Source organism: Exiguobacterium sp. R-17, from assembly GCF_049913315.1.
Taxonomy (GTDB): Bacteria; Bacillota; Bacilli; order Exiguobacteriales; family Exiguobacteriaceae; genus Exiguobacterium_A.
The window spans coordinates 2,940,886-2,998,556 of record NZ_CP184372.1 but is presented as its reverse complement, the minus strand read 5'-3'; the positions used below and the strand labels follow the sequence as shown (position 1 = coordinate 2,998,556).

The 57,671-nt window shown below is 47.7% G+C and carries 54 protein-coding genes and 2 riboswitches (2 of these 56 only partly in view); of the genes, 40 read left to right on the top strand and 14 right to left on the bottom strand.

Annotation, left to right across the window (positions count from 1 at the left end):
* The 6 genes from yidC to ACN9MT_RS15655 form a co-directional block, all read left to right on the top strand.
* On the top strand, positions 1 to 700 hold the 3' portion of the coding sequence (yidC, locus tag ACN9MT_RS15680) for a membrane protein insertase YidC (RefSeq protein ID WP_035411724.1). Its footprint begins 155 nt before the window's first position; only the last 700 of its 855 coding nucleotides appear in the window; its start codon lies beyond the left edge, outside the window; its stop codon occupies positions 698 to 700.
* 147 nt (positions 701 to 847) lie between these two features.
* Positions 848 to 2,230, top strand: coding sequence for a tRNA uridine-5-carboxymethylaminomethyl(34) synthesis GTPase MnmE (gene mnmE, locus ACN9MT_RS15675; protein WP_056064613.1), 1,383 nt, complete (start codon positions 848 to 850; stop codon positions 2,228 to 2,230).
* Positions 2,231 to 2,273: 43 nt separating this feature from the next.
* On the top strand, positions 2,274 to 4,163 hold the full coding sequence (gene mnmG, locus ACN9MT_RS15670; RefSeq protein ID WP_035411727.1) for a tRNA uridine-5-carboxymethylaminomethyl(34) synthesis enzyme MnmG: 1,890 nt from the start codon (positions 2,274 to 2,276) through the stop codon (positions 4,161 to 4,163).
* A 5-nt stretch (positions 4,164 to 4,168) separates the two neighbouring features.
* A complete protein-coding gene (rsmG, locus tag ACN9MT_RS15665; RefSeq protein ID WP_056064620.1) occupies positions 4,169 to 4,885 on the top strand; it encodes a 16S rRNA (guanine(527)-N(7))-methyltransferase RsmG in 717 nt (238 codons plus the stop codon).
* Between the two features lie 48 nt (positions 4,886 to 4,933).
* Positions 4,934 to 5,767: a nucleoid occlusion protein gene (gene noc / locus ACN9MT_RS15660; RefSeq protein ID WP_035411731.1), complete on the top strand. Its 834-nt coding sequence runs from the start codon at positions 4,934 to 4,936 to the stop codon at positions 5,765 to 5,767.
* A gap of 38 nt (positions 5,768 to 5,805) precedes the next feature.
* Positions 5,806 to 6,570: a ParB/RepB/Spo0J family partition protein gene (locus ACN9MT_RS15655; protein ID WP_426272565.1), complete on the top strand. Its 765-nt coding sequence runs from the start codon at positions 5,806 to 5,808 to the stop codon at positions 6,568 to 6,570.
* A gap of 37 nt (positions 6,571 to 6,607) precedes the next feature.
* Here the strand turns inward: ACN9MT_RS15655 and yyaC are convergent, their stop codons facing one another.
* Positions 6,608 to 7,225: a spore protease YyaC gene (gene yyaC, locus ACN9MT_RS15650; protein ID WP_035412220.1), complete on the bottom strand. Its 618-nt coding sequence runs from the start codon at positions 7,223 to 7,225 to the stop codon at positions 6,608 to 6,610.
* A gap of 182 nt (positions 7,226 to 7,407) precedes the next feature.
* On the opposite strand from yyaC, the gene ACN9MT_RS15645 reads away from it, so the two are divergent.
* The 21 genes from ACN9MT_RS15645 to ACN9MT_RS15545 all read left to right on the top strand — a co-directional run bounded on the left by ACN9MT_RS15645 (position 7,408) and on the right by ACN9MT_RS15545 (position 27,881).
* Positions 7,408 to 8,337: a mechanosensitive ion channel family protein gene (locus ACN9MT_RS15645; protein WP_035411735.1), complete on the top strand. Its 930-nt coding sequence runs from the start codon at positions 7,408 to 7,410 to the stop codon at positions 8,335 to 8,337.
* Complete coding sequence (locus ACN9MT_RS15640; protein ID WP_023469853.1) at positions 8,309 to 8,497, top strand: DUF951 domain-containing protein; 189 nt, start codon at positions 8,309 to 8,311, stop codon at positions 8,495 to 8,497. The genes ACN9MT_RS15645 and ACN9MT_RS15640 overlap by 29 nt, the downstream gene beginning before the upstream one ends.
* A 229-nt stretch (positions 8,498 to 8,726) precedes the next feature.
* Positions 8,727 to 9,827, top strand: coding sequence for a redox-regulated ATPase YchF (gene ychF, locus ACN9MT_RS15635; RefSeq protein ID WP_035411737.1), 1,101 nt, complete (start codon positions 8,727 to 8,729; stop codon positions 9,825 to 9,827).
* A 120-nt stretch (positions 9,828 to 9,947) separates the two neighbouring features.
* Complete coding sequence (rpsF, locus tag ACN9MT_RS15630) at positions 9,948 to 10,235, top strand: 30S ribosomal protein S6 (protein ID WP_035411738.1); 288 nt, start codon at positions 9,948 to 9,950, stop codon at positions 10,233 to 10,235.
* 23 nt (positions 10,236 to 10,258) lie between these two features.
* Entirely contained in the window at positions 10,259 to 10,777 is a 519-nt protein-coding gene (gene ssb / locus ACN9MT_RS15625; RefSeq protein ID WP_023469850.1) for a single-stranded DNA-binding protein, read from the top strand.
* Between the two features lie 44 nt (positions 10,778 to 10,821).
* Complete coding sequence (rpsR, locus tag ACN9MT_RS15620; protein WP_023469849.1) at positions 10,822 to 11,052, top strand: 30S ribosomal protein S18; 231 nt, start codon at positions 10,822 to 10,824, stop codon at positions 11,050 to 11,052.
* A gap of 134 nt (positions 11,053 to 11,186) precedes the next feature.
* A complete protein-coding gene (locus tag ACN9MT_RS15615) occupies positions 11,187 to 13,172 on the top strand; it encodes a DHH family phosphoesterase (RefSeq protein ID WP_035411741.1) in 1,986 nt (661 codons plus the stop codon).
* Complete coding sequence (gene rplI, locus ACN9MT_RS15610) at positions 13,169 to 13,612, top strand: 50S ribosomal protein L9 (protein WP_023469847.1); 444 nt, start codon at positions 13,169 to 13,171, stop codon at positions 13,610 to 13,612. Before ACN9MT_RS15615 ends, rplI begins: the two co-directional genes overlap by 4 nt.
* Before the next feature lie 19 nt (positions 13,613 to 13,631).
* Positions 13,632 to 14,984: a replicative DNA helicase gene (gene dnaB / locus ACN9MT_RS15605; RefSeq protein ID WP_023469846.1), complete on the top strand. Its 1,353-nt coding sequence runs from the start codon at positions 13,632 to 13,634 to the stop codon at positions 14,982 to 14,984.
* Positions 14,985 to 15,195: 211 nt separating this feature from the next.
* Positions 15,196 to 16,488, top strand: coding sequence for an adenylosuccinate synthase (locus ACN9MT_RS15600; protein WP_056064628.1), 1,293 nt, complete (start codon positions 15,196 to 15,198; stop codon positions 16,486 to 16,488).
* A gap of 225 nt (positions 16,489 to 16,713) precedes the next feature.
* Positions 16,714 to 17,421 (top strand): response regulator YycF, encoded by a 708-nt coding sequence (yycF, locus tag ACN9MT_RS15595; protein WP_023469844.1) that lies wholly within the window; start codon positions 16,714 to 16,716, stop codon positions 17,419 to 17,421.
* Positions 17,422 to 17,423: 2 nt separating this feature from the next.
* Positions 17,424 to 19,274, top strand: a complete 1,851-nt coding sequence (gene walK, locus ACN9MT_RS15590; RefSeq protein WP_035411745.1) for a cell wall metabolism sensor histidine kinase WalK — start codon at positions 17,424 to 17,426, stop codon at positions 19,272 to 19,274.
* Entirely contained in the window at positions 19,271 to 20,587 is a 1,317-nt protein-coding gene (yycH, locus tag ACN9MT_RS15585) for a two-component system activity regulator YycH (protein WP_035411747.1), read from the top strand. The genes walK and yycH overlap by 4 nt, the downstream gene beginning before the upstream one ends.
* A 6-nt stretch (positions 20,588 to 20,593) precedes the next feature.
* Entirely contained in the window at positions 20,594 to 21,430 is an 837-nt protein-coding gene (locus ACN9MT_RS15580) for a two-component system regulatory protein YycI (protein ID WP_035411749.1), read from the top strand.
* A 10-nt stretch (positions 21,431 to 21,440) separates the two neighbouring features.
* Positions 21,441 to 22,232 carry an MBL fold metallo-hydrolase gene (locus ACN9MT_RS15575; RefSeq protein WP_290753792.1) on the top strand — a complete coding sequence of 264 codons (792 nt, stop codon included), beginning with the start codon at positions 21,441 to 21,443 and terminating at the stop codon, positions 22,230 to 22,232.
* 106 nt (positions 22,233 to 22,338) lie between these two features.
* Positions 22,339 to 23,628 (top strand): S1C family serine protease, encoded by a 1,290-nt coding sequence (locus ACN9MT_RS15570; protein WP_290753789.1) that lies wholly within the window; start codon positions 22,339 to 22,341, stop codon positions 23,626 to 23,628.
* 145 nt (positions 23,629 to 23,773) lie between these two features.
* Positions 23,774 to 23,935, top strand: a complete 162-nt coding sequence (locus tag ACN9MT_RS15565) for a CxxH/CxxC protein (protein ID WP_426272564.1) — start codon at positions 23,774 to 23,776, stop codon at positions 23,933 to 23,935.
* A 72-nt stretch (positions 23,936 to 24,007) separates the two neighbouring features.
* The gene (gene rlmH / locus ACN9MT_RS15560) at positions 24,008 to 24,487 is read left to right on the top strand and encodes a 23S rRNA (pseudouridine(1915)-N(3))-methyltransferase RlmH (RefSeq protein WP_023469837.1); all 480 of its coding nucleotides are present in this window, start codon (positions 24,008 to 24,010) and stop codon (positions 24,485 to 24,487) included.
* Positions 24,488 to 24,545: 58 nt separating this feature from the next.
* Entirely contained in the window at positions 24,546 to 25,502 is a 957-nt protein-coding gene (locus tag ACN9MT_RS15555) for a DUF6414 family protein (protein ID WP_426272563.1), read from the top strand.
* Positions 25,503 to 25,576: 74 nt separating this feature from the next.
* Positions 25,577 to 27,127: a dGTP triphosphohydrolase gene (dgt, locus tag ACN9MT_RS15550; protein ID WP_426272562.1), complete on the top strand. Its 1,551-nt coding sequence runs from the start codon at positions 25,577 to 25,579 to the stop codon at positions 27,125 to 27,127.
* Positions 27,128 to 27,173: 46 nt separating this feature from the next.
* Complete coding sequence (locus ACN9MT_RS15545) at positions 27,174 to 27,881, top strand: hypothetical protein (protein WP_426272561.1); 708 nt, start codon at positions 27,174 to 27,176, stop codon at positions 27,879 to 27,881.
* A 74-nt stretch (positions 27,882 to 27,955) separates the two neighbouring features.
* Here the strand turns inward: ACN9MT_RS15545 and ACN9MT_RS15540 are convergent, their stop codons facing one another.
* Positions 27,956 to 28,195, bottom strand: a complete 240-nt coding sequence (locus ACN9MT_RS15540; protein WP_290788190.1) for a hypothetical protein — start codon at positions 28,193 to 28,195, stop codon at positions 27,956 to 27,958.
* Between the two features lie 15 nt (positions 28,196 to 28,210).
* Entirely contained in the window at positions 28,211 to 28,831 is a 621-nt protein-coding gene (locus ACN9MT_RS15535) for an HNH endonuclease family protein (RefSeq protein ID WP_426273530.1), read from the bottom strand.
* Positions 28,832 to 29,023: 192 nt separating this feature from the next.
* Between ACN9MT_RS15535 and ACN9MT_RS15530 the strand changes: the two genes are divergently transcribed.
* The 5 genes from ACN9MT_RS15530 to ACN9MT_RS15510 all read left to right on the top strand — a co-directional run bounded on the left by ACN9MT_RS15530 (position 29,024) and on the right by ACN9MT_RS15510 (position 35,067).
* Positions 29,024 to 29,221: a hypothetical protein gene (locus tag ACN9MT_RS15530; RefSeq protein ID WP_290753772.1), complete on the top strand. Its 198-nt coding sequence runs from the start codon at positions 29,024 to 29,026 to the stop codon at positions 29,219 to 29,221.
* A gap of 82 nt (positions 29,222 to 29,303) precedes the next feature.
* Positions 29,304 to 30,491 carry a DUF4317 domain-containing protein gene (locus ACN9MT_RS15525; protein WP_426272560.1) on the top strand — a complete coding sequence of 396 codons (1,188 nt, stop codon included), beginning with the start codon at positions 29,304 to 29,306 and terminating at the stop codon, positions 30,489 to 30,491.
* Positions 30,492 to 30,667: 176 nt separating this feature from the next.
* Positions 30,668 to 31,738: an alpha/beta hydrolase gene (locus ACN9MT_RS15520; protein WP_426272559.1), complete on the top strand. Its 1,071-nt coding sequence runs from the start codon at positions 30,668 to 30,670 to the stop codon at positions 31,736 to 31,738.
* A 25-nt stretch (positions 31,739 to 31,763) separates the two neighbouring features.
* Complete coding sequence (locus ACN9MT_RS15515; RefSeq protein WP_426272558.1) at positions 31,764 to 34,523, top strand: glycoside hydrolase family 3 protein; 2,760 nt, start codon at positions 31,764 to 31,766, stop codon at positions 34,521 to 34,523.
* A gap of 31 nt (positions 34,524 to 34,554) precedes the next feature.
* Entirely contained in the window at positions 34,555 to 35,067 is a 513-nt protein-coding gene (locus ACN9MT_RS15510; protein ID WP_426272557.1) for an SF0329 family protein, read from the top strand.
* 45 nt (positions 35,068 to 35,112) lie between these two features.
* Here the strand turns inward: ACN9MT_RS15510 and ACN9MT_RS15505 are convergent, their stop codons facing one another.
* Together ACN9MT_RS15505 and ACN9MT_RS15500 are read right to left on the bottom strand one after the other, a co-directional pair.
* A complete protein-coding gene (locus ACN9MT_RS15505) occupies positions 35,113 to 36,108 on the bottom strand; it encodes a tRNA dihydrouridine synthase (RefSeq protein ID WP_029343007.1) in 996 nt (331 codons plus the stop codon).
* A 107-nt stretch (positions 36,109 to 36,215) separates the two neighbouring features.
* On the bottom strand, positions 36,216 to 37,823 hold the full coding sequence (locus ACN9MT_RS15500; RefSeq protein ID WP_426272556.1) for an FMN-binding glutamate synthase family protein: 1,608 nt from the start codon (positions 37,821 to 37,823) through the stop codon (positions 36,216 to 36,218).
* 152 nt (positions 37,824 to 37,975) lie between these two features.
* On the opposite strand from ACN9MT_RS15500, the gene ACN9MT_RS15495 reads away from it, so the two are divergent.
* The 3 genes from ACN9MT_RS15495 to ACN9MT_RS15485 all read left to right on the top strand — a co-directional run bounded on the left by ACN9MT_RS15495 (position 37,976) and on the right by ACN9MT_RS15485 (position 40,243).
* Positions 37,976 to 38,470 (top strand): LURP-one-related/scramblase family protein, encoded by a 495-nt coding sequence (locus tag ACN9MT_RS15495; RefSeq protein WP_426272555.1) that lies wholly within the window; start codon positions 37,976 to 37,978, stop codon positions 38,468 to 38,470.
* A gap of 18 nt (positions 38,471 to 38,488) precedes the next feature.
* Entirely contained in the window at positions 38,489 to 39,010 is a 522-nt protein-coding gene (locus ACN9MT_RS15490) for an NUDIX hydrolase (protein ID WP_375092289.1), read from the top strand.
* 258 nt (positions 39,011 to 39,268) lie between these two features.
* Complete coding sequence (locus tag ACN9MT_RS15485) at positions 39,269 to 40,243, top strand: PD-(D/E)XK nuclease family protein (RefSeq protein WP_290753750.1); 975 nt, start codon at positions 39,269 to 39,271, stop codon at positions 40,241 to 40,243.
* On the opposite strand, the gene ACN9MT_RS15480 is transcribed toward ACN9MT_RS15485, so the two are convergent.
* Positions 40,235 to 40,774: a histidine phosphatase family protein gene (locus tag ACN9MT_RS15480; protein WP_426272554.1), complete on the bottom strand. Its 540-nt coding sequence runs from the start codon at positions 40,772 to 40,774 to the stop codon at positions 40,235 to 40,237. The genes ACN9MT_RS15485 and ACN9MT_RS15480 overlap by 9 nt on opposite strands.
* A gap of 209 nt (positions 40,775 to 40,983) precedes the next feature.
* Positions 40,984 to 41,061, top strand: a riboswitch (glycine riboswitch).
* A 160-nt stretch (positions 41,062 to 41,221) separates the two neighbouring features.
* On the opposite strand from ACN9MT_RS15480, the gene ACN9MT_RS15475 reads away from it, so the two are divergent.
* A complete protein-coding gene (locus ACN9MT_RS15475; protein WP_290753740.1) occupies positions 41,222 to 42,589 on the top strand; it encodes an amino acid permease in 1,368 nt (455 codons plus the stop codon).
* Between the two features lie 40 nt (positions 42,590 to 42,629).
* Here ACN9MT_RS15475 and ACN9MT_RS15470 read toward each other — a convergent pair whose 3' ends face one another.
* Complete coding sequence (locus ACN9MT_RS15470) at positions 42,630 to 44,159, bottom strand: cryptochrome/photolyase family protein (protein WP_426272553.1); 1,530 nt, start codon at positions 44,157 to 44,159, stop codon at positions 42,630 to 42,632.
* 245 nt (positions 44,160 to 44,404) lie between these two features.
* Here ACN9MT_RS15470 and ACN9MT_RS15465 point away from each other — a divergent pair, with 245 nt between their 5' ends.
* Complete coding sequence (locus ACN9MT_RS15465) at positions 44,405 to 45,898, top strand: malate:quinone oxidoreductase (RefSeq protein ID WP_426272552.1); 1,494 nt, start codon at positions 44,405 to 44,407, stop codon at positions 45,896 to 45,898.
* Between the two features lie 43 nt (positions 45,899 to 45,941).
* Here the strand turns inward: ACN9MT_RS15465 and ACN9MT_RS15460 are convergent, their stop codons facing one another.
* A complete protein-coding gene (locus ACN9MT_RS15460) occupies positions 45,942 to 46,484 on the bottom strand; it encodes an ECF transporter S component (RefSeq protein WP_426272551.1) in 543 nt (180 codons plus the stop codon).
* Positions 46,485 to 46,734: 250 nt separating this feature from the next.
* On the opposite strand from ACN9MT_RS15460, the gene ACN9MT_RS15455 reads away from it, so the two are divergent.
* Entirely contained in the window at positions 46,735 to 47,304 is a 570-nt protein-coding gene (locus tag ACN9MT_RS15455; protein ID WP_426272550.1) for a hypothetical protein, read from the top strand.
* A 42-nt stretch (positions 47,305 to 47,346) separates the two neighbouring features.
* Here the strand turns inward: ACN9MT_RS15455 and ahpF are convergent, their stop codons facing one another.
* The 6 genes from ahpF to ACN9MT_RS15425 all read right to left on the bottom strand — a co-directional run bounded on the left by ahpF (position 47,347) and on the right by ACN9MT_RS15425 (position 54,718).
* Positions 47,347 to 48,876, bottom strand: a complete 1,530-nt coding sequence (gene ahpF / locus ACN9MT_RS15450) for an alkyl hydroperoxide reductase subunit F (RefSeq protein WP_195866070.1) — start codon at positions 48,874 to 48,876, stop codon at positions 47,347 to 47,349.
* 14 nt (positions 48,877 to 48,890) lie between these two features.
* On the bottom strand, positions 48,891 to 49,454 hold the full coding sequence (ahpC, locus tag ACN9MT_RS15445) for an alkyl hydroperoxide reductase subunit C (RefSeq protein ID WP_012371860.1): 564 nt from the start codon (positions 49,452 to 49,454) through the stop codon (positions 48,891 to 48,893).
* A 221-nt stretch (positions 49,455 to 49,675) separates the two neighbouring features.
* Positions 49,676 to 51,076 (bottom strand): decarboxylating NADP(+)-dependent phosphogluconate dehydrogenase, encoded by a 1,401-nt coding sequence (gene gnd / locus ACN9MT_RS15440; RefSeq protein WP_035411788.1) that lies wholly within the window; start codon positions 51,074 to 51,076, stop codon positions 49,676 to 49,678.
* A gap of 20 nt (positions 51,077 to 51,096) precedes the next feature.
* A complete protein-coding gene (locus ACN9MT_RS15435) occupies positions 51,097 to 52,443 on the bottom strand; it encodes a GntP family permease (protein ID WP_426272549.1) in 1,347 nt (448 codons plus the stop codon).
* Positions 52,444 to 52,467: 24 nt separating this feature from the next.
* Complete coding sequence (gene gntK / locus ACN9MT_RS15430; protein WP_035411794.1) at positions 52,468 to 54,009, bottom strand: gluconokinase; 1,542 nt, start codon at positions 54,007 to 54,009, stop codon at positions 52,468 to 52,470.
* Positions 54,002 to 54,718, bottom strand: a complete 717-nt coding sequence (locus ACN9MT_RS15425) for a GntR family transcriptional regulator (protein ID WP_035411797.1) — start codon at positions 54,716 to 54,718, stop codon at positions 54,002 to 54,004. Before ACN9MT_RS15425 ends, gntK begins: the two co-directional genes overlap by 8 nt.
* 182 nt (positions 54,719 to 54,900) lie before the next feature.
* Between ACN9MT_RS15425 and ACN9MT_RS15420 the strand changes: the two genes are divergently transcribed.
* Both ACN9MT_RS15420 and ACN9MT_RS15415 read left to right on the top strand, forming a co-directional pair.
* A complete protein-coding gene (locus ACN9MT_RS15420) occupies positions 54,901 to 55,815 on the top strand; it encodes a ketopantoate reductase family protein (protein ID WP_290775481.1) in 915 nt (304 codons plus the stop codon).
* 204 nt (positions 55,816 to 56,019) lie between these two features.
* Positions 56,020 to 57,540: a polysaccharide pyruvyl transferase family protein gene (locus ACN9MT_RS15415; RefSeq protein WP_426272548.1), complete on the top strand. Its 1,521-nt coding sequence runs from the start codon at positions 56,020 to 56,022 to the stop codon at positions 57,538 to 57,540.
* 108 nt (positions 57,541 to 57,648) lie between these two features.
* Positions 57,649 to 57,671, top strand: a riboswitch (SAM riboswitch); it runs 79 nt beyond the window's last position.

Sequence of the window (57,671 nt, the reverse complement as noted above, 5' to 3'; positions counted from 1 at the left end):
GTGGTTGATTCGCGAAATTTCGCATCTTGTCGGAAATGATTTCGGAATCGGAATCATCATCACGACACTTCTCGTTCGTCTTGTCATCCTTCCGTTGATGATCAAACAAACGAAGAGTATGGGTGGAATGCAAGTCATTCAGCCTGAAATGGTGAAACTTCGTGAGAAATACAGCTCAAAAGACCAAGAGACGCAACAGAAATTGCAACAGGAAATGATGAAGCTTTACCAAGAGCATAACGTCAATCCGCTTGCTGGCTGTTTACCGATCTTGATCCAAATGCCGATCTTGATTGCGTTCTATAACGCCATTATTTATACGCCGGCTATTTTCCAACACACATTCCTTTGGTTTAACCTCGGAAAACCGGATCCATTCTTCATCTTGCCGATCATGTCTGCGGTACTAACGTATCTACAGCAAAAAATCTCGATGGCAGGTCAAGAAGACAATCCACAAATGAAAATCATGCTCTACGTCTTCCCGATCATGATCTTCATCATGGGGGTCACACTCCCATCTGCCCTTTCTCTTTACTGGGTCGTCGGTTACATCTTCTCGATCATCGTCACGGTCGTCATCATGAAGCCAATGCGTGAAAAGATCAAAGTGCAGACAGAGGCAACACTTGCAGCAAAACGCGATAAGGAAGCGGCGCAAGCAGCTCCGGCTCCTAAAAAATCGAAAAAGAAACGCTAATACGTGAAGAGCGACGCTTTGTTTTGACAGAGTGTCGCTCTTTTTCTTTTGCGTCATTTCGTGTATAGTTGTTTCGTTATACCCATTGCAACGATTAAGGATTGAACACGTATAAAAAGACAGAAGAAAAACGAGGTGGAAGAACGGATGATGGAATTTGATACGATTGCCGCGATTTCGACGCCGATGGGAGAAGGGGCGATTGCGATCGTGCGCTTATCGGGTCCTGATGCAGTCGCTGTAGCCGACCGCGTCTATAAAGGAACCAACCGCTTGACGGAAGTACCAACCCATACGATTCATTACGGGAAATTGGTCGATCACGAGGCGGATCGTGTTGTTGATGAAGTGATGGTGAGTGTCATGCGCGCACCAAAGACGTTCACACGTGAAGATGTCATCGAATTGAATTGTCATGGAGGAGTCGTCGCGGTCAATCGTGTCCTCGAACTCATCCTCGCACAACCGGAAGTCCGATTAGCGGAACCGGGTGAATTCACGAAACGCGCGTTCTTGAACGGACGAATCGATTTGTCGCAGGCGGAAGCTGTCATGGATCTCATCCGCGCGAAGACGGATCGAGCGATGCATGTCGCCGTCAGTCAAATTGAAGGGCGTCTCTCAAAACTCGTCCAAGACTTACGTCAACAACTGTTGCAGACGATTGCTGCGATCGAAGTCAACATCGATTACCCGGAATATGACGCAGAAGAGATGACACAACAGATCGTCGAACGTGACGCTGGAGCTGTCCGCGCGATTCTGGCAGAGTTATTAACAACGGCACGCCAAGGAAAAATCCTTCGTGAAGGGTTATCCACAGCGATCATCGGTCGTCCGAACGTCGGTAAATCGTCTTTGCTCAACACATTGGTGCAAGAAGCGAAGGCCATCGTCACGGATATCGCGGGAACGACACGCGATACGATCGAGGAGTACGTCAATGTTCGTGGTGTACCACTAAAGTTGATTGATACGGCAGGGATTCGAGAGACGGAAGATATTGTCGAACGGATGGGTGTCGAAAAGTCGCGTCAGGCTTTAAAGACGGCCGATTTGATCTTACTCGTCCTAAACGGGAACGATGTCCTAACGGATGAGGACGTTTTGCTGTTTGAAGCGATTAAAGGGATGAACGCAATCATCATCGTCAACAAGAGTGACTTGGCGCAACAGATTGATTTGGTACGTGTCACGGAACTTGCCGATGGTCGACCAATCGTTACGACGTCCTTGCTCGAAGAAGCAGGGGTCAACGATCTTGAAGCGGCGATTGCGAGTCTGTTCTTTGAACAGGGTGTCGAGAGCCAAGATATGACGTACGTCTCGAATGCACGACATATCCAACTGATCAAACGCGCGAGTCAAATGATTGAAGATGCCCTCGGCGCAGCAGAAGCAGCGATGCCGATCGACATGGTACAGATTGATTTACGACGGGCATGGGACACGCTCGGCGAAATCAATGGAGATACAGCACAGGATAGTTTATTGGATCAGTTGTTTTCGCAGTTCTGTCTTGGGAAATAATTCGGGACGACTGCGTGTGGAATAAGAAGGAGGAACCAGTACTATGGCTTATCAAGCAGGTGAATTCGACGTCATCGTCGTCGGAGCCGGACATGCCGGCATCGAAGCCTCTCTTGCTGCGGCACGAATGGGCTCGAAAACGGTCATGTTGACAATGAATCCCGATATGGTCGGATTCATGTATTGCAACCCGTCGATCGGTGGTCCGGCAAAAGGGATCGTCGTCCGGGAAATCGATGCGCTCGGTGGCGAAATGGCACGCGCGATCGATGCAACGTATATTCAAATGAAAATGTTAAACACGTCAAAAGGTCCTGCCGTGCGAGCATTACGGGCGCAGGCGGATAAATTCGAATACCAAAACCGGATGAAAAAAGCGCTCGAGGATGAGCCGAATTTGCTCTTACGTCAAGCGCTCGTCGAACGGTTGTTGATCGATGAAGAAGGACGTTGCGTCGGTGTCGTCACGAATACAGGGGCGGAGTACCGGGCAAAAGCGGTCATCATCACGACCGGAACGTTCATGCGCGGGAAAATCATCATCGGTGAATTGTCGTACGAGAGTGGTCCGAACAATCAGATGCCATCGATCAATCTATCGAAACATCTTGAAGAACTTGGATTTGAGCTCGCACGTTTCAAGACAGGTACACCACCACGAATCGACGGGAAAACGATCGATTACTCGAAGACAGAGATCCAACCAGGTGACGAAGTAGCGCTTCCGTTTAGTCATGAAACGACTCAGATGATCACGGAACAGATTCCATGCTGGTTGACGTATACGACGGAGTATACGCACCAGTTAATCGATGCGAACCTGCACCGTTCACCGATGTTCTCCGGGATGATTAAAGGGACAGGTCCCCGTTATTGCCCATCGATCGAAGATAAGGTCGTCCGGTTCAACGATAAACCGCGTCACCAAATCTTTCTTGAGCCAGAAGGTCGCGATACGGAAGAAGTCTACGTGCAAGGGTTATCGACAAGTTTACCGGAAGACGTTCAACACGATATTCTCCGCTCGATTCCTGGGCTTGAAAATTCAGAAATGATGCGTCCTGGTTATGCGATTGAATACGATGCCGTCGTTCCGACACAACTCTGGCCAACGCTCGAAACAAAACGTGTTCCTGGTTTGTTCACAGCGGGTCAAATCAACGGAACAAGTGGTTATGAGGAAGCAGCGGGACAAGGGATCATGGCAGGAATCAATGCTGGACTACAAGTTCAAGGCAAAGAACCACTCATCTTGTCACGTTCACAAGGCTATATCGGTGTCATGATCGATGATCTCGTCACGAAAGGTACGAACGAACCGTACCGCCTCTTGACGTCACGTGCCGAGTACCGCTTGTTGCTCCGTCATGATAATGCGGATCTTCGTCTGTCGGAAATCGGACATGAACTCGGTTTGATCTCGGAAGAACGCCAAGCGAAGTTGCTCGACAAACAAGAGCAAATCCGTCTTGAGATGAAACGTCTTGAGAAGGTCGTCATCAAAGCGACACCGGACGTGAATGCACAGCTAGAAGCGATTGGTGCATCGCCACTTAAGGAAGCCTTGCATGCGATCACGTTGCTGAAACGCCCGGAAATCACATATGCGATGATTGCGCAGATGACACCACCGGAAACACCATTGTCTGCAGAAGCAGCAGAACAAGTCGAAATCCAAGTTAAATATGCCGGCTACATCGATAAACAACTCGATCAAGTCGAAAAAATGATGCGGATGGAGCAAAAACGGATTCCGGATCGTCTCGATTACGATGCGATCAGTGGATTAGCGATTGAAGCGAAACAAAAACTAAACCAAGTGCGTCCGCTCTCGATCGGACAAGCATCCCGGATTTCAGGGGTTAATCCGTCTGATATCTCGATCTTGCTTGTCTATATCGAACAAGGCCAATACGCATTGACTGCGGAGTGAACGAGATGAACCAACAGCAATTCGTAACAGCATTGGCAGCACAGGGACTTGAGGTCTCAGAACATCAGTTGCATCAATTCAAGCGGTATTATGAACTGCTCGTCGAGTGGAATGAAAAGATGAACCTGACGGCGATTACCGATGAAGAAGATGTCTATTTAAAGCACTTCTATGACTCGATCACAGCAGCGTTCTATTTTGATTTCACGGCAGTCACGACGGTTTGTGATGTCGGAGCAGGTGCTGGGTTCCCGAGTCTGCCGATCAAAATCATGTTCCCGCACCTTCAAGTGACGATCGTCGATTCACTGAACAAACGAATCGGCTTCCTGAATCATTTAGCGACGGAACTTGGACTCGAAGGTGTCGCGTTCCATCATGGACGCGCAGAAGAGTTCGGTAAAAATAAACAATTCCGCGAACGATTTGACGTCGTGACCGCACGTGCGGTTGCCCGGATGTCCGTTCTCGCGGAATATTGCCTACCACTTGCGAAAGTCGGAGGACAATTCGTTGCCTTGAAGGCGGCGAAAGTCAGTGAAGAGCTTGAGGATGGTGCGATTGCCTTGAAAGTACTCGGTGGGAATTTACGGGAAAGTTTCCAGTTCCAATTGCCAGGCGAGGAAAGTGAGCGTAATATCGTTATTGTAGATAAAAAACGAACAACACCCGGGAAATATCCGCGTAAAGCGGGAACGCCTGCGAAAGATCCATTAAGCTAAACACCGTTTCACGTGAAACGGTGACTGATAAAGGTGAGGTGCGCCAACGTGAGAAATGCAATTGCCAAACTGCTCGGTAAACCTGCTACGATCGAGCTTGACCCCCAAGAGACGGTTCAGGAATTACCATTGACAGAACTTGTCGCGAATCAGTTCCAACCACGGACTGTGTTTGACGGGGACCGAATTGAAGAACTAGCGGTTACGATCGAAGAGCACGGGTTACTCCAGCCGATCGTCGTTCGAAAACAAGGAACAGGGTACGAAATCATTGCCGGAGAACGACGGTACCGAGCAGTGCGCTCGCTTGGCTGGGAAACGATTCCTGCCATCGTCAAAGAGATGACGGACGAGACGACTGCTTCCCTGGCATTGATTGAAAATCTGCAACGCGAAGACTTGACACCAATCGAAGAAGCGGAAGCTTATGAGCGTTTGCTTGCATTACAAGACATCACGCAAGAAGTGTTAGCCCGTAAGCTCGGACGTAGTCAGTCGACGATTGCCAACAAATTACGTTTGCTCCGATTGCCAATGGATGTCCGGGAAGCATTGAAGCAACGGACAATCACGGAACGTCACGCCCGAGCGTTATTGCCGCTTAAGGATGAAGCGTTACAAGTAACGGTACTCGCTGAAATTCTGGAACGGGAATGGAACGTCAAGGAGACGGAGCGCCGGGTGGAACGATTGATGACACCACAGCCACCGAAGAAAAAACGTCATAAAAGCTTTGCACGAGATACACGAATCGCGTTAAACACCTTGCGGGATTCCGTCGATATGATCGAGCAGACTGGATTGACGATCGAAAAAGAAGAAGTCGATTGCGAAGAATATGTAGAGGTGCGAATTCGCATCGTGAAGGCACGTCCGGAATAAGCGGTCGTGCCTTCCGCTACGTTTAGGAGAGAAAGCACGTGAATGAATTACCTGTTCGGGCGATTCGCCCGAATCCGACTCAACCTCGGAAACGATTCAATGAAAAAGCATTAGAAGAGTTAGCCCAATCGCTCGTTCGTCACGGGATGATCCAACCGATCGTCGTCCGACCACGAGATGGCTATTACGAAATCATCGCCGGTGAACGGCGCTATCAGGCGGCGAGTCGCGCAGGATTCGAACGTGTACCGGTCCTTGTGATTGAAGCAGACGAGACACGCGTCATGGAGCTCGCCTTGATCGAAAACATCCAACGAGCAGACTTATCTGCAATTGAAGAAGCGATGGCATATGCGGAGATGATCGAGGAATTCGGCATTACGCAAGCAGAGCTTGCACAGCGTGTCGGGAAAAGTCGTTCGCACATTACGAACAGCCTTCGACTGTTACAGTTGCCATTGCTCGTTCAACAAGCGGTCATGGACGAACGGTTGTCAATGGGACATGCCCGCGCGCTCCTGTCGCTGAAACATCCAAAGAAGATCGAACAGATGGCAGAACGGGTCATGGCGGAGAACTGGAACGTCCGTCGGTTAGAGCAGGCGCTTCGGGAACGTAAGGAAGCCGCCCGTCCGCAACAAGCGACCGCTGTTCAATTCGTCGAGGAATCACTTCGCGAAAAATACGGGGCGACCGTTCGGATTAAACAAGGAAAACAAGTAGGGAAACTCGAGATCGATTTTATAGACGAAGACGACCTCAATCGGTTGCTCGACTTGTTGTTACCTGAATCGGATCACTAAAAAGAAGCGATCCGGGCGACGGTTCGCTTCTTTTTGCTTACATTGAACGCGGCGTGAAAGAAATCGTCGTCCGTGTGGATTCAGCGGAGAGTTTCGCATCAAGTAAGTGGAAGCTGTTCGCGACGAGTTCCGCTAGTTCATAAACAAGGTGTAACCGTGTGTTCTGGAGAATCATCATCTCCATGAATCCACTGACGTTGACGACAGCCTTAATGTTGAAGTCACCGACCGCAGGCAATTCTTTTTGGACGCCGGCGCCGGGTGCGAGTGGACCTTCCGAGAAAAAGACATGTCCGACACTTGAAAGGCGACCGAGACACGCATCGATCGCGATGACGAGTGGACGGTAATGGGTCGTTTGGATCGAGTGAATGGTTTCTGCGAGATTCAGTGCATGGACGGGTTTAGCGAGTGTACCGTAGACGTGAAGATGAGCAGGCGCTTGTTTCTCGAGGAATGTCCCAACGAGTGGACCGAGTGAGTCACCTGTCGAACGATCAGAACCAATGCAGACGAGTACGATCGGACGTTTTTCTTGGACGGCAGAGACTTGTTCGAATAATTGTTCAGCTAAGCGTTCTTTCGCGAACGGTTCCGTATATTCTAAAAAGAAAGAATAGGGCTTGGGCTCGTGCGAATGAAAGCGGAAGTTCATCGAAATCATCCTTTCTTCTCTTGATGTCGGTGTCGTGGTGGATTGGCAAGAGTGAAGGGTTCTTAGATGATTTTCCTTTCCCGGTTTTTCCAGAAATCTAACGTCAAAATCGGCTCTTTGGTTGAAACTCGATTAAAATCACGTATACTGTCGTAATAGAGAGAATAAGAAAGGATGAGAGAATGGCTACCAATCAAGATGTACAAGAATCCGTCGCCCAAGTCGATAAATTGATCAATCAAGTAATGGATGCGGATATGTGGATTCGTTTTGGGATGAAACTACTGATTGCGCTCATCATCATCGCGGCGTTCTATGTGTTGACGCGCGTTTTGACTGGGGCAGTCTCACGTCTCTTTACGATCAGGAAAATCAATGAACATGACTACTTGGCACAACGACAGAACGAGACGCTGTTGAAGTTGCTCCAAAATGCGATTCGTTACGTACTTGGAATCATCATGTTGTTGACAGTGCTTAGTCAGTTCGGAATCAACATCACCGGTCTCGTCGCCAGTGCCGGAATCGCTGGTCTCGCGATTTCGTTTGGTGCGAAGAACTTGGTGCAAGATATCATTACCGGAGCGTTCATCATCTTTGAACGTCAGTTTAAAGTCGGAGATTATGTACGCGTCGGTGTAATCGAAGGCGTCGTGACGGAACTTGGTATCCGGACGACAAAACTCAAAGGACTCAACGGAGAAATCCACATCATCCCGAACGGTCAGATTTTGCAAGTCACGAACTATTCGGTCGACAACAGTTTCGCACTCGTCGATGTCCAAGTCTCCTATGATGAGGATCTTGAACGCGTCGAACGAGTTCTGCATGAGATTGCAGACCGGACGACGAAGAAGTATGTCGATATGTTCGTCGAGCCGATTCAGATGCTCGGTGTTCAGACACTTGGTCCTTCAGAAGTCGTCTATCGTTTGATGGCAGAAGTACCACCGATGCAACATTTCCAAGCTGGTCGTCTGATCCGGAAGGAATTGAAGCAAGGACTCGAAGAAGAAAACATCAAGATCCCGTATCCACGGATGGTCATGATGAATCCAGAACAAAAGAATGGTGGACAGACGGATGATTCCAAAAACGTATCAACTCCATGATTATGTTGAGATGAAGAAGCAGCATCCATGTGGAACGAACCGATGGCAGATCATTCGGGTCGGCATGGATATCCGAATCAAATGCCAAGGTTGCGGGGCGAGCATTTTAATGCCACGTCGTGATTTTGATAAACGATTGAAAAAAGTCTTACCAGAGTGACGAAAAAGCGGATGTGATTCTCGTGATCACATCCGCTTTTTCGTTGTCTTTCATAAGCGAAGTGATTGTGTTCGATTAGAGCGTGATTAAAAAAGACGGTCGAGCTCCTTGCTTAAAAAAAATGAACTATCTATAATTGTGAAAGATGTGCTGACGTGGTGTAATCATTCTACCCACTGCGGCCGCTAGCACGGATTTCCTAGGAAATACCGAAAAGGAGGAATTCCAAGTGGGATTAACAGCAGGAATCGTTGGCTTACCAAACGTAGGAAAATCAACACTTTTTAACGCCATCACACAAGCAGGTGTCGAGGCAGCGAACTATCCGTTCGCAACGATCGACCCGAACGTCGGTGTCGTTGAAGTACCAGATGCACGTCTTCGGAAATTGACAGAACTCGTCAACCCGAAAAAGACGATCCCGACAGCATTCGAATTCACGGATATCGCCGGTATCGTAAAAGGTGCGTCTAAAGGGGAAGGGCTCGGAAATAAATTCCTCGCGAACATTCGTGAAGTAGATGCGATCTGTCAGGTCGTGCGTTGTTTCGTAGATGAAAACATCACACACGTGGCCGGAAAAGTCTCACCGATCGATGATATCGAGACGATCAACCTCGAATTGATCCTCGCAGATCTTGAGCAGGTCGAAAAACGGATTCAGCGTGTCCAAAAACAAGTCAAGTCGCGCGATAAAAACGCAGCGGCTGAGCTTGAAGCACTTGAAATCGTGCAAGCGTTGCTCGAAGATGAGAAACCAGCACGTCTCGCTGAATTGAACGAAGATCAAGCAGCACTCGTCAAACACTTCCAATTGTTGACGATGAAACCGATGCTTTACGTCGCGAATGTCGGCGAAGATGAAGTCGCAGATGCAGACAGCAATGAGAACGTGCGTCTCGTCCGTGAATTCGCAGCAAAAGAAGGCGCAGAAGTCATCGTCATCTGTGCTCGGATCGAAGAAGAAATTGCAGAGCTTGAGCCGGAAGAGCGTCAAGAGTTCCTCGTCGATCTCGGAATCGAAGAGTCGGGTCTTGATCAATTGATCCATGCGGCGTACAGCACGCTTGGTCTTGCGACATACTTCACAGCAGGTGAAAAAGAAGTACGCGCTTGGACGTTTAAAAAAGGCATGAAAGCTCCACAATGTGCGGGTGTCATCCACTCGGACTTCGAACGCGGATTCATCCGTGCAGAAGTCGTTTCGTACGAAGATCTAGCAGCTGCAGGTAACATGGCGACAGTCAAGGAACAAGGTCGTTACCGTTCAGAAGGTAAGGAATATGTCTTCCAAGACGGCGATGTCGTCACATTCCGCTTCAACGTCTAATCGAAAACGAATCGTTATTGCATAAAGCAAAATACTTTGGTAGTATTAACGAATGTGAGTAATGAATTATTGCTCCTTGCTCGAACATTCGAGCCGCCAGTCCAAGAGGAGGTGACAGATATGCGTAAATACGAAGTACTTTACATCATCCGTCCGGAACTTGATGAGGAAACACGCAAAGCAACAGTGGAGCGTTTTAACAAAGTCCTCACTGATAACGGTGGTACAGTTGATAAAACAACTGAAATGGGTAAACGTCGTTTCGCTTACGAAATCAATGATATGCGTGAAGGGTTCTACGTTCTTCTTAACGTGACTGCTGAACCAGCAGCTACAAAAGAACTTGACCGTCTCATGAAGATCAGTGACGATATCGTTCGCTTAATGATCACAAAAGACGAGAAATAAGCTGAAACAGGAGAGTGATTCTGATGATTAACCGCGTCGTTTTAGTCGGTCGGTTAACTCGTGACCCGGAAATGCGTTATACGCAGAGCGGGATTGCGGTAACGCGATTCACACTCGCATGTGACCGTCCTTTCACAGGGCAAGATGGGAAGCGAGAAGCTGATTTCATCGATTGCGTCGTTTGGCGCAAGCAAGCAGAGAACGTTGCTCAGTATTTGAAGAAAGGTAGTCTTGCTGGTGTAGAGGGTCGCCTCCAGATTAGCAGCTACGACGATAAAGAAGGGCAACGCCGTTACCGTGCGGAAGTCGTCGCTGATAGCGTCCGCTTCCTTGAGTCACGTAACGCGAGCCGTTCTTCGGATGGTAGCGAAGGCTACGCTTCATCAACTGGTGGAAACGGGAATGCTGCAGGATGGGGTTCACAGCAACAGCAGAACAACTCTTCCTCGCCAGCACCCGCTTCATCGAATTCGGGCTTCGGCGCTGATCCGTTCAGCGGCGGTAGTTCGATCGACCTTTCAGACGACGATCTCCCGTTCTAAGGAAATCGTCCTGAAAAATCCAAGTTAAAAAGGAGGTTAATCACATGGCACGTCGTCCAGGTGGAAAACGTCGTCGTAAAGTATGTTACTTCACGTCGAACCACATCACTCATATCGATTATAAAGACGTAGAACTTCTCAAACGTTTCATTTCGGAACGCGGTAAGATTCTTCCACGTCGTGTGACTGGTACTTCAGCGAAATACCAACGTCCACTTACAATCGCAATCAAACGCGCACGTCAAATGGCTTTAATTCCATACGTGGCTGACTGATTTCGTAGCACCATCCTCAAGCGTGAGGGTGGTGCTTTTTTTCGCTTCTCTTTCATCCCCTCCTGCTTTTCGGTTATAATAAACAAGTTACTAAAAATTTTAATTAACCCTATAGAGCATATAAGGAGGACACGATGGAGTCAGGTCAACAAGTATCACCGGAACGCGAACGACGTATCGTTCGCTTCATTCCGTATCTATTAATCGTCGGTCTGCTTCTCGTCGTCGCTGTCCGCGAACCGGTCATCTCTGCCATCGGAGCCGTCGTGACTGCCCTCCTCTTCGGATTGCACCTATTCGAAGAACGTCGTGCACGCAGGGCATGGGAGACGTACGTCGCGGGAATCTCGATGCAAGTCGAGGAGACGGGACAAGATGCGTTGACGAACATGCCAATCGGGATTTTGTTATACGATGAGGAAACGCTTGTCACCTGGTTCAATGATCCGATGCGGGATATCTTTGATGATGTAGCAATGGGACAGACGCTCAATGAGCTCGATCCCTTATTCATCGAAATGGTCGCGACGAATGAGGATCAAGCGACGCTTGAAATCGGCGATGCCGTGTATCGTGTCTTTTCGAATCATGAGAACCGGACCTTTTACCTGTTCGATATGACGGAAGAAGCACAAGTTGAACAACAACTCGTCGATAATCAGACGGTCATCGGTGTCATCTATCTCGATAACTACGATGAGATGACACAAGGCATCGAGGATCAGTTACGCAGTGAACTGAACAGCCGGGTCACGCAGTTGTTGAATCACTGGGCAGCGGAACACGGGACGTATATCAAGCGGACCGCGTCCGATCGGTATTTCATCGTTACGACAGAAGAGAATCTACGGATTCTCGAACGATCGAAGTTTACGATTCTGGATACGGTTCGGGAAGAGACGAGTCAACGCGGCGTCCAGTTGACGTTATCCATCGGAATTGGTTGCGGAAGTGACCCGATTCCGGCGCTTGGTCAGATGGCTCAGTCGAGTCTCGATCTTGCGCTGGGACGAGGAGGCGACCAAGTCGTCATCAAGCGGGACGGGAAGGTCCGCTTTTACGGCGGCAAGACGAATCCGACGGAAAAACGGACGCGCGTCCGGGCCCGGGTCATCGCTAACTCGCTTCGTGACTTAATGCAGGAATCGAGCCGTGTCCTGATCATGGGTCACAAAAATCCAGACATGGATGCACTCGGATCAGCAATTGGCATTTTGAAGCTTGCGGAAATGAACGATAAGGAAGCACATATCGTCTTACCACCGGAAGAAATCGGACGCGGGATTCGCCGGATGATGGATGAGATTGCCGAAGTACCACAACTCGAGACACGATTCGTCAATGCGTTTCAAGCTGATCAATTGATCGACGATCAGACGTTACTCGTCGTCGTCGATACACACAAACCATCGCTTGTTGTCGTACCGGCCTTGCTCGATCGATTCGAGCATATGGTCGTGATTGATCATCATCGTCGGGGCGAAGATTTCATCGAAGATGCGGTTCTCGTGTATCTTGAGCCGTATGCTTCTTCGACATCAGAGCTCGTCACCGAGCTGATCGAGTACCAACCGACGAATCAGAAACTGGCGATGCTTGAAGCGACGGCGTTACTCGCTGGGATCATCGTCGATACGAAAGGCTTTGCCCTGCGGACCGGTTCTCGGACGTTCGATGCCGCATCCTATTTACGCTCACAAGGTGCTGACACAGTACTCGTACAAGAGTTTCTCAGTCAGGATCTTGAGACGTACGTCGAGCAGTCACATATCCTCGAGCGATCCGAAGTCTATACGGAAGGGATGGCGATTGCGACAGCAGAGCCAGGCGTCATTCACGATCAAGTCTTGATCGCGCAAGCAGCCGATCAATTGTTATCGCTTCGAGGCATTCGCGCCGCTTTCGTCATCGCGGAACTTCAAGACGGACGAACGGCGATTAGCGCCCGTTCGCTTGGGGATGTCAACGTTCAGTTGATCATGGAGACGCTCGGTGGCGGCGGTCACTTGACGAACGCGGCGACACAGATGTCAGAATCAGTCGTCACCGTGGCGGATGCGTTGCGTAAAGCAATCGATCAATATTTAGAAGATGAGACAAAAGGAGAGGAATCAGAATGAAGGTTATTTTCTTACAGGATGTAAAAGGACAAGGGAAAGCAGGAGACGTCAAAGACGTGGCCGATGCTTATGCAAATAACGTACTCTTCAAGAAAAAGTTGGCGCGCCCTGCGACGACTGGCAACTTGAAGCAACATGAAGCACACGAACGTAAAGCAGCAGAAGAAGCGAAACAAAACTTGCTTGACGCGCAAGCGTTAAAAGAAAAAATCGAAAAAGAGACGATCGTCGTCTCGACGAAAGCCGGTGAAGGCGGTCGTGTCTTCGGATCAGTCACAAGTAAACAGATTGCAGAAGCACTTAAAAGCATGGGTTACAAGATCGATAAACGCAAAATCGAGCTCGAGCACCCGATCAAGGCACTTGGCTTTACGAAGGTACCATTGAAGTTACACAACGAAGTGACAGCGACACTGAACGTTCAGGTCAAAGAGGCGTGAGTAGAAAAGGGGACCGGTGATGAGTGAAGTCATGCAAAATATGCCTCCCCAAAGCATCGAGGCAGAACAAGCCGTCCTAGGGGCGATCATGATTGATGCGGATCGTTTGATCAGTGCATCGGAACGTCTGTTACCGCAGGACTTTTACCGTGCCTCTCACCAACGGATCTTTGAAGCGATGCTCGTGCTGTCCGACCGAGGCGAAGCGATCGACCTCGTTACGGTGACAGCCGAGCTCAGTACGCTCGGGATTCTAGATGAGATTGGTGGTCTACCCTATCTAGCGGAACTGGCAGAAGGGGTACCAACTGCAGCCAACATCAATTATTACGTCAACGTCGTTGACCAGAAGTCGACGCTCCGGCGTCTCATTCGGACGGCAGGCGAGATCGTCACTGATGGATACGAACGGCAAAATGAGGTCGATGTCCTGCTGAACGAGGCAGAACGGAAGATTCTCGAAGTATCACAAGGAAAAGGAAGCGCGAGCTTCATCCCGATCTCGGACGTCTTGACGAGTGCCTATGCAACGATTGATAAATTGCATAAGCAAAGCGGCGAGACGACGGGGATTCCGACCGGTTTCCAGGATCTCGATAAGATGACGGCCGGCTTCCAGCGCAACGATTTAATCATCGTCGCAGCACGTCCGTCGGTCGGGAAGACCGCGTTCGCCTTGAACATCTCGCAAAACGTCGCGACACGCGCTGACGAGAACGTCGCCATCTTCAGTCTTGAGATGGGTGCCGAACAGCTCGTCATGCGGATGCTCTGTGCCGAAGGAAACGTCGACGCGCAGCGTCTGCGGACGGGTCAACTCGAAGAAGAGGACTGGGGGAAGTTATCGCTTGCGATGAGTAACTTGTCTCAAGCCGGTATCTACATCGACGATACACCGGGTATTCGGGTCAATGATATTCGGGCGAAATGCCGTCGTTTGAAGCAGGAGCATGGTCTTGGGATGATCATGATCGATTACTTGCAGTTGATTCAAGGGAATGGTCGCTCTAGCGACAACCGTCAACAAGAGGTTTCGGAAATTTCCCGTTCCTTGAAATCACTCGCGCGTGAACTTGAAGTCCCCGTCATCGCCTTATCGCAGCTCTCGCGTGGGGTGGAGAGTCGTCAAGATAAGCGACCGATGATGTCGGATATCCGGGAATCGGGAGCGATCGAGCAAGATGCCGATATCGTCGCCTTCTTGTACCGTGATGATTACTACAATAAAGAAACGGAAGATGCGAATACGATTGAGATCATCATCGCGAAACAGCGGAATGGTCCAACCGGTACCGTCAAGCTCGCCTTCCGAAAAGAATTCAACAAGTTCGTGGATCTCGAGCCAAGCAACTCGTACGCGCCACCTGCTTAATCCAAGCTGCGTCTTGCCCTCGATGAATCGGAGGCAAAACGTAGCTTTTTTTATTTTCACCTAAAGATTCTCAGTTTATTCACTAAAAACGATAATTAAACGAACGAAAGAGAATTGTAACAATTAATTGTTCGGTATTTGGTTGACTTCTTTTTTTTATCGCGTTACACTTAGTCGTGGTTTTGAATCGTACGTGGAGGTGGATGATAAGATGTCATCAGTAGTAGTAGTCGGAACACAGTGGGGCGACGAAGGAAAAGGGAAAATCACCGATTTTCTTTCAAAACAAGCTGACGTCGTAGCACGTTATCAAGGTGGAGACAATGCAGGACATACGATCGTATTCAATAACGAGACGTACAAATTGCACTTGATCCCATCAGGTATTTTTTACTCGGATAAGAAATGTGTCATCGGGAACGGTCTTGTCGTCAACCCGAAATCACTCGTCAAGGAATTGAAGTATCTGCACGATCGTGGTGTTTCAACGGATAACTTGTTAATTTCGAATCGGGCGCATGTCATCTTGCCGTATCATCAGTTGCAGGATCAGTTAGAAGAAGAAGCGAAGGGCGACGCAAAAGTCGGAACGACGCTAAAAGGAATCGGACCGTGCTACATGGATAAAGCCGCACGAATCGGAATCCGGATGGCAGACTTACTCGACAAAGAAACGTTTGCTGAGAAGTTAAAGATCGTTCTCGACCAAAAGAACCGCATGTTCACGAAGATGTATGACGCTGAACCAATCGCGTTCGACGATATCTTCGAAGAGTACTATGCATATGGACAAGAGTTCGCGAAATATGTCTGTGATACATCCGTCGTCGTCAACGATAGCCTTGATCACGGTGAAAAAGTGTTGTTTGAAGGCGCACAAGGTGTCTTACTCGACCTTGACCACGGAACGTATCCGTTCGTTACATCATCGAACGCATCAGCTGGCGGTGTTGCATCAGGTGTTGGTGTCGGTCCAGCCCGAATTGACCATGTCGTCGGTGTTTGTAAAGCGTACACGTCACGTGTCGGTGACGGTCCGTTCCCAACGGAATTGTTTGATGATATCGGTCATCAAATCCGTGAAGTCGGTCGTGAATACGGGACGACGACAGGACGTCCGCGTCGTGTTGGTTGGTTCGACTCTGTCGTCGTTCGCCACTCGCGCCGTACAAGTGGGTTGACGGATCTTTCGCTCAACTCGATCGACGTTCTGACAGGACTCGAAACGTTGAAGATCTGTACATCGTACGAATTCAATGGTAAACAGATCGATGAGTACCCAGCAAGCTTCCGTGATCTTGAAGCATGTGTCCCAGTTTACGAAGAGCTTCCAGGCTGGAAAGAGGACATCACAGGTGTCCGTCGCTTTGAAGATCTACCGTTGAACGCACAGAACTACGTCAAGCGGATCGCGGATCTGACAGGTATCTCGCTCGTCACGTTCTCGGTCGGACCGGGTCGTGAACAGACCGTCGTCTTGCGTGATCTCTACGAAGAAGCATAAGTCTCAATAGCCTCTTGCCTCCTGCAAGAGGCTGTTTTTTGTGCGAAATGGTTCACAAACGGAAGCAAAAACAGGTATACTGAATACAGTGTTTCACGTGGAACCTCTCCCGTGAGACGACGAACAGTAGAGCGAGTGGCGCCGGGAGTTTCCGTCGCCACCTTTCTATATGCCGAAAAAACAGGTAAAATAGATTGAATAGAAATTTTTAAGGGGGCACACCCAGTGACGGAACGTAAAATTCTAGTCGTCGATGACGAGTTACCGATTGCAGATATACTCAAGTTTAAATTAGAAAAAGAAGGCTACCAGGTCGCGATCGCAAACGACGGCGTGGAGGCATTAGAAAAATTCGAGGAGTTCAAACCGGATTTGATGTTACTTGATATCATGCTTCCACTAATGGACGGGATGGAGGTCTGCCGGGAGGTCCGGAAGACGTCGAAGATTCCAATCATCATGCTGACAGCAAAGGATTCTGAAATTGATACGGTACTTGGTCTTGAGCTTGGTGCGAACGATTACGTGACGAAGCCATTCAGCTCACGTGAGTTACTCGCCCGCGTGAAAGTCCACTTGCGCAATACGAGTCCGGAAGCTACACCACAACCGGTTGGACCAGGTCCACTCAAAGTCGGAGAACTGTATATCGATACGAATTCACATACAGTGACGCGTAAGGATCAAAAGATCGAGCTGACGCAACGTGAGTTCGAATTGTTACATTACCTCGCGAAAAACATTGGTCAAGTCATGACGCGTGAGCATTTGTTGCAGACGGTCTGGGGCTATGACTACTTTGGTGACGTCCGGACAGTCGACGTGACAGTGCGCCGTCTTCGTGAAAAAGTCGAAGATAACCCAAGTACGCCGGTCTATATCATGACGCGTCGTGGGGTCGGCTACTATCTCCAAGACGGGGAGAATGAATAACGATGTTAAAAGGAACGAACTTCTTTAAATCCATCCAATGGAAGCTTGTCGTCATCTATGCCTTATTGATTTTAGTGGCGATGCAGGTCATTGGTGTCTACTTCGTTCGTTCCCTTGAAAAGCAGTACATTACGAACTTCTCGAAGTCGGTCGAGGACCGGGCAGGTCTTGTCGCCTATAACGTCGGGAAGGAATTCGATAAAACAGGCGATGATGAAGCCTCCAAACGGCAGTTGTCCCAATCATTAGGGCAACTGCTGTCTGAGTTTAGTAATGGCTCCACCTCAAGGAACGACATCCTCGAAGTCCAGATTATCGATCAGGACTCGATCATCCAAGCGACATCGGATGACGAGAACCAGTCGGCGGTCGGTCAACGGGCGACGAATTCACTGATTAAAAAAGCGCAGGCAACGAGCTCGACCCGGACGGACACCGTACTCGATCCGGAATCAGAAGATAAGATCCGGATCTTTGCCGTACCCGTCACCTCGGAACGAGACGGTGTGACGACCGGGATGATTTATGTCCGTGCCTCGATGGAGTCGATCTATTCGCAGATGCAACAAGTCACGCGGATTTTGGCGACCGGAACAGTCATCGCCCTCGTCATCACGTCGATTCTCGGAGTCTTGCTGTCGCGGACGATCACGCGTCCGATTTCGGATATGCGGCGTCAAGCGATCGAGATGCGACGCGGGAACTTCTCGCGGAAGGTTAAGGTCTATTCGGATGATGAGATCGGGCAACTTGCTCGTTCGTTCAATGAATTGACGGATGAGCTGCTCGAAGCGAACGCGACGACGGAAGCCGAACGGCGGAAGTTGACGAGTGTCCTCGAGAACATGACCGACGGCGTGATTGCGACGGACCGGACGCTGCGCGTCATTTTGATGAATGATCAAGCGAAGGATATCGTCGGCGCTGACGATGCGAGCGTCGTCGGAACGAACTTGAAGGACCTACTGGCACTCGGTGACGATTTCATGATTCCGGAAGACGGCACGATGCCACCGCGTCTGCTCGATTTCAGTAGTGAGGACGAACTGTTCCTCGTCCGGGCATTCTTCTCGCCCGTCAAGAAACACAGTGGACCGATTACCGGGATGATCGTCGTCCTACATGACGTCACGGAACAGGAGCAGGTCGAACAGGATCGACGTGAATTCGTCGCGAACGTCAGTCACGAGCTCCGGACACCACTGACGACGATGCGCAGCTACCTCGAAGCCTTGGCAGAAGGCGCCTATCAGGATGAGGAACTCGCACCGCGTTTCCTTGAGACGACACAAAATGAGACGGAGCGGATGATCCGCCTCGTCACCGATCTTTTACAGCTGTCGAAGATGGACAGTAAGGAATACAAGATGAACAAGGTCCGCTTCGATTACATTCAGTTCTTGAATGAGATTCTCGATCGCCATGACATGACGAAGCCGGAACGGATTCGTTTCCGTCGTAAGATCATGAAGCGGAAAGTCTATATCCGTGGAGATCAGGATAAATTGATTCAGGTCGCAGATAACATCCTGACGAACGCGATCAAATACTCACCGGAAGGCGGAACAATCACCGTCCGGACGATGCTCCGGGCAAAACGGATCGTCATCAGCATCAAGGATGAAGGTGTCGGAATCCCGAAAGCGAATCTCCAAAAAATCTTCGAACGCTTCTATCGTGTCGATAAAGCCCGTGCCCGTAAAATCGGCGGAACTGGTCTTGGTCTGTCGATTGCGAAAGACGTCGTTTCGGCTCACGGTGGCGACATCTGGGCAGAAAGCGAATGGGGACGCGGTACGACGATTTACTTCACGCTTCCGTATGAGGTGATCGAAGAGGTGGATGCCGGATGAAGAAACAACACTGGAGTTCGCTGTTACTCGTCCTGCTCGTCGCCGGTTCGATCGCTCAGACAGCGATGCTCTGGACCTATCATCCAAGCAGTGAATCGATCGAGCGGGAACAAGTCTCGTTCAACGAGATCGATGCCTCAAAGACGATTGAAAGCAACCAGCTGATTAATCCGGAACTACTTGTCTATTCGGATCAGGAAGGGACGTACCAAACACAAATCATCGGGCGGACCTTCCTCAACCGGATCGGTGCATCGTTCAATATTGGGGTCCTTGTCCTGACGGATAAAGCAAAGAACATCCCGGTCGGCGAGCGGAGCGTCGAGATGATTTTTCCGACACCGATCAGCGCAACGATGCTTGAGGAGTTACTCGGAGAAAAACAGATCGCGTTCTCAGAACCGATCAAACGGCTCTATCTCCTCGATTACGATGGTCCGATTCTCCGTCTTGAGTCGGCGACGGGGCGCCTAAAGGACTTTAAACTCGTCGGCGATGAGACGGTTCTGAAACGACTGTTCGCGTACGATAAGAAAAAACCGATGACGCGCGTCGAACTCAAAGGGGGCGATTATACGTATGTCGCGAGTGGTACGACACGGCTGGAACAAGTCTTCGTCTATGACGAGGTCGGGCAATCGCCGCAACCACTCGATCGCATCCGGAGTGCCTTCTTTGCCGAAAATTCGAACGTCCAGCAAATCAAGAGTCGCGATGATCTCGACGTCTTGACGGATGGCGTCAGCGTCTCAACGTACGACCGAAACTACAATGTCTATCGCTTTAACACGTTATCGCCGAACACCCAAAGCTCGACCGTCGATTACAGCACGCTCGTCAGCTACGTCAACATTCATGGAGGCTGGCTTGATCAAGAGACGCAACGGAGTGGTTTCCGCTATTACTTCGATCAGATGAGTAAGAAGGGCGAGGAACAGACGGCGACGTTCCGGTTGTACTTGAACCGGTATCCGGTGTTCGGGGAGAGCGGTCCGTTGCTCGAACAGACGAAGTTCGATCTCGCGACACTGAAAATCATGTATGAAGAAAATCAAGTCCGGTCGCTCAGCCGCAGCATGCTTCGAGCAAAGCGGAAGTTGATCCTTCGGGAAGAGACGGTGCCGGCTGTCGAAACGGTTCTTGAACGTCTAAGACGCGCCGATCTCTTAAAAGAAATCAGTGGGATCCGGGTCGGATATGAGATGACGTATAAAATTTCAACGAGCCGCTACGCTGTCTTTGAGCCGACGTGGTTCATCAAGGTCGATGGGGTTTGGCAATCGATCAATCAAGCTGTCGGGAATGAGGGGTGAGGACGAATGGACTGGAGTAAAGCGAAGACCTTATTGATGCTGACCTTTTTGATCCTGAACGTCTACCTTGCCATTCAATTGATGGACCGGATGGTCGAGCCGCGGATCGTCGCGACGAGTGCGACCGGGAAGTCGATCTTGAAGGATCGTCACATCGATGAGAAGAAACTGCAACCGGTCACGCGAGACATTGGTTATTTGACGGCTGAAGTCGATGCGCGGACGCTGGCACCACTTGCGAGTTCACCGATTCAAGATGCAGTCGCCTCCGTCAAGAATGATGTCGAGTGGTCGGTCCGGTTGACGAAACCGTATCGACTCGAAACGAAGACGATGCGGGATTCCGCTTCATCGTTCGTTCAAGCGTCCGTTCGGTATGGTGCCGAATATACATTTTGGAAGTATGATAGTAAGTATCAGGAGATGACATTCGTTCAGACGTATAAGGGACAGCCGCTCTATTCGACACCACAGCAGTCGCGTGAGGACGATGCGATGATCGGACCGTCCCTGCTCGTCTTGCAACTCAACGATGCGAAGGAAATCGTCAGCTACAAACAACGCCACTTGAACAAGGTCGTCCGGCAAGCACAGGACGTGACGTTGTTATCGGCAAGTGAAGCGATCGTCCAGTTGTCGGAGCAAGGTTTGTTCCCGGCATCGAAACGGTTGACGAGTCATAAGCTCGGATATTTCTGTCTCGTCACGGAAGGCACGGAATCCGTTCAAATCCTGCCGCCGACGTGGCAAATCGAGCTCGACAACGAGGAAGTCTACTTCGTCAATGCGATTGACGGCGGTGTCCAGACCGTCGAACGATTGGATACAGTCTCAGAGAAATGAGGAATGCACGATGAGCCTACACTACAGCGTCATGGCCAGTGGCTCGACGGGGAACGCCCTCTATATCGAAAGTGAACAGACTCGTTTGCTCGTCGACGCGGGACTGACCGGCAAGGCGATGCTCGCCTTGTTCGACCAGATCGACCGGTCGCCGCAGGGTATCGACGGTCTGTTCGTCACCCATGAGCACTCCGACCATATCAAAGGCGTCGGCATCATGGCACGCAAGTACAACATCCCGCTCTATGCCAATGAAAAGACATGGGCGGCGATGGAAGCGAAGATTGGTAAGATCGATCCGGCGCTGAAGTTCCTCTGGGAAGTCGGAGAGGTCAAGCAGTTCGGTGACATCGAGGTCGAATCGTTCAACGTCAGTCACGATGCAGCGGATCCGATGTTCTTCCAGTTCGCGCATGAAGGAAAACGATTGGCACACATCACCGATACCGGATACGTCTCGGACCGGATGAAAGGTGTCATTCGGGGCGCCGATGCCTATATCTTCGAAGCGAACCACGATATCGGTATGCTCCAGATGGGACATTATCCGTGGAGCGTCAAGCGGCGGATCCTCGGCGACTACGGACACGTCTCGAATGAGGACGCTGCGATCGCGATGAGCGAGGTCCTTGACGACCGGACGAAACGGATCCACATGGCCCATTTGAGCAAGGATAACAACATGAAAGAACTCGCCCGGATGAGTGTCTCCCAGACGCTCGCGAGCCGTGACGTCGATCTGAGTAAGATTCAGCTTCTCGACACGGATCCGGTCATTCCGACGCCGCTCCTGAAGCTTTGATTATGGGAAATTACTGAATATGCTCAAAAGACCCCCACATTTGGCTCACTTGCCACGTGATGGGGGTATACTTGTGTAAAGAGAGTCATAAAGGAGGCGTATGTCGATGGATCGACCGGAAGAACCACGGAACGAATTCGAACGATACGAACAGTCATCCGATGAGAGCGGCTTCCCGCCCCGTCAGCCGGCAACGAGCGAACCGGTCAGCCCTTATCGTGAACCATATGAAGAACAACCAGAACCGCCGCGTCGTCGCGGTGCCGGAAAAGCCTTTTTCGTCGGTCTGATCGGTGGAATCGTCGGAGCCTTGTTGATTGCCCTCATCGCGTGGCCGTTCGTCCGTGATGAGATGACGAGTCCGACTCCGGTCTCGTCGACGGCAACGGAACAGACCGCGACACAGACGACAGAGGATGAAGCCGACATCGTCGGTGCGGTCGGTAAGACGAAGGAAGCCGTCGTGAGCGTAACGAACCTTCAGAGCTCGTTTCAAGGAACCGATCAGGAAACGGGTGCAGGGTCCGGCGTCATCTATAAAAAAGACGGCAATAAAGCCTACGTCGTCACGAACTACCATGTCGTTGAAGGGGCAAGTCGCTTGTCTGTCACGTTATCCGACGGAACAGCACTCGAGGCAAAAGTCCTCGGCGAAGATCCGACGTACGATTTAGCGGTCCTGTCGATTGATTCATCGAAAGTGACACAAGTCGCAAAACTGGGGGATTCGGATACGTTACGTGCCGGTGAAACGGTGCTTGCGATCGGAAACCCACTCGGAATCTTCGCGAACTCCGTCACACGCGGTGTCATCAGTGCGCAGGAACGGACGGTTCCAGTTGATACGAACAAGGATGGACAGCAAGACTTCAATACGGAAGTCATCCAAACCGATGCAGCGATCAACCCGGGGAACTCGGGTGGAGCGCTCATCAATACAGCCGGTCAATTGATCGGGATCAACTCGATGAAGATTGCGGAAGCAAGTGTCGAAGGAGTCGGATTTGCGATTCCAATCAACGAAGCGTTACCAATCATGCGTGATCTCGAGCAAAACGGTGAAGTCGTTCGTCCACAGCTCGGTATTCAGATCCGTGACGTGCAGGAATTCCCAAGCGGATACCGCGAAGATCGGTTGAAATTGCCGAATGATGTCACGAAAGGAATCGTCGTCGTCGGTCTGACTCGTAATAGCGGAGCCGAAAAAGCGGGAATGAAGGCGAACGATGTCATCGTTGAGATTAACGGAAAAGCAATCGCATCGTTCGCTGATCTGAAAAGTGTTCTCTACCGGGATGCAAAAGTTGGCGAAACGGTCAAAGTCACGTTCTATCGTGGCGGTGAAAAACAGACAGCAGATGTGAAGTTGTCGGCTCAGTCACCAACTGTTCAATAAGGTATAACTTGAAAAACCATCCGCAGGTCCGACCTGTGGATGGTTTTTTTGAGTGAGGAAACCTGCGGCTTTTCCGGTCAGGAAGGTTGATATTTGTTATACTGGAAGCGGATAAATGTGGATAAGTGAAAGGAGGAGACCACCTGTGGATAAGTACGTTTGTTTAGAACATGTCGAGCTCGCACTCGACGAAATCGTAGATGAAACAGAACAATACCCGATTCTCGATCAGCTAAATCCAGAAAAAAACATCACCTGTGAATACTGTGATGCACGGGCAACATATCTTGTGTCAAGCAAAAAATAAATATCAACATGTGGATTTGTGGATAACTCTGTGGATAACTCCTGAATTTTCTGTCAGAAAGCGAGAAATAAGATGCAAATTACCATCATTACGGTCGGAAAGCTAAAAGAGAAGTATTTGAAGCAAGGCATCGCCGAATATACGAAGCGTCTCGGCGCCTACTGTTCGATCCAAGAAATCGAGGTCGCGGACGAAAAGGCACCGGAGCAGTTGAGTGAAGCGGAGATGGCGCAAGTAAAGAAAAAAGAGGGCGAACGGATTTTAGCGAAGATTGGACCGGACGTTCATGTCCTTGCACTTGCTATTGAAGGAAAACAACGGACGAGTGAACAGTTCGCAAAAGAACTCGATCAACTCGCGACATACGGCAAGAGCAAGATTGCTTTCGTCATTGGTGGATCACTCGGTCTTGCACCAGAAGTGATGCAGCGTGCGAACGATACAATCTCCTTCTCAAAGATGACATTTCCGCATCAATTGATGAAGATGATCCTTTGTGAACAGATTTATCGGGCGTACCGGATTAATCGGAATGAGCCGTATCATAAATAAAAGTTATTTGACCATTACTGCTTCAATTTATTAAAAATGATAATTGGAGATGATTTTTTTGAAAGAAATTATTTATTTAGATACAGACAAAATTAATTCTATGCTTGCTCAATTAGACGAAGGACTTATTAGTAATTTTTCAATGGAAATGAGCGGTCAAGAAACTAAAACTAACTCGAACCAAATCTCCAAAGGAAAGAATTCAGGAATGTCTGCAAATATTAAAGTAGATACTGGTTTATTTCCGGGAGGTAGCTTAGGAGCAGGAGCTTCATTTGGAAATAATGGAAGTGAAAATGAAATTTTCACTAAAACAATCTTAGAAGGACAAAAAGATATTTTAAATAAAGCTTTTCATGATTATGCATTAGAATTATTAATTGAAAAGTTAGAAACTAAAAAATTATTCTCTGATGGTGAAAAATTTGAAGAGGGTGATTTGTATATCGAGAAATCAACATTTCGTTTTTATGATTTCAATTTATTAAGAGATTCTATGGACTTAGAATCAATGAATAAATTCATGCGCTCAGAAATTGAAGACTTAGATATGAGTTATAATCAAGCGAAAAATTTATTAAAAAAAATTAATTTAAATGCTAAAGAAAGAGAAAAAATAGATGCAGCAAAATTAATTGTAAGTACTACTGAAAATACGCAACCAATTTTGGGCATTTTTAAGCAAATTAATACTTTGGGCACTTTAGCATCTAAGTTATTAAAAGATTTAACAATTATAAAATCAAATAATATGATTGGGTTATTGAAAAAAGAATATTTAAGAGAATCGACTGAATCGCTCTCATTTCGTACTGATCACAGTAGAGAAGTCAAAATGCTGATTCAAGTTATTGGAAAAAAGGATACAATATTTAATGGTTATAATATGGGAACTTTATCAGTAAATAGCTTAGATTTGATACCAAATATGATGTTAGATATCTTATTAGGTTCATTTGAAATACTTGAAGTAGGTGATTTATTGGTTACTCCTATAGCAGTATATTATGAGTAAATATCAAAAATTTTTAGTATAGTCAAAAAAGTGATAAATTAAAAATGATAAAATTGTAAAAGGAGAAATTAAATATGGAAAAAATGGATTGGAATAATTTACTTAACGAAAAAAGACGTAGAGATAGCGAGAGAAACACAGAACAGAATGAATTTGAAAAAGATGAATTACCTTCTGATCATAGAAATGAGTTTGAGCGAGATTACGACCGAATTATGAGTTCATCTTCGTTAAGACGTCTACAGGATAAAGCCCAAGTATTCCCTCTACAAACGAGTGATTTTATTCGAACACGATTAACTCACTCAATGGAAGTTTCAGCTATTGCAAGATCATTTGGCGTATGGCTTGATGATTGGTTATTAGAAATTGAAGAAATTGAGGAAAAAGATTTAGGTAAAATACCCTCTATTTTAGCTACAGCAGGATTAGTTCACGATATAGGTAACCCGCCATATGGACATTATGGAGAAGACGTAATAAAAAAGTGGTTTAAAAAATACTTTGAAGATGAAGAAAAAAAATTAGATTTAGATGAAAATCAGAAGAATGATTTTATTCATTTTGATGGTAATGCTCAAGGACTTAGAATATTGACTCAGTTACAAGTATTAAATGATAAATATGGAATTAATTTTACATATGCTACTTTATCGGTTTTATTAAAATATCCATTTGATTCTTCAAATAAATATTCTAAAGAAAAAAAGAAATTCGGTTATTTTCAACATGATAAAAATATAGGGTTGGATATTATTAATCAAACCACAAAAATGCAAGGAAAAAGAAATCCGTTAACTTATTTTTTAGAAGCGGCTGATGATATTGCATATCTTGGAGCTGATATTGAAGATGGAGTAAAAAAGAAATTAATACCTTGGGAATCAGTATTTAATAAACTTATTAGCAGTGAACAAGAAGATGATAAAACTATAGATTTATACAAAGATATTAATGAAAAGAATTTGTATAAAACAGTCTATACAGCTTACAAAATGGATATTGATAAACTTCATCAAAAGCATAATCAAGCAAAAAAAGACGGATTCCCAGATTACTTACTAACAAGTGTTCAAAATTTCAAAGCATGGGCTCAGGGTCAAATGATAAAAGAGGTTAAAAATGTTTTTATAAAAGATTATAATGTAATAATACAGGGAAACTTTAATATTAAAGACCCAAATGCTGAAGATTCTAATATTGAATATCTTGATAAGGATTTTATCTCCGAAACTGAAAATGCAAAAAATCTAGATGTTTTATTACGAAGCTTATTAAAAGATTATGTTTTTTGTAGTAGAGAAGTGCTTTCTTTAGAATTAGTAGGTGATTCTGTATTATCAGATTTATTGAATATGTTTATTAAAGAATGTATAACTGAAATAGACTGTAATTTTGAAACAGACTCAAGATCAAAAGCAGGTAAACTATTCAAAATGATTTCTGAAAACTTTGTATTTATTCACTTAATGAATGATAAATTCCCAAAAAAGAAGACTAAAAAGAAATTAAATGACTTATCTTTGTATGAGAAATTGTTATTGATTACAGACTTTATTTCAGGAATGACAGATTCGTACGCTCTAGATTTGCATCAAAAATTAAAAGGTGTTAAGATGCCCTGAACAATAGATGGATTGGTCCTATGACAAAAATGAAAGGGGAAACATCATGAAAAAAAAATTAGATTCAAAAGAATATAATATAAAAAAAGATTTTTATGATGTTTTGTCAAAGTACCCTCAAGTCGAGGACTTATTCAATTATTTAGAAGCAAAAAGTAATATTCTACTTTTTGGTGGAAGTGTTAGAGATTATGATGAAAATAGATTTAGTATAATACCTCGTGATTTTGATGTGGTAATTGATAATTTAGATGAGAATTTAGAAGAAATTATTTTAAAGTTTGATTTAGTTCCTCAAAAAAATAAATTTGATGGCTACAAAATTAGAATGAATAACTTGAAAATTGATATTTGGAAAATTCAAGATACATGGGCATTTAAACACAATAAAGTAGTGTATAATTCAAAAAAAGATTTAAATAAGACGGTTTTTTTGAATATAGATAGTATTTTTTATGATTTAAATGAAGATAAATTAATTGATGAAAGATTTATTGATAAAGAAGAATTTAATACGATTGATATTGTACTACCCTCTAATCCGTATCCAGAACTAAATTTAATGAGAGCTTTTAGATTTAAATATAAATATAAGTTAACCTTTTCGAATAGACTCAATGAGTATTTGATGAATTGGATGAAAAATTTTGATAATGAGTATGAAGCAATAAATAATTTAAGAAAAACAGAACTAAATCGTTATAATAAGTCAATTATTGATTGGGATAAAGAACTACAAAAGTTTATAAATTAATCAATATTAATACTATATTTTCAACATAATGAAAACAGACGCCGCCCACTAACTTGGACAGCGTCTGTTTTTCATTATGTTCGCTCTAGTACATTGACGAGCATCTGATGGATGACGTCATGATCCCGAACGTCATGGACACGATAACTTCCGGGTAACGTATAGACGTCTATCGCTCCGACATAAGCAATCTTCAGTTCCAACGTTCCATCCTCCTGACAGGTCGTCCGGAGTTCGAGTTCACCGCTGATGACACCGACTTCTTGCGTCATCACGCCATGCATGGCGGTAAAGGTAGAGGTTTTCGTTTCCATCGAATCGACTCCTTTTTAGTATGTACATGTGTTCAACATCGTTTGTAAGGCTGTTTTTTCACTCGACTGTAAGCTGAGGTTCCAGCGGCTCTTCGTATTGATCCACATTTTTGAGTAAGCACAGCTCGCACCTGCCCGTGTCGGCTTCCATGTCGACGGATCCTGGTCCCCTTTTGAACGGTTCGAGCTTGCGGAGACAGCGATCAATTGCGGACCTGTCAAATCGTTTGCGAATGCTTGACGTGTCGTCGTCGTCCAGCTGCTTGCTCCTGAGCGCCATGCTTCGGCAAGCGGTACGACGTGATCGATGTCGAGGTCAGATGGATTCGTGAATGTCAGTCCGTCATAGTAACTATACCAAGAACCGGATGTGACGGGGCACGATCCGACATATGAATCAGCGTCACGTTTTAAGACGACTTGTCGTGTATCACAGCCGCCTCCTTGACTGCTCCAGTGCGGGAACAAATCACGCGAATAACCAGTCATGTTGCCTTCTGTTTTAACAGTCAAGGCATCGAGTTGAGACTGGGCCGTCGCTTTCGACGAGATACCCGACGGTAATGCGGAAACAGACGTCGTATCGAATTGGAAAGCGGTCAGGCAGACGAGCGTAGTGATGACGATGGACTTGATGGCTTTGAACACGTGTCATTCCTCCTATGTATGAGACGAGATGATGTGAAGACACCCTTCACAATTTTTAGTATGGCATCACTTATTTAGGAAAAAATAAATATCGTGTAAATGTTATTAAAATTAAACTTTTGTCATTATATACAAGAGTCTGATGTTAGGATTTAGGTGGAGAAGAAAGGAGACTACATCATGAACGAACGAATCAGAGGATGGTTGATCGTGTTCGGCGTATTTTTAGTCGTAAGTGGCGCGTTGACGGAAGCGCAACGTTATTTCAACACAAAAGAACTAGATAATTGCATCGCGCAAGCTCGCGCTGCCCACCAGGAATATGAATATGAGATCGTTAATCCTGTCACACGCGCGTATTCGTTCCGTGCACATTGATTTTCTAAAAGATGTCGGGTCATCTCGCATATGGTACGCTTTTCAGGAAGCAGGATTTTAATGATTCGAGGAGCTGGTATGCATGAATAAAAAAGACATCGCCGACATCCGTCGTCACTTCAAGATGGATGCCGATTTACTAAAAATCCATGAAATCTACAACGTCTATATCCGAAAAGAGACGAGCGAAATCTATCATGAGGAAGCCCGACCATTTCCATTGCTTGATCCGGAACATCAGGAGCTGTTCCTTGCGAACTTCAAGAAAGTATTAGGTGGAAAACTCGACGTCAAGCTGTTCGAGGTCAAGTTCACGCATCCAGAAGAAGGAGAGACGGGCCATACACAACAGCTCCTTTATGAAGGACTGTATGCGGAAGAGCCGGAGGACTGGGTTGAACAGATGCAGACGATGGCGTTGAAGATGGTCCAAGACGTTCAGTACGAGAATGACCTCGTCGTCACGTTCATTCGCGGTCAATACTATAAAACGACGAAGCGCCAAGCGGACGAGACAGAGATCGATCCGAATGACGACGTCTATACGACGCCGTTCATCCTCGGTAGCCTTAACTTGACGGAGCTACCAAAACAATCACTCGTCTTTGATTTCGTTGAACGGGAATTCAAGTCGAACTTGTTCATCAATCCGGTCATCAAACTGGCGTCGCCGATCGGTGGATTCCTCTTCCCGACCTTCACCGACAATGCGGCAGACGTCAATCATGTCTTGTATGCGGCGGGCAAGCCGAATAAACCGGATTTCGGCTTCCTTGAAAATGTCTTGAACGGTCAACCGATCGTCACGGCAGATGAGGATAAAGCTATCTTCGAGGAAATCGTCAAATCGGTCGTTGGTGAATCGATGGATACGAAGACGTTAGCCGGTGTCTATGAAAACATCAATCAGTTGATTGTCGTCGAAGAGGATCAAGATGAGGAAGAAGTGCCAATGCTCGACGTTCAGGAAGTCGAACGTGTCCTCAAGGCAAGCGGTGTCGAAGACGTCAGCACGGAACAGGTCGAACGGGCGTTCAAGACGGTCGTTGACGATCCGACATACGAGATGAAAGCGAGTAACATCGTCCCGAACTATGAAGCGAAATCGATTAAAATCAATACGAAGGTCGCAAACATCGCGATCAGTCCGCAAGACTTGAAGTACGTCAAACAAGTCAACTATCAAGGGAAACGCTGCCTGTTGATCGAGGTCGAGGAAGACACGGTCATCGATGGATTTACAATCGTTTCACAAGAACAATTACGATGAGGACCAGCGCAGGCGACTGCGCTGATTTTTTTAGGTGAAACATTTGCTTCTCCTGTCAAAGACAGGTATATTGTGATGTAAGCGGTCTCTTTTTTGGAAAAGAGGCATTCGAAATTTTTTTAGCGGTTATCGAAAGCGCTTTCGATAACGGTTTAACCAGAAAGGAAGCGATCCATTTGTCTACCGCCTCGATGCAAGATTTACTGCGGACGTTACGAAATCGTTCATCTATCCATCAAGACGGACTCGAAATCGTCGATAAGCCGATTCCTGACGTCTCGACTCCGGGAACACTCGATCCGCGTGTCCGTGAGGTCGTCCTCACGCAGCGTCCATCGGTCTCGATTCCAGAAGGGGCGTCGCCAGTCGAACTGGCACGTGCCGGCATGGGGTGGGACAACGAAGACGTGACGACTCGGCAAATCTCAACGGATGTCCTCGCGATCCCAAGACCCGATACCACGATTGAAGCACGGCTGTATCGTCCGGAAGCGGCGCGTCCGCTCCCGCTCGTCGTCTATTTCCATGGCGGTGGTTTTTTCGGTGGCACGCTCGAGACGGTCGAGAACCCCTGTAAGGCATTAGCCGATAAAGGGAACGTCGCCGTCTTGTCGGTCGGTTATCGATTGGCGCCAGAGCATCCGTTTCCGACAGGGCTTGAAGATTGTCATGCAGCGATCGATTGGGCAGTCGAACACGCTGATCGACTTGGGATTGATCCAGGCGCAATCGCGGTTGCAGGTGATAGTGCCGGTGGGAACTTAGCGACGGTCTGTTGTTTGCTCGACCGCGAGCGTCCGACGCCGTATATCCGCTATCAAGTCTTGTATTATCCAGTCGTCAATGTCGGGGAACATCCGAATCCGGAATATGACTGGACGCTTGAAGCGTATGATCGACAAACGGAATCGCAGTTACTCGAAAGGATCATTCTCTCACTTCAAGATGAAGAAGGTATCCTCGAGCAATGGTACGTTCAAGCAAGTGATTCGACGGATCGACGAATCTCACCGTTGTTCGCGACGCTCGACGATCTACCAGAGGCACTCGTCATTACGGGAGAGTTTGATTACTTACGTCTTGAAGGGGAAGCGTATGCGAAAAAGCTGGCGCGCGCCGGCGTCAAAACCCGCTATCTCCAGTACCGGGGGATGGAACATGCTTTTCTTGATAAACTCGGTCTGTATCCGCAAGCCGAAGACAGCTTAGACGAAATCGCGAAGGACTTAAAACGACTCTTTTCTTAAACTAACTAACAAAGGTGGATGACGCATGACATACACACTCGATTGGCAAGCCTATACAAAACTCGCACGACAAACCGTCGCGGAAGGGGCGGTCCTCTTACACAATGATGGTGTGCTCCCGTTGCAACCTGCATCGACGGTCGCTGTCTTCGGACGTAATCAGTTCAACTACTATAAAAGTGGTACAGGATCAGGCGGAATGGTCAACGTTACGAACGTCGTCAGTCCGCTCGATATGCTACGCGAAGACGTGACGCTGAATGCAGACGTCCTCAAGGCGTACGAGACATGGCTTGAAGACCATCCGTTTGACCAAGGTGAAGGCTGGGCAGCCGAACCGTGGTCGCAAGAAGAGATGCCGCTTGACGCGACACTCGTTCAGCAAGCAGCGCTTGACTCCGATGTTGCCTTGATCATGATTGGTCGTACGGCTGGGGAAGACCGCGACAATACAGCGGATCCAGGGAGTTATTTTTTAACGGAGACGGAACAGGAGATGCTCCGACTCGTGACGACACACTTCAAACAGACCGTCGTCGTCTTGAACGTCGGGAATATCATCGATATGCGCTGGGTCGAAGAGACGACGCCAAGTGCTGCCCTCTACGCGTGGCAAGGAGGAATGGAAGGCGGAACTGGACTGAGTGATCTTTTGCTCGGCCGCGTCTCGCCGTCTGGAAAACTACCGGATACGATCGTTCGTTCACTCGATGATTATCCGTCGACACCATACTTCGGTCATGCTGATCGCGCGTTGTATCAAGAAGACATCTATGTCGGGTACCGTTACTTCGAGACGTTCGCACCGGAAGCGGTCTTGTATCCGTTCGGGTACGGATTATCGTACACGTCGTTCGACCTGACGACAGACGTGACGACGTCAGCTGATGCTTGGACGGTGACGGCGACGGTGACGAATACCGGTCAGACGAGCGGGAAGGAAGTCGTACAAGGTTATCTCGAGAAACCACAAGGACAACTTGGAAACCCGACGCGTCAACTCGTTACGTTCGGCAAGACAAAAGAACTCGCACCAGGCGAGCAAGAATCTCTCACACTCGTCGTACCGTTCGCCTCGTTCGCGAGTTATGACGATAGTGGCGTTACCGGGCATAAGTCGTCTTATGTCGTCGAACCTGGCACGTATCAGCTCTATCTCGGAACGGACGTCCGGTCGGCGGTTCCAGTCGCAAGCCATTCTGTCGAGACGCTTGACGTCACGGACGTCTTAACGGAGAACATGGCACCGGTGACGGCGTTTGAACGCATCAAACCGCAAGCGACCGAAACGGGATATACGGTGACGTATGAAGCAACACCACTGCGGACGATCGATCCGGAACAGCGCCGTCAACAAGAGCGTCCTGTTGAACGAACGCAGACGGAAGATGCCGGTTGGAAGTTACGCGACGTCAAAGAAGAGCGTGTCACGCTTGAGACGTTCCTCGATCAATTGACGGATGCGGATCTCGCGGCAATCGTCCGGGGCGAAGGGATGAACTCACCGCGCGTCACACCGGGAACGGCGGGAGCTTTTGGTGGCGTGACGGCAGAACTCGAAGCACTCGGCATTCCAGCAGGCTGCTGCGCGGATGGTCCGTCCGGAATCCGGATGGACATCGGGACGAAAGCCTTCTCGTTACCGAACGGAACATTGCTTGCCTCGACGTTCAACACAACATTGATTGCCGATCTATTTGAGATGACAGGTCTTGAGTTACGGAAGAACGAGATTGATACGTTGCTTGGACCCGGGATGAACCTCCACCGTCATCCACTCAACGGACGGAACTTCGAGTATTTCTCGGAAGATTCGTATCTGACTGGAAAAATGGCCGTGGCACAGCTCGACGGGATGCACCGGGTTGGTGTGACGGGAACGTTGAAGCACTTCAGTGCCAACAACCAAGAGTTCCACCGGCATGATCTGGATTCGATCGTGTCTGAACGGGCGTTACGTGAGTTGTACTTGAAAGGGTTCGAGATGGCAGTTAAGGAAGGGAAAGCATACTCGATCATGACGACGTACGGTGCCGTCAATGGCATCTGGACTGCCGGCTTATACGATCAGAACACACGCATCTTGCGCGATGAGTGGGGCTTTGACGGAATCGTCATGACCGACTGGTGGGCGAAAATCAACGCCGAAGGAACGGAAGCAAACCGGCAGCAAACGGCGACGATGGTCCGTTCGCAAAACGATCTCTATATGGTCGTCGGCGAACCGGGAACGAATCCGTTCGAGGATGATACATTGACGGCTCTCGCAGACGGAACACTTCGACGCTCCGAGTTATTGCGGAGTGCGGCGAACATCTGTCAGTTTCTACTGCGGTCACCGGTCATGGATCGTGTGATCGGAACGGCGTCACCCGTCGAGGTCCTCGGGGCACCGGTTGAAGAAGAGGCACTCGAAGATCAAGCTGTCTCGCACCAGCGTCTCGTCAGTGGTAATGCGTTCTCGTTAACGGATGTTGCGACGACGACGGGCAGTAGTCACGTCTTCGCTGTCACAGCAGAAGAGACAGGGATGTATCAGGTCACGTTGACGGCATGTTCGAATGCCGGCGAACTGGCGCAAATGCCGGTGACATTGTTTGCGAATAACATGCCGGTCGCGACGTTCACCTTCAACGGAACGAACGGCGAGTGGGTCAGCCAGACGAAGGACGTCTTCGTCTTCAACCCGCACAATTATTTAAAACTCTACTTTGCACTCGGTGGTCTGGAGTTAAAAGAGTTGACGTTCACGCTTGCGGAATCGTTTCATATGAAGAACGGCTAATCACATTAGCCGGACGGAAAGGACGGATCGCTTGCAGTTTTCCATCATCAAAAAGCGGGTCGAGCAACTGCTCGCCCCGTCGTTACAAGGACGAATCGCTTTTCGCGCAACTGTCTACCGGATTCAAGATAACCCCAGTCGTGTCTGGATGACGTTTGACGGAGAAGAGATTCTTGGAGCAGACGATTTTCGCTTCGAACGGGAAGTCGATCGGCGTTACGCGTTACGGGCTGCACAGTTACCGGAAAAACCAGACGGAGCGCTATGGCAGTCCGACTGGTTGGAACAGTCGCATGCGTTATCGGCTGAGATCGAACGACAAGTCAAACAAGACGGGTATCTAGAGAACTATGAGATGCAACAAGATTTGTTAGAGTATCCGAATCTTGCGTTTGAACAAGCACTCGTTCATCCACATCCTTTCATCCGTGGTATCGCACGGCTCGATCGGCGACTCGGCAAACGACGTTTCCTATCGCTGACGCATCAGTCTGACTTTGAACAATGGTGTGCAGATACGCGGCAAACCGTCGAACGCTGGTGACACGAAAAAGCACGCTTCCTCAAGCCGAGGAGGCGTGCTTTGCTGTTAGATTGAAAACGAGTTGACCTCGTGAATGCCTTCTTCTTCAACGAAGGCGTCGAGTAAAGCACGGACTTCGTCCGTTGAGTTCGTCTCCATCAATTTGACCCGAAGTTCACTCGCGCCGCGGAATCCGCGGACGTAAATCTTGAAGAACCGACGTAATGGCTTGAAGAGACGTGGCTCGAATTGAGCCGAGTAATGATCGTGTAGATCGAGTTGTAGACGTAACAAATCGAGTAATTCTTGGCTAGAATGTTCTTTTTTCTCGACTTCGAACGCAAACGGGTTGTGGAAGATCCCGCGACCGATCATGACGCCGTCGACACCGTATTTCTCAACGAGTTCCAGACCGTGTTGGCGATCGTTGATATCCCCATTGATCGTCAGTAACGTCTGTGGTGCGATCTCATCACGTAACTTCTTGATTTCCGGAATCAATTCGAAGTGTGCTGGAACGGCACTCATCTCTTTACGTGTCCGGAGGTGAATCGAGAGGTTCGCGATATCTTGCTCGAGGATGTGGCGCAACCAATCGTGCCACTCTTCGACCTTCGTATAGCCGAGACGCGTTTTGACGCTGACTGGGAGACCGCCCGCTTTTGCCGCTTGGATCAGTTCAGCCGCCACTTCCGGACGATTGATCAAGCCAGAGCCTTTTCCATTAACGGCAACGTTATGGACGGGACAGCCCATGTTGATGTCGATCCCGCTAAAGCCCATCTCTGCCATACCGATACTCATTTCGCGGAAATATTCCGGTTTGTCGCCCCAAATGTGAGCGACCATGGGTTGTTCATCTTCCGTGAACTCGAGACGTCCGCGGACGCTCTGCTTGCCTTTCGGATGACAATAGCTTTCTGTATTCGTGAATTCCGTGAAGAAGACGTCCGGACGCGCCGCTTTTGCGACGACGTGGCGGAAGACAACATCAGTGACGTCTTCCATCGGTGCTAAGACGAAAAATGGTCGTGGTAAGTCCTGCCAAAAGTTCTTTTTCATAGTATATTAAACCCTTTCCTTAAGGTAATGCACATGTGTGGTTAAAGAATTTCATCAACTATACACTTTAAGCGCTCTCGTTAAAAAGTGCAAGTGAGTGCTATTCGTTACCGTGAGGAAAGAGATTGGTGTACCATATGCTGCTTCATCCAGTTCGGACCCGGAATCAGGTGTCCGGCTTCGTCCTTATAGATGACGTGTTCTGGGCGAAGTTCCGTCGGTGAGACGAGTCCTGCTGCCGCTGTCAGGTTATAAAGTCCTTCTCGTAACGAGATGATGTAGTTCGTCACGCGGAAACTTTTTTCGTCGACGATCAGCGCCTTCTGCAGTTTCGGATCAGTCGTCGCGACGCCGACTGGACAGTGATTCGTATGACAGACTTGGGCTTGAATACAGCCGACATTAAACATTAAACCACGCGCGATGTTGACGAAGTCAGCGCCGAGGGCGAGAGCGATCGCAATCTTATCAGCACTGATCAGCTTACCAGATGCGAACACTTTGACCTTGTCGCGTAAACCGGCTTCTGTCAAAAGTTGATGGACGAACGGTAATGCGGAAAAGAGTGGTAGGCCGGCAGCATCCGCAAGTTCTTGGAACGTCGCGCCTGTCCCTCCTTCGCCACCGTCGACCGTCATGAAGTCTGGATGACGACCGGATTCTTTCATATGAGCAATCAACTGACGCATGTCTTCAAGATTACCGACGACGACTTTGATCCCGACTGGTTTTCCGCCAATCTCACGTAGACGTTCGACCCAGTCGAGCATCGTCTCTGGTGTCGTGAATTCGTTAAACCGGTTCGGACTATCGATGCCGACACCGACTTTGACCTTCCGGACAGCGGCAATCTCTTCCGTGACCTTTGCGCCTTCTAAATGTCCACCACGCGTTTTAGCCCCTTGGGCAAGTTTGAGTTCGAAGGCTTTGACTTGCGTTAACTCACTTTTTTTCTGAAACTCGTCGAACGAAAAGTCGCCGTCCTCCGTCCGGACACCGAACAGACCGGGACCAATCTGACAGATGATGTCGACGTCACCTTTGAGATGAAAGTCGGATAGCCCGCCTTCACCAGTATTCATCCAGCTTCCTTTAGCGCGACCGAGTCCAATCGATAGAGCGGTGATGGCCCGGTCACCGAGTGCACCAAAACTCATCGCTGATTGACCGATCAGCCCTTGGATTTGATAAGGGTGCCGACACGTCGTCGCCCCGATGACTGGTGCATCCTCCACTTTCAAGAGATACGGTGAGATTTGCTTCGCAACAAGATGTTCTTTCCGCGTAAACAGTTCATCGCGATCAATTTGATAAATGTGCGTATCGACACGTTCTGATTGATCGATCCGTAATTCCTGTCGATTCGTTGGAAAGAGGGCATTTTGTACATAAAAACCAGCTTCTTCAAAATTACGTTCCGAGCCAAAACCAAGAATCCGACTTTGGTATTTGCCAGAAAGGACGGCTGTCTTGTATTCATTGCGGGAGAAGGGTTTGCCTTCGTTATTGTTGAGAAATAAGTATTGGCGGAGTTCCGGTCCCATGTTTTCGAGGATATAGCGCATCTTTCCGAGGACGGGGAAGTTGCGCAGGACCGCATGTTCTTGCTGGCGACGATCGGCGCGCCAGACGTGCCAAAGGAGGAGGGGTGGGACAAGGATGATCAACAGGGCGATGGCGAGTAAAATGAAGAGCACAATCGTATCGATAGACATCAAAATTCCTTCTTTCCCGTAGATTCGTGTTATGTAACTTGATACCACTGAAGCTTCTGTTACAAACTGCACCAACTGACTATTTCCAGATTTTGAATCTTTTCTGTCAGTAATGTCGTAAATAAGACTATACATTAAAGGAGGAGACCGGTATGCATACACTTTATATGAAACAAAAAGCCTTCAGTTTGCGTGGACGATTTGCGATTCAGGACGAAGAAGGACACGATGCGTATAACATTGAGGGTAGTTTTATGAAATTACCGAAGACCTTCACCGTAACGAACCGAAATGGAGAAGTCGTCGCTGAAATCGAGAAAAAAACGTTTAGTTTCCGTCCAGTCTTTTATGTCGAAGCAGTAGGACAATCGTTTGAAATCATCAAAGAGTTCACGTTCTTCAAAAACCGTTATACAATCAACTCGGATCAGTTCGAAGTCACAGGCGACTGGTGGGATGTCGATTTTGAAGTCCTGCAACAGGGACAACGGATTGGTCGCGTGCAGAAAAAGTGGATTTCTTGGACCGATCAGTACATGATCGAAGTCGAAGATGAAGCGATGGAAGAATTATTGATCGCCCTCGTCGTCGCGATTGATTGCGTCAAAGCGGAGGAAAGCTCGAATAACTCGTCTTTCATCAATTAAAAAGGGGAATGGTGCAAGATGGAACAGTGGGATGTATACACAGAAGATCGCAAGAAAACAGGACGGCTCTGGACACGGGGAACGCCACATACAGCCGGCGATTATCATATGACGATTCACGTCTGTGTCTTTAACGCCAAGGGAGAGATGCTCGTCCAACAACGGCAACCGTTCAAATCCGGTTGGCCGAACATGTGGGATCTGACGGTCGGGGGCAGTGCGATCAGCGGGGATACGAGTCAGATGGCAGCGCAACGGGAACTGTCGGAAGAGCTTGGACTCGATATTGATTTCACGGGTGTCCGCCCCCATCTGACGATTCCGTTTGAAATCGGTTTTGATGATTATTATCTCGTCGAACAAGAAGTGGATCTGACGACTTTGACACTGCAGGAAGAAGAAGTTCAGCGTGTCGCTTGGATGACAGAAGAAGCGATCGTCAATGGGATCGAAGAAGGCTGGTTCATCGGTTATCATGAATCATTGATTCGACTGTTATTTGCCCTTCGTCATAGCTATGGCGCACATAATGAAGTATAAAAACAAGCCCTTCCGATGATCCGGAAGGGCTTGTTGATTGATTGAGCAGATTTTTCGAAGTTTCGCTTCATACATAAATCAAAAACTACTTAATGTTTGTTATCAATTCGTTTAATATAAAGCCGTTTCGAAGGGAAGTAAATAGATAGTTCTTATGAAATCTATAAGTAAATTGAATGAGTAAAGTTAATTATTATTCTTCAATTAAATAATGATAGGAATTTAAATGGTTATATTGTATAAAAAGGAGGTATTCGTTTGAAACCTAATATTTTTGATTATGCTACCAGTGAGTTATCGCAAGATGCCTTTCTATGTTGGTTATTGAAATGGGCGGAAGAAGAAGCACGAAGTCAAGATCCACAACTCCATGCGATTGCGAATGTATTTGTTAAAGAAATTTTTGACCTTCATAACTGTCAATTAAACGAATTGATTCAAAGTGTATATATTAAAAGACAATTTAACAGTCTAGATATATTAGCGATCATCAATGAGACATATGCCATTATGATTGAGGACAAAGTATTTACAAGTCATCATTCAGATCAACTAAGTCGATATCTTAAAATGGTCCAAACTCACCCAGAAACCAAACATTTAAAGCCTATACCGATTTATTACAAAATCGTAGAACAAGGCGACTACTCCGGCGTTACAGGAGCAGGATATCAAGTATTTACGCGAGCGAAGATGATCGAAGTACTGAGCGGCTCTCATACTTCGACGACCAATGATATTTTGAATGATTATCTTCATTATCTCAAGCAGATCGACACCTCGATCGAATCGTATAAATCACTACCAATTACCGAATGGAATACCTTCTCTTGGCAAGGATTCTATAGAGATTTACAAAAAGAATTGAAGAACGGAAAATGGGGACGCGTTGTAAATGCACGTGGAGGATTTTGGGCATTCTGGTGGAAAGGAGACGATAGTCAACCGCACTATTGGCAGTTAGAAGAATCAATGTTAAAAGCAAAGGTAGAAGCTGCTGATAGTCAAAATATAAGAGAGTATCGGGATCAGTGCATGCAAGCATTGTTGAAGTATTCTCAAAAAAATGAGTTGAATTTAAGTCGACCAAAAAGTGTTCGTAGTGGAAAAACGATGACGATTGCACAACGCCCCGATTACATACAAGTCTTTGATGATCAAAAAATTAATTTTGAACAAACCGTATTAGAATTGAAGCGTTATGCATATTTTAGTCAGGCTCCGTTAATGTAGATCGATTGGTTGAAAGGATATTACATCATCTACTTGCGTCACCTTAAAAATATCCGGATTTTTAAGCTGTAAGCTTTCTTGGAATCCAAATGTTGGATCTATCGAATGCAAATATAAAGACAACAAATTCCCGTGTGTCACGAGAATGGATCCATCATGCTGTTGCAACGCTTCATCGACGACACGCGTGATACGCTCAGTTGCTATTCGGCTAGATTCACCACCAGGACACGTATAATCTGGATCGACGAACGTTTGTCGGAGATGATCCTGCCAATCGTCAAGTGGAACAGCACTTAACTGTCGTTCTTTCAAAGCATCCTCCCGTGTAATGGGAAGTTTCAGGGCAGTCGTAAGTGGTTGAATCGAATCGAGCGCACGACGATACGGACTCGAAATAAGGTGTGTAATCGGAAGCTCAAGTAACTGCGTGCACAGTCGTTGCGCCTGTTCTTCTCCACGAGGTGTTAATGGGGCATCAGGTGCCTGACCGGTCGTTTCACAGTGGCGAATCAAGTAAATCGTCGACATGAATGTTTCATCCTTTCGTGATCAAGTGGTGCTGTATGATTTCTGGAAAAGATGGTAAAGTCCTTTTCATAGATTGAAAAATGATTTTGAAAAAGGCGTTGACAAATGCTTTTAAGATTACTAGAATTAGAAACAATTCATCGATGCAGCGACGCATCGGATAATCAAATAAAGAGAAAGCTATGATTGTCATGGGTCACACTATGGCAGGAGCAGCTTCTGGAGAGACCGTGTCGACACGGCGCCGAAGGGTTCACAATCTCAGGCAAACGGACAGAAGAGTAATCACATGCAGCGACGGGCATTCATGGAATGTCATAGTGGTGTGTATGGGTTATTCCTTTGATTTTGTTGAGATTGGACATTCGTCCAGTCTCTTTTTTCTTTTTTCAGGACCGACAGAACGGTCTGAAGCGTAGAGAAACCATCATAAGGAGGAGTTCAGGTTTGGAACAGCAAGGATTAAAACGAGATTTATCGAATCGTCATGTACAGTTGATTGCCATTGGTGGAACGATCGGAACGGGTTTGTTTTTAGGATCAGGTAAAGCGATCCAACTCGCCGGACCATCGATCATTTTTGCCTACTTACTCGTCGGGATAGCGATCTTCTTCGTCATGCGGGCACTTGGGGAATTGTTATTGTCAAAAGCAGGTTATCAGTCACTTACGGATATCGCAGAAGATTATCTCGGACCACGTGCCGCATTCGTGACCGGTTGGACGTACTGGTTCTGTTGGATTATGACAGCGATGGCGGACATCATCGCCGTCGGTGTGTACGTCAAGTATTGGTTTGATATCCCGCAATGGATTCCAGCCGTTCTCGCGCTCTTGATTTTACTTGGCTTTAACTTATTGACCGTTAAATTGTTCGGTGAACTTGAGTTTTGGTTCGCCTTGATCAAGGTCGTGACGATCCTTGCCTTGATTGGTGTCGGGATCGTCCTGCTCGCAATCGGTTTTAAAACGGACGCAGGTCCCGTGACGGTCTCGAATCTCTGGTCGCATGGCGGATGGATGCCAAACGGGATTTCTGGATTCCTGCTATCGTTCCAAATGGTCGTCTTTGCCTATGTCGGCGTCGAGCTCGTTGGGGTATCCGCAGCGGAGACAGCGGATCCGAAGAAGAACATCCCGTCCGCGATCAATAAGATTCCGCTCCGGATTCTGTTCTTCTATGTCGGTGCCTTGCTGATTCTCTTGATGATCAACCCATGGACAGGATTAAGTGCAACAGAAAGTCCGTTCGTGAAGACGTTCAGTTTGATCGGGATTCCGCTCGCAGCAGGAATCATCAACTTCGTCGTACTGACATCCGCTGCTTCTGCATGTAACAGCGGAATGTTCTCGACTAGCCGGATTCTGTATAACCTGGGAAATCAACAGCAAGCGTCGAACAAGTTCTCGAAGTTGAACAAAAATCATGTTCCAGCAAACGCCTTGTTCGTCTCGACGATCGTCGTCTCAGTCGGTGCTTTGCTCAGTAAGCTGTTACCGGGACAAGCGTTCAGTATCGTCACGACGATCAGTGCAATCTGCTTCATCTGGGTCTGGGGTGTCATCCTCGTCTGTCATCTCCGGTACAAGAAACAAAATCCGGAATTACATGCAGCATCGACATTCAAAGCACCATTGACACCACTCGTCAATTACCTCGTGCTCGGATTGTTTGCCGTCATTCTCGTCGTTATGTTATTTGCTGACGATACACGTCCAGCCTTGTTGCTGACACCGGTCTGGTTCCTCGGACTATTTGGACTATATCACCTCCGGAAAAAGAAACAACAAGCAGCTAATCAAAAAAGTGCGTAAGCCAAAACAAGCCGGTCGGACCTAATCCGACCGGCTTGTTTCATGGTGTATCGAAAGCACCATCCTGTAGTTGTTTCCGAAGTGCTTTAGCTTTCTTTCGAATATCGCGTTTGCTGTCCGCATCGCGCTTTCCCCATTGCCGATACATCATCGACATCCGCTGATTATCAGCGAAGCGTTTTTCATGCCGATCGATGAAGTCCCAGTACAAGGCGTTGAACGGACAGGCATCCTCTCCAAGCATGTCCTTTTGATGAAACGGACATCCCTTGCAATAATCACTCATCTTATGGATGTAATTCGCCGAAGCGATGTACGGTTTAGTCGATAACGTTCCCCCGTCGGCATATAGCGCCATTCCGAGGACGTTCGGTAAAACGACCCAGTCGTAGGCATCGATGTACATCTCGTTAAACCAGTCTGCTGTCTGTTGCGGCGAGATCGCAAACAGATTGGCGAAGTTCCCGAGCACCATCAAGCGCTGGATGTGGTGATTATGGGCATGCTCGACGACAGGACGTAACGATTCAGCGACACAGTTCATGTTCGTCTTCCCGGTCCAGAAAAAGTCAGGTAAATCCGCTTCATGCCGTAGCACATTGACGGAAGCGTAGTCTGGCATCTCGGCCAGATAGACGGCACGCATGTATTCGCGCCAGCCGAGGATTTGGCGTATGAAACCTTCGACCGCATTGAGCGGAGCATCCTGTTCTTCAAGTGCTGCCTCGACTTGACGAATGACCTCTTCCGGTGTCAGTAAGCCGAGATTGATTACTGCTGACAGGAGCGAATGCGATAACGTATCTTCCCCGGTCAGCATGGCGTCTTGATACGTCCCGAACGTCTCAAGCCGCTCTTCGATGAAACGATGGAGAGCCTGCATCGCTTCCTTTCGCGTAACCGGCCAATGAAAGGAATCAAGTGCTCCTGGATGATCGGAAAAATCACGCTCGACCTTATCGATGACATCCCTTGTGATGTGGTCGGGACGAAACTGAACGGGATCCGGAAACGTCGTCCCGGACTTCGCCGGTTTCCGGTTATCGGCGTCAAACGACCACTTTCCACCGATCGGTTTAGAGCCGTTCATGAGAACGTTTCGTTCCTTGCGCAGTTTGCGATAAAACCGATCCATCTTGTATGGCTTGTCGCCGATTGCTTCGACCGCTTCTTCCTGTGTCAGTAAAAACAACGGCACGTCGGAACAAACCTCGACCGTGATTTTCTTCGGTAAAGCGTCTTGCCACTTATGCATCGCCTTGCGCATTGGTTCGTCCGTGATCGCTGTATAAAATACATGATCCGGATCATGATCTTTCCGGTGCGCCTGGAATGCCTGATCGAACGAATCGGCTTCCCGGTAATCGACAGTGAAGCCCTTCTCGCGCAGTTCTTCCGCAAAATGTCGCATCGCTGAGAAGACGAGGACGAGCTTTTGTTTATGGTACGTCTTCCACTTGGAGCGCGAGGTCGCTTCGACCATCAGGATGACGTCGTCTTGTTTGTTTGCTTCCTGTAATAAAGGGAGATCGTGATTCAATTGATTGCCGAATATCCAGCGTGTCGCCATGAGTGTTCCTCCTTTTACTTTCGTTATATGATTACCGTTTTTCGTCAAAGTCATGCCTGATTGTGTGCCGGCTGACGAACATCTTCTTATTCTGAATCATCGCTTTTACACATTTCTGAATGTAAAAGAAGTTCCTTTCTGTGCAAGCTATGATAGGGTTATAATGGAAAGGTAAGTTGTCGTCATGAGGGGGAAGTTTTTCATGACAGGTAGTCCATAATATCAACGGGGATAGGAAGGATATCATGAGCAGTATGCCTAAAAAAACAGACGTTATTTTAATTGGTGCCGGAGTCATGAGCGCGACGTTAGGGGTCTTGTTAAAAGAACTCGCGCCTGAGATGAACATCAAGGTATTCGAGAAACTCGCGAGTGCCGGGGAAGAGAGCTCGAATGAGTGGAACAATGCAGGAACAGGTCACGCCGCACTATGCGAACTGAACTATACGACGGAAAATGCTGATGGTTCGATCGACATCAGTAAAGCGATCAAAGTAAACGAACAGTTCCAACTGTCGCGTCAATTCTGGTCGCATCTCGTCAAGGAAGGTGTCTTGCCGAATCCGAAAGAATTCATCATGCCGATTCCACATATGAGCATGGTCGAAGGAACGGAAAACGTCGAATTCCTGAAAAAACGATTGGAAGCGCTATCAGTGAATCCGTTGTTCGCAGGGATGGAATATTCAGAGGATCCAGCGAAATTAGCGGAGTGGATTCCACTCATCATGAACGGTCGGACGTCACCAGAGCCGATCGCTGCGACAAAAATCGATTCAGGAACGGACGTCAACTTCGGTGCGTTGACACGAATCCTGTTTGAATATCTCGCACAGCACGATGTAGAGATCAACTACCAGCATGGTGTCGAGGACTTGAAGCGTGTTGACGGGGGTTGGGAAGTCAAAGTAAAGAATGAACGCGATCATCGGATTGAGCATCATACGGCGCAGTTCGTCTTCATCGGGGGTGGCGGTGGTAGTCTACCGTTGCTTCAAAAAACAGGCATCGAGGAATCGAAGCAAATCGGTGGTTTCCCGGTCAGTGGTTTATTCCTCGTCTGTAAAAATCCTGAAATCATCGAACAGCATCATGCGAAAGTCTACGGAAAAGCGAAAGTCGGAGCACCACCGATGTCGGTGCCGCACTTGGATACACGGTATATCGATGGAAAGAAATCGCTCCTCTTCGGACCGTTCGCTGGCTTTTCACCGAAGTTCCTCAAGACAGGATCGAATCTTGATTTGATCGCATCCGTCAAACCAAACAACGTCTTGACGATGCTTGCTGCGGGAGCGAAAGAGATGGGATTGACGAAGTATCTGATCGAACAAGTCCTCTTGTCGACGGAGCAACGGATGAACGAATTACGAGAGTTCATCCCGAATGCGAAGACGGAAGACTGGGATGTCGTCGTCGCTGGTCAACGTGTCCAGGTCATCAAGGATACACCGCAAGGAAAAGGGACACTCCAATTCGGAACAGAGGTCGTCAGTGCAGCCGACGGATCTGTTGCGGCCTTACTTGGGGCGTCGCCAGGTGCCTCAACAGCGGTTCCGGTCATGCTCGAAGTGCTCGGAAAATGTTTTCCGTCCGAACTACCGGCGTGGGAAGCAAAAATCAAGGAGATGATTCCGTCTTACGGAATTTCGCTCGTCGAACATCCAGAACTATTCGAGCAGATTCATGCAGAAACAGCAAAAACGCTTGAACTTGAACAAGGTCAACCGATTCGCTAAACGAAAAACCGTCCGACTCTACGAGAGCCGGACGGTTTTTCGTTTAGCGGAAGCTACGGAAGAAACGTGTTTTCTTTAGAGCAATCCCGACTGGAATCGCAACGAGGATTCCGACGACATTTTGTGTGATGTTTCCTGGAATTGAAGCGGCTGGTGCGACCCAGTTGCTGTAGAGAATACCTTCACAAACATAGTAAACAGCAAGCATGACGGGAGCAGAAACAATCATTGCAAAAATATTTAAGCCTGGATTGTCTCCTTTGTATCGCGAAGACCAGGTGATACGCCCAACAATATATCCTTGTAGTCCTCGAGCTACGATTGTAAATGGAGCCCAGAGTGTCCATCCACTGATAAGATCAAATAATCCCATACCGATTGCTCCGGCAATCAGTGCTGTTCGTGGACCGAATAAAATCGCGATAAGAAAGAGCATCGCTGTTCCCATATGAACGAGACCACCGCTTGAAGCGATTGGCAGTTTGATATTGATGAATAGTGTCGCAACAAGAACAAGTGCGATCGACATCGCAGTGATGACGAGCTGGCGAGTACGAGTGCTAGAATACGGTGCTGCTTTTTGCATGTGGCTAACCTTCTTTATGATAGATTTTAAGATATCTTCAATCTATCAGATGACTGGACTAGTCAAAAGTGTCAACTTTGAATTATTTATAGGGGTCAGATTTGAATACAAATCCTCATCTGTTTTTAATTCCAGAAGAATACGATCTATTGATACAGTTCAGAATGAAAAAATCTATAAAACAGTCGCTCTTTTCGAATGTACCCGTCATTTTTTTCATACAATGAATAGAGAAGGGAAGGGGAAGTCAATGAAATATCAGATCGCAACAGCCATTGTCATACTTGCTTCATTGTCATCAGTCAAAACGGAGGCAAAGGATCAGACGACACAACATCAGCGTTATTACGTAGCATACGAGAAAATCGTACAGAAAATAAATCGGACGAATGAAAATGCGGACATTACGTTGCTTGCAGCAGATCAATTCGCAGACGAGGACTGGGTTTCACCGAAACGTTTTCAGGAACGGGTAGTCAAACGGTTAAAGCCGTTGCATGTTCAACTGAGTATTTATGGAGATGGTCAACGAGCACTTGAACGAACACAAGGTGGAAAAGAAGTTCGGATCACTGGAAATTTCGAAACGGAACTTTTGGAGCGAAGTGAGCGACAATGGTTCTCTGATGTCTTTTCGATGACGTCTCAAGGCATCAATGATGGCATTTGGACACAGAAAGGATTCGATGGTACCCGAATCGATGCAGGACAAACGATGGTCGTAACGGTCAGTGGTACATACGCGAAGCAAGGCATCTTAACAAAGCACCACATCACGAAAGAGTTTCATTGTTCATCCGTTGGTGAAATCTACTATTGAAATACAAAAGAGCGAAACTCGTCTGAGTTCCGCTCTTTTGCATTAATTCCGGATCAAGTGATCGAAAGCACCCAGTGCAGCTGTTGCACCAGAGCCCATCGAGATGATGATCTGTTTATACGCGCTATCCGTGCAGTCTCCTGCTGCAAAAACGCCTGGTACGTTCGTTGCGCCGTGGCGATCGACTTGAACTTCACCGAACTTGTTACGGCTCACCGTTTCACCGAGCCAGTCCGTATTCGGTACGAGACCGATCTGGACGAAGACACCTTCGAGCTCGACGTGACGTTCGACGTTCGTTTCGCGCTCGATGTACGTGATCCCGTTCACTTTGTCCGTTCCTGTGATTTCCTTCGTCTGTGCGTTGACGACGACCGTGACGTTCGGAAGAGAAGCGAGGCGTTCTTGAAGAACAGCATCCGCTTTTAATTCCGGTGCGAATTCAAGGACCGTGACATGCTTGACGATTCCTGCGAGGTCGATTGCTGCTTCGATCCCTGAGTTTCCGCCACCGATGACTGCGACACGTTTTCCTTCGAACAATGGACCATCACAGTGTGGGCAGTAGGCGACGCCTTTGTTCTTGAATTCGAGTTCGCCTGGAACACCAACGTTCCGCCAGCGTGCGCCTGTTGAAAGGATCAAACTCTTCGTTTTCAAGACAGCACCATTCTCAAGCTCGAGCTCGAGGAGGTCCTTCTTCTCAAGACGAGTTGCCCGTTGTAGGTTCATGACGTCGATGCCATATTCCTTGACGTGCTCCTCAAGACTTGCGACGAGTTTTGGTCCTTCCGTGTACTTCATGCTGATGAAGTTTTCGATGCTCATCGTATCCATGACTTGTCCACCGAAGCGCTCTGCGACGATACCTGTCCGGATGCCTTTACGGGCTGCATAGATGGCAGCACTCGATCCAGCTGGACCACCACCGACGACGAGGACATCGTATGGATCTTTATCAGCGAAATCAGAAGCATCGGCACCTGTGCCAAGCTTCGCAAGGATTTCTTCAAGTGACATCCGTCCGTTACCAAACGCTTCGCCGTTGACGAAGACCGTCGGAACAGCCATGATCTCTTTTTGTTCGACTTCTGCTTTAAATGCCGCGCCATCAATCATCGTGTGACTGATGTTCGGGTTGAGGACGCTCATGACGTTCAATGCTTGTACGACATCTGGGCAGTTGTGGCAGCTCAAGCTGATGTACGACTCGAAGTGGTACGTTTCTTGAATGCCTTGAATCTGCTTGATGACGTCCGCATCGACCTTCGGTGCTCGACCGCTGACTTGAAGCAGTGCGAGGACGAGGGACGTGAACTCATGACCGAGTGGGATTCCCGCGAACGTGATGCCGCTTGTCTCACCGACACGGTTGACTGTGAAACTTGGTGTCCGGGGAAGGCTTGCCTGCTCGACGGAGATGCGTGGTGTCATGCTTGCGATCTCTTCGACGAGTGCGCTCATCTCAAGCGAGACGGCGTCTGTCCCAGCACTAACGGCTAGGACGAGATCGCCTTCGAGAAGCTCGAGGTATTGCGCGAGTTGTGCTTTAATGTCTGGTGCTAAAGCCATCGCGAATCCGCTCCTTAAATTTTTCCGACGAGGTCAAGGCTTGGTGTGAGTGTTGCAGAGCCTTCTTCCCATTTCGCTGGGCAGACTTCGCCTGGATTGTTACGTACGTATTGTGCTGCTTTGATTTTGTTGACGAGTGTGCTCGCATCACGACCGATGCCGCCTGCGTTGATTTCAACTGTTTGGATGACGCCGTCTGGATCAATGATGAACGTACCGCGGTCAGCAAGACCATCTTGTTCGTTCAAGACTTCGAAGTTACGTGAGATGACGTGTGATGGGTCACCGATCATAACGTACTCGATTTTACCGATTGTTTCTGACGTTTCGTGCCATGCTTTATGTGTGAAATGCGTATCTGTTGAAACAGAGTAAACTTCAACGTCAAGCGCTTTGAGTGTTGCGTATTGGTTTTGGAGATCTTCGAGTTCTGTCGGGCAAACGAATGTAAAGTCTGCAGGGTAGAAACATACGACACTCCATTTACCGCGAAGGTTGGCATCCGTTAGGTCAACGAATTCTCCGTTGTGGAATGCTGATGCACTGAATGGTTTTACTTCACTTCCGATTAAAGACATGATAAAAATCCTCCTCAAGGGTTCTATATTTAGAATCTGTTCTAGTGCATACAGGTAATCTGTATTTATCACACTAGAATAATTCTAATCTAATACTAATTTCATATAGACCAACACTTTTGTCAAGGTATAATCGGTAATTTCTTATTTCAGGAAAGATTGTGTGAACAAAAAAAGAAATCCCGACTCCTAAATGAAACAGGAGTCGGGAGCTGTATTCCTTATTGCCAGTCCGTATGGAAAATGCCTTCGCGGTCTGTCCGGGCATACGTGTGAGCGCCGAAATAATCACGTTGCGCTTGCAACATGTTGGCATTCGAATTCGCTGTCCGGTAGCTATCGTAATACGTCAACGACGTCGATAGAGATGGGAGTGCAAAACCAGATAACGCTCCCTCGGCAACGACGTGACGTAACGATTCTTGATACGCCTGTACTTTCTCAGCGAAGAATGGGGCGAGCATCAAGTTCGAGAGGTTCGCGTCGTTTTTAAACGCTTCACTGATGACGTTCAAGAAGTCGGCCCGGATGATACATCCACCACGGAAGATCAAGGCGATCTCCTCAAGGCGTAAGTTCCAGTCATACAACTCAGACGACGTCCGGTACTGGGTGAAGCCTTGCGCGTATGCGGCAACTTTCCCCATATAAAGCGCTTGACGAATCCGTTCGACCCACGCGTCTCGCTCAAGCGTTGACAAGTCTTCTGGTCCCTTTAGGACAGCAGACGCTGCGACGCGTTCTTCTTTAATAGCTGAAAGGTAACGCGCGAACAGGGCTTCCGTGATGATCGAAGAGGCGATCCCATTATCAATGGCTTGCAGGCTCGTCCATTTTCCAGTTCCTTTTTGACCGGCTTGATCGAGAATGACATCAATCAACGGTTGCCCTGTCTCATCATCCGTTTTTCGGAGGATGTCCGCTGTAATCTCAATCAGGTAACTTTTCAGTTCACCTTCGTTCCACTCAGCGAAGATGTCCGCGACTTCCGTGACGTCGAGTCCGAGACGGAAACGGAGGAAGCTATACGCTTCAGCAATCAGTTGCATGTCCGCATACTCGATTCCGTTATGAACCATCTTGACGAAGTGACCAGCGCCTTTCGGACCAATATAGACACAACATGGATCGCCTTCAACGTGAGCGGCAATCTTCGTCAAGATCGGTGCGACATGTTCGTAGGCTTCTTTCGATCCACCCGGCATGATCGCAGGACCGGTCCGTGCACCGACTTCACCACCCGATACGCCGACGCCGATGTATTCGATGCCGTGTCGTTGGAGTTCGTCGAAGCGACGTTCCGTATCAAGGAAGTGGGAATTCCCACCATCCATGATGATGTCGCCTGTTTCGAGATGTGGAAGTAACGATTCGATGACTGAATCAATCGCGCTGCCGGCCGTGACCATCATGAAGATTTTACGCGGACGGGCGAGTGACTGTACGAATGCTTCGATATCGTAGTACGGATGAAGTGATAATCCCTCATCGTGTGCGACGAGATCGTCCGTTAAATCACGTGTGTAGTTATAGATGGCGACTTCTTCTTGATGACTCGCCATATTCAGTGCTAGGTTGCGTCCCATGACGCCAAGCCCGATGACTCCGATAGAATGTTGCATAAGTAGAACGACTCCTTTTCTTAGACGACGAGGCTGAGGAGAAGAACGAACCCAAGTCCACAAACGGAAATGATCGTCTCAAGCACAGTCCATGTCGCAAACGTTTCTTTTAATGATAAACCGAAATATTCTTTAAACATCCAGAAGCCCGCATCATTGACGTGTGAAGCGATTAGACTACCCGCACCAGTCGCAAGGACGACGAGCGCTAAGTTGACGTCGGATTGCTCCAGTAACGGAATGACGAGACCTGCTGTCGAAAGGGCAGCGACTGTCGCAGAACCAAGTGAGATTCGCAGAATCGCAGCGATCAACCAAGCGAGCAGAATCGGAGATAACGCCGATCCTTCAAATAATTGTGCGACGAATGTACCGACGCCGCCGTCAATCAAGACTTGTTTGAAGGCACCGCCACCACCGATGATCAATAGCATCATCCCGATTTGGGCGATGGCCGTCGTACAAGATTCCATGACCGTTTGCATCGGAATCTTACGGGCGATCCCCATCGTGTAGACCGCGACGAGTAACGAAATCAACATCGCCGTCGAGGCGTTCCCGATGAACTCGATCGCCGAGATGACGCTACTCTCACCCAAGCCGAGTGTTTCTTGTAAAAGCGTGAAGATCGTTGCGACCGACATCAAGAGGACCGGTAGCATCGCAGTGAAGACACTAATACCGAAACCTGGCGTCTCGTCTAAATCAAATTCTTTTTGTTCCCCGAGTGACGCAATGTTTCCTGTGCGTGTAAACGATTCAGGTACGAGTCGTTTCGCGATCTTCGTAAAAACAGGACCAGCAATGATGACTGTCGGAACAGCAACGATGAAACCATACAATAAGACTTCCCCGATATTGGCTTTATACTCCCCTGCGATGACGGTCGGACCTGGGTGAGGTGGTAAGAAGCCGTGCGTGACAGACAGTGCTGCGACCATTGGGATCCCAAGATATAAGATCGAGACGCGGAGCTGGCGTGAAATCGCAAAGACGATTGGAATCAACAGAACGAGTCCGACTTCGAAGAAGAGTGCGATTCCGATGATGAACGAAGCAACGACGACCGCCCATTGGATGTTCTTTTCCCCGAATCGTGCGACAAGCGTCATCGCGATTCGCTGCGCCCCCCCGGCGTCAGCGATTAGCTTTCCAAGCATCGCACCAAGACCAAAGATCAGAGCTAGGTGACCGAGTGTTCCTCCGATACCGGCTTCGATCGTCTTGACGATCTGATCGAGCGGCATACCGAGTAATAGTGCAACGCCAAAGGAAACGATGATGAGTGAAACGAACGTATTTAATTTTAACCCCATGATGAGAACGAGCAATGCGATGATCCCAATTCCTACGATGACTAAAGGCATGATGACTTCCCCCAAAAGATTAAGTTAGTTTTCCTCTTGAATCAAGCTCCGTTGATACATAGCAATTCGTTTGTGGTCTTCGGATAATGTCCGCGCTAGACTAATGAAAATCGGTAAAAGCTGACGATATTCATGCATCGCTTCTTCATTTGGTACATGGCGATGTGTTTCCCCAATCATCTTGGATACGACTTCGAACGAATCGATTTCCCCTGTCGCATACAGTCCGAGAATACAAGCGCCAAGACATGAACTTTCGAAACTTTCCGGAATGACGACTTCCGACTCAAAGATGTCCGCCATCATTTGGCGCCAGACTTCAGACCGGGCAAATCCACCGGTTGCCTGAATCCGCGTCACAGGACCATCCATGCATTCGACGAGTGCGAGGAAGACGGTATACAGATTGTAGATGACGCCTTCTAGTGCTGCCCGGATCATGTGCTCTTTTTTGTGTGAGAGCGTCAAACCGAAGAATGAACCGCTGACGTCCGGATTCCATAGCGGTGCTCGTTCACCGGACAAGTAAGGATGGAACAACAGACCGTCGGACCCCGGGCGGACGCGTTCGGCAATCTTCGTCAGGACAGCATACGGATCGATGCCGAGGCGTTTTGCTGTCTCGACTTCTGCTGAAGCAAGTTCGTCACGAATCCACCGTAAGACCATTCCTCCGTTATTGACGGGGCCGCCGATGACCCAGTGGTCCTCGGTCAGTGCGTAACAGAACGTTCGTCCTTTTTCATCCGTCTGTGGACGATCAATGATCGTTCGGATGGCACCGCTCGTTCCGATCGTGATCGCGATTTCCCCTTTGCGAATCGCGTTGACACCTAAATTGGAGAGGACACCATCACTGGCACCAACTAAGAACGGCGTATCGACGGATAGTCCCATTTGTCGTGCGTAATCAGTATTAAGTCCGGTACATGACGTCGTTGTCGGTACGGGTTCCGATAAATAGCTTGCATCGATACCTGCGACATGCAGTGCGCCCGTATCCCAACCTAATTCATGAATATTAAAGAGACCAGTTGCTGAAGCGAGAGAGTGGTCGATGACATATGTTCCGAACAGTCTTTGGAACACGAACTCCTTGATCCCGACATACTTTTTCGTTTGAGCGTGGAGCTCCGGACGATCTTCGACGAGCCAACTGATTTTGCTAAGCGGTGACATCGGATGAATCGGTGTCCCGGTCCGGTGATAGATCGAGAGACCATATTGTTCCTTAATCTTGTTCGACCATGCTTCACTCCGACTGTCCGCCCATGTGATGCAGGCAGTCAACGGTTGATGTTGTGCGTCCATCGCAATCAAACTGTGCATGGCACTACTGAACGCGACGAACTTCGGTGGCATGCTCGGATGACGTTTTGTGATCAATCGGATGGATTCGAGTACGGCATCAAAAATTTCTTCCGGATCCTGTTCCGCCGTCGAACGGTTCGGTGTGTGGAGTGGGTAACCGACGTTCGTTTGTCCGATGACCTCTCCTTTTGTCGTAAATAAGACTGCTTTCGTACTCGTCGTTCCGATATCGACGCCTAACATGTATTCAGTCATGTGAATCGACTCCTTTCGACATCATTTGTTGCGTTTTCCAGAGATCTTCGACTTCCTGAACATCATCAAAGTTCTGATGTAAGGAAGCAACCATCCGTTCACGATCTCCTGTCTCGATCGCTTCGATATACAAGGCATGGTTCGCGAGGATGCGTTCAAAGTCTTCGATGTCTTCCTCGAATCGTACCCGCATTGATAGGAGGATGAAACTTTCCATGACTGGTTTGAGATTTTGCCAAATCATGCTGACATACCCATGATCGATCGAGCGGATGATCGTTTCATGAAACAGTACGTCTTGGAAAGAGAATTCATCAGCATCCTTATATTTGATGGCAACCTTCATCATTTCGAGAATTTTGCTGAGTTCACGGACGAGTTCTGCACGTTCGACCTTAACAAGTCGCTCGAAGACGAACGTTTCGATGAGTAACCGGACATCATAGATTTCTTGAATGTCGCGCTCGGATAAACCGACGACGACCGCTCCCATTCGTTCGAGACGAATCAACTGTTCGGCTGCAAGCACCTTTAACGCGTCACGGACAGGTGAGCGACTGACTGAAAAATCAGAGGCTATTTTGTTTTCGGATAAGATGGTACCGCTTTCAATTTTTCCTGAAATGATCCGCATTCGTAGTTCGTGCGCGACACGATCTCCGGCAGAAGCTTTTGACAACCACTTCAAGGGGTATAACAGTTCTGACATAAAATCACCTGATTTCTAGAGTGAGTATACTTGTATACAAGTTAGTATATACGTTTTTCTCTAAAATGCAAACGCTTCACTTAAATCTTAGAGATTCAACTGGCAATCAGGAAATCGGTTCCAAATATGTTAGGGTGAAGGAGTAATCAATAACCAGAACGGGTAAGGAGGAGATAGTACATATGAACATTTTAGTTGTAGGTGCAGGAGCAGTCGGAGGTTATTTCGGGGGCCGTCTTGCTGAGCAAGGTGAACAGGTGACCTTTCTCGTCCGTCCGAAGCGATATGAACAATTACAAAAAACAGGTCTACAGATCACTAGTCCTCATGGCGATATCACGATCACTCCTCAGTTAGTGACACGAGACATGCGACCGGATCACGTATTTGATGTCGTTTTGCTTTCGACGAAAGCCTATCACTTAGATGATGTCTTAAAGGATCTTACGCCATTCGTTTCGAACGAGACGTATATCATTCCTTTATTGAATGGCATGCAACATATTCGTCGGTTAACAGAAGTCTTCGGAGAAGAGCGTGTACTGGGCGGTCTTTGCTTCATTGAATCGACGCTTGATGCAGAAGGACGCATTTTACAGACGAGTCCGTCACATCGACTGTTGTTTGGCTCACGAACCGGCAAACCAACAGCTCGTTTGCAGGAGATCGCAACACGTTTTGCGAAAGCGAAGGCACCGATGGCGTACTCGATGCATATCATGGATGACATGTGGCAAAAGTATCTTTTCATTTCGACATTTGCGGGTGTGACGACGCTATTTCGTTCAGCGATCGGTTCGATTCGGGAAGAAGCTGTCGGGCGTCAGATGATTGTAGACGTCATGAACGAAGCGAAACAGGCGATGGAAGAACAGGGCGCGGTCTTCAATGACGATACAGAAACGGTGCTATTGAAGCAGATGCATGCGATGGAAGATACGATGAAATCGTCGATGTTGCGCGATATGGAAAAAGGTCAGCCAGTCGAAGTGGAACATTTTTTCAGCGCCTTGTTAAAACCTACTTCGACAGAACGGTTCAGAGCTTTAAAATTAGTCGAAGCAAACTTACGCATGTATCTTAGAACGATTAAATAGTTACATTTTTCTATTTTAGAAAAATAATGGAGTAGTGCAAATGTTTCGTTTTGATGACGAAAGACCTGTTTCCCCTAGGAATCGTTGACTTCCGAAATAAAGTTCATCTATTGTTAATGAGATTGAAAAAAAGTGATAATATATTTTTCCGCATTTTTTCTTGCAAGGACGAATGAAGCAGACGAGAGGGGAAGTTTATCCATTATGAAACGTATTATTATTCGTGCAGGTATGACACCATTCGAACAGTTCGATGCTCCTTATTTGATGAAACATAATTCCATTGGAGGAAACGTTGGAAATCTCATTTATCAATACAGTATCTTTCGGACGTTGATGACAGAAGGTACGACGATTACACCGGACTATTACTATTACGATGAAGAACGGGCGGACGAAATCAATGCCAACTTTGATCTTTATGTCATTCCGTTAGCGGATGCATTCCGAAAAGAATTCGTACCGACGTTGCGGAAGTACACCCGCCTTATCAAGAAATTAAAAATTCCAGTCGTCGTCATCGGTGTAGGCTTACGTGCACCGTTTGAACCAGATCTAGACGGCGGATTCCCGTTCGATGAAGATGTCAAAGCATTCGTCAGCGCTGTACTTGAGCGCTCAAGCATGCTTGGTCTTCGTGGGGAAATCACGTCGAAATACTTGACGCGTCTTGGTTTTCGCGAAGGCATTGATCATCGTGTCATCGGATGTCCTTCGATGTACGCGTTTGGTCGCGACTTACATATTCGTGAAACGAACATTACGCCCGAGTCGATGATTACGGTCAACTCGTCACGTTTAGCACCACAAAATGTTCTTGATTTCATTACACGCGGAATGGAAGAGTATCCGAATCATTACTTCATTCCCCAATGGATGAAGGAACTGAAATTGACGTATACAGGAACGCATCCGATCGCAGATTTGTCCGTGACGAACTATCCGGTGAAGATGTCGGATCCTGCTTACATGAACGATCGTGTTCGTTTCTTCTTGAACGCACAAACATGGTTCGATTTCATCGGGCAGGCAGACCTCAGTTTTGGTGCGCGCTTGCATGGAAATATCACAGCAACGCTTGCGGGTACGCCGAGTATCCTCATTCCAAAGGATGCACGGATGCGCGAACTAACGGATTATCATCAGTTGACGCATATTTGGGCGAACGACATCAAAGCGGATACACAATTATCCGACGTCGTAGCCAATGCTGATTTCCAAAGTCCAGTACGTGTTCAAGCACGTAACTTCGACAACTTCGTTGACTTCTTGAACGTGAATGATCTTGAACACATTTACCAAGAGACGAATTATCCTGAGAATGTGCCGTTTGACCGTCAAATGGCGCAAGCGGAACTACTTCCACCGGTTCAACCGATTTCTGGCGTGAGTCTCGAAGAAGCAGTCGCCCGTTTCGAACGGTTCTTCCCAGAACAAGAGAAAAAAATCGCAGATACACAAATAAAGGCAAAAGAGAAATTAGCCGAAAAAGATAAAAAAATCGCAGATGCGCAAAAACAGGCAAAAGCGCAATTAGCTGAAAAAGATAAGAAAATCAAAGCATTGCAGAAACAAACAACGACGACTCAAAAAGATCAGGAAATTGCGGCGCTCAAAGCACAACTGGCTGCCCAAACGAAGAAAATGAAGCACCAGCAAGGGACATTGAACCGAAAAGCGGTTCGTGCAGCCTTAAAGACAGCGGATCTATTCGCAAAAAAATAAAGTGTTCTAACATTCCGGATCATTACGATGCGGAATGTTTTTTGGTAGGAGTATTCTGAATTGTGTTGACAATTCGGAAAAGGCTTGATAGGGTTAGGAACAATTACATACTTATCCAGAGAGGTGGAGGG

Bases quoted from the DNA above. Each gene is read 5' to 3' on its own strand.
- ACN9MT_RS15415 (WP_426272548.1), top strand. From the start codon at position 56,020: ATGAAACGTATTATTATTCGTGCAGGTATGACACCATTCGAACAGTTC.
- yycH (WP_035411747.1), top strand. From the start codon at position 19,271: ATGAAGAAACAACACTGGAGTTCGCTGTTACTCGTCCTGCTCGTCGCC.
- ssb (WP_023469850.1), top strand. From the start codon at position 10,259: ATGATTAACCGCGTCGTTTTAGTCGGTCGGTTAACTCGTGACCCGGAA.
- ACN9MT_RS15540 (WP_290788190.1), bottom strand. From the start codon at position 28,195: ATGGAAACGAAAACCTCTACCTTTACCGCCATGCATGGCGTGATGACG.
- rlmH (WP_023469837.1), top strand. From the start codon at position 24,008: ATGCAAATTACCATCATTACGGTCGGAAAGCTAAAAGAGAAGTATTTG.
- ACN9MT_RS15645 (WP_035411735.1), top strand. From the start codon at position 7,408: ATGGCTACCAATCAAGATGTACAAGAATCCGTCGCCCAAGTCGATAAA.
- yyaC (WP_035412220.1), bottom strand. From the start codon at position 7,225: ATGAACTTCCGCTTTCATTCGCACGAGCCCAAGCCCTATTCTTTCTTT.
- walK (WP_035411745.1), top strand. From the start codon at position 17,424: ATGTTAAAAGGAACGAACTTCTTTAAATCCATCCAATGGAAGCTTGTC.
- ACN9MT_RS15515 (WP_426272558.1), top strand. From the start codon at position 31,764: ATGACATACACACTCGATTGGCAAGCCTATACAAAACTCGCACGACAA.
- ahpF (WP_195866070.1), bottom strand. From the start codon at position 48,876: ATGGCTTTAGCACCAGACATTAAAGCACAACTCGCGCAATACCTCGAG.
- rpsR (WP_023469849.1), top strand. From the start codon at position 10,822: ATGGCACGTCGTCCAGGTGGAAAACGTCGTCGTAAAGTATGTTACTTC.
- ACN9MT_RS15470 (WP_426272553.1), bottom strand. From the start codon at position 44,159: ATGGCGACACGCTGGATATTCGGCAATCAATTGAATCACGATCTCCCT.
- ACN9MT_RS15530 (WP_290753772.1), top strand. From the start codon at position 29,024: ATGAACGAACGAATCAGAGGATGGTTGATCGTGTTCGGCGTATTTTTA.
- ACN9MT_RS15480 (WP_426272554.1), bottom strand. From the start codon at position 40,774: ATGTCGACGATTTACTTGATTCGCCACTGTGAAACGACCGGTCAGGCA.
- ACN9MT_RS15435 (WP_426272549.1), bottom strand. From the start codon at position 52,443: ATGCCTTTAGTCATCGTAGGAATTGGGATCATCGCATTGCTCGTTCTC.
- ACN9MT_RS15495 (WP_426272555.1), top strand. From the start codon at position 37,976: ATGCATACACTTTATATGAAACAAAAAGCCTTCAGTTTGCGTGGACGA.
- ACN9MT_RS15575 (WP_290753792.1), top strand. From the start codon at position 21,441: ATGAGCCTACACTACAGCGTCATGGCCAGTGGCTCGACGGGGAACGCC.
- ACN9MT_RS15640 (WP_023469853.1), top strand. From the start codon at position 8,309: ATGATTCCAAAAACGTATCAACTCCATGATTATGTTGAGATGAAGAAG.
- mnmG (WP_035411727.1), top strand. From the start codon at position 2,274: ATGGCTTATCAAGCAGGTGAATTCGACGTCATCGTCGTCGGAGCCGGA.
- ACN9MT_RS15525 (WP_426272560.1), top strand. From the start codon at position 29,304: ATGAATAAAAAAGACATCGCCGACATCCGTCGTCACTTCAAGATGGAT.
- dgt (WP_426272562.1), top strand. From the start codon at position 25,577: ATGGAAAAAATGGATTGGAATAATTTACTTAACGAAAAAAGACGTAGA.
- ACN9MT_RS15420 (WP_290775481.1), top strand. From the start codon at position 54,901: ATGAACATTTTAGTTGTAGGTGCAGGAGCAGTCGGAGGTTATTTCGGG.
- ACN9MT_RS15490 (WP_375092289.1), top strand. From the start codon at position 38,489: ATGGAACAGTGGGATGTATACACAGAAGATCGCAAGAAAACAGGACGG.
- ACN9MT_RS15465 (WP_426272552.1), top strand. From the start codon at position 44,405: ATGAGCAGTATGCCTAAAAAAACAGACGTTATTTTAATTGGTGCCGGA.
- ACN9MT_RS15455 (WP_426272550.1), top strand. From the start codon at position 46,735: ATGAAATATCAGATCGCAACAGCCATTGTCATACTTGCTTCATTGTCA.
- ACN9MT_RS15570 (WP_290753789.1), top strand. From the start codon at position 22,339: ATGGATCGACCGGAAGAACCACGGAACGAATTCGAACGATACGAACAG.
- ACN9MT_RS15425 (WP_035411797.1), bottom strand. From the start codon at position 54,718: ATGTCAGAACTGTTATACCCCTTGAAGTGGTTGTCAAAAGCTTCTGCC.
- gntK (WP_035411794.1), bottom strand. From the start codon at position 54,009: ATGACTGAATACATGTTAGGCGTCGATATCGGAACGACGAGTACGAAA.
- ACN9MT_RS15545 (WP_426272561.1), top strand. From the start codon at position 27,174: ATGAAAAAAAAATTAGATTCAAAAGAATATAATATAAAAAAAGATTTT.
- ACN9MT_RS15460 (WP_426272551.1), bottom strand. From the start codon at position 46,484: ATGCAAAAAGCAGCACCGTATTCTAGCACTCGTACTCGCCAGCTCGTC.
- gnd (WP_035411788.1), bottom strand. From the start codon at position 51,076: ATGCAACATTCTATCGGAGTCATCGGGCTTGGCGTCATGGGACGCAAC.
- ACN9MT_RS15505 (WP_029343007.1), bottom strand. From the start codon at position 36,108: ATGAAAAAGAACTTTTGGCAGGACTTACCACGACCATTTTTCGTCTTA.
- rsmG (WP_056064620.1), top strand. From the start codon at position 4,169: ATGAACCAACAGCAATTCGTAACAGCATTGGCAGCACAGGGACTTGAG.
- ACN9MT_RS15600 (WP_056064628.1), top strand. From the start codon at position 15,196: ATGTCATCAGTAGTAGTAGTCGGAACACAGTGGGGCGACGAAGGAAAA.
- dnaB (WP_023469846.1), top strand. From the start codon at position 13,632: ATGAGTGAAGTCATGCAAAATATGCCTCCCCAAAGCATCGAGGCAGAA.
- rpsF (WP_035411738.1), top strand. From the start codon at position 9,948: ATGCGTAAATACGAAGTACTTTACATCATCCGTCCGGAACTTGATGAG.
- ACN9MT_RS15615 (WP_035411741.1), top strand. From the start codon at position 11,187: ATGGAGTCAGGTCAACAAGTATCACCGGAACGCGAACGACGTATCGTT.
- ACN9MT_RS15580 (WP_035411749.1), top strand. From the start codon at position 20,594: ATGGACTGGAGTAAAGCGAAGACCTTATTGATGCTGACCTTTTTGATC.
- mnmE (WP_056064613.1), top strand. From the start codon at position 848: ATGATGGAATTTGATACGATTGCCGCGATTTCGACGCCGATGGGAGAA.
- ACN9MT_RS15500 (WP_426272556.1), bottom strand. From the start codon at position 37,823: ATGTCTATCGATACGATTGTGCTCTTCATTTTACTCGCCATCGCCCTG.
- ahpC (WP_012371860.1), bottom strand. From the start codon at position 49,454: ATGTCTTTAATCGGAAGTGAAGTAAAACCATTCAGTGCATCAGCATTC.
- rplI (WP_023469847.1), top strand. From the start codon at position 13,169: ATGAAGGTTATTTTCTTACAGGATGTAAAAGGACAAGGGAAAGCAGGA.